The sequence below is a fragment of the Allobosea sp. 05T433 genome (assembly GCF_056396065.1).
Genome location: NZ_JBFTKS010000026.1, coordinates 55,733 through 111,310, shown reverse-complemented (window position 1 = coordinate 111,310; position 55,578 = coordinate 55,733). Strand labels below are relative to the sequence as shown.

Annotated in this window: 53 protein-coding genes and 1 pseudogene (1 of these 54 running past the window's edge); 23 read left to right on the top strand and 31 right to left on the bottom strand. The window is 65.6% G+C overall.

Annotation, left to right across the window (positions count from 1 at the left end):
• Window positions 1-337: the start of a serine hydrolase domain-containing protein gene (locus AC1DGP_RS27720; protein WP_441506811.1), read on the bottom strand. 1,169 nt of this gene lie to the left of the window's left edge; the window shows 337 of its 1,506 coding nt (coding positions 1-337); its start codon is at window positions 335-337; the stop codon falls past the left edge of the window.
• 131 nt (window positions 338-468) lie between these two features.
• Window positions 469-2,019: an ABC transporter substrate-binding protein gene (locus AC1DGP_RS27715; protein WP_476832737.1), complete on the bottom strand. Its 1,551-nt coding sequence runs from the start codon at window positions 2,017-2,019 to the stop codon at window positions 469-471.
• Between the two features lie 439 nt (window positions 2,020-2,458).
• Between AC1DGP_RS27715 and AC1DGP_RS27710 the strand changes: the two genes are divergently transcribed.
• The gene (locus AC1DGP_RS27710) at window positions 2,459-3,349 is read left to right on the top strand and encodes a GntR family transcriptional regulator (protein WP_441506813.1); all 891 of its coding nucleotides are present in this window, start codon (window positions 2,459-2,461) and stop codon (window positions 3,347-3,349) included.
• Window positions 3,350-3,567: 218 nt separating this feature from the next.
• Here the strand turns inward: AC1DGP_RS27710 and AC1DGP_RS27705 are convergent, their stop codons facing one another.
• Window positions 3,568-4,203 carry an SGNH/GDSL hydrolase family protein gene (locus AC1DGP_RS27705; RefSeq protein ID WP_441506814.1) on the bottom strand — a complete coding sequence of 212 codons (636 nt, stop codon included), beginning with the start codon at window positions 4,201-4,203 and terminating at the stop codon, window positions 3,568-3,570.
• Window positions 4,204-4,727: 524 nt separating this feature from the next.
• Between AC1DGP_RS27705 and AC1DGP_RS27700 the strand changes: the two genes are divergently transcribed.
• Window positions 4,728-5,048: a hypothetical protein gene (locus tag AC1DGP_RS27700; RefSeq protein ID WP_441506815.1), complete on the top strand. Its 321-nt coding sequence runs from the start codon at window positions 4,728-4,730 to the stop codon at window positions 5,046-5,048.
• A 355-nt stretch (window positions 5,049-5,403) separates the two neighbouring features.
• On the opposite strand, the gene AC1DGP_RS27695 is transcribed toward AC1DGP_RS27700, so the two are convergent.
• Window positions 5,404-6,777 carry a hypothetical protein gene (locus AC1DGP_RS27695; RefSeq protein WP_476832736.1) on the bottom strand — a complete coding sequence of 458 codons (1,374 nt, stop codon included), beginning with the start codon at window positions 6,775-6,777 and terminating at the stop codon, window positions 5,404-5,406.
• Here AC1DGP_RS27695 and AC1DGP_RS27690 point away from each other — a divergent pair.
• Together AC1DGP_RS27690 and AC1DGP_RS27685 are read left to right on the top strand one after the other, a co-directional pair.
• A pseudogene (locus AC1DGP_RS27690) lies at window positions 6,772-7,131 on the top strand (autotransporter outer membrane beta-barrel domain-containing protein); the annotation flags it as partial. The gene AC1DGP_RS27695 and the pseudogene AC1DGP_RS27690 sit on opposite strands and share 6 nt — an antisense overlap.
• 235 nt (window positions 7,132-7,366) lie before the next feature.
• On the top strand, window positions 7,367-8,266 hold the full coding sequence (locus AC1DGP_RS27685; protein ID WP_441506817.1) for an autotransporter family protein: 900 nt from the start codon (window positions 7,367-7,369) through the stop codon (window positions 8,264-8,266).
• A gap of 162 nt (window positions 8,267-8,428) precedes the next feature.
• Here the strand turns inward: AC1DGP_RS27685 and AC1DGP_RS27680 are convergent, their stop codons facing one another.
• Window positions 8,429-10,054 carry an MFS transporter gene (locus AC1DGP_RS27680; protein WP_441506818.1) on the bottom strand — a complete coding sequence of 542 codons (1,626 nt, stop codon included), beginning with the start codon at window positions 10,052-10,054 and terminating at the stop codon, window positions 8,429-8,431.
• 518 nt (window positions 10,055-10,572) lie between these two features.
• Between AC1DGP_RS27680 and AC1DGP_RS27675 the strand changes: the two genes are divergently transcribed.
• A complete protein-coding gene (locus tag AC1DGP_RS27675) occupies window positions 10,573-11,013 on the top strand; it encodes an HD domain-containing protein (RefSeq protein ID WP_476768215.1) in 441 nt (146 codons plus the stop codon).
• Window positions 11,014-11,121: 108 nt separating this feature from the next.
• Here AC1DGP_RS27675 and AC1DGP_RS27670 read toward each other — a convergent pair whose 3' ends face one another.
• The 3 genes from AC1DGP_RS27670 to AC1DGP_RS27660 all read right to left on the bottom strand — a co-directional run bounded on the left by AC1DGP_RS27670 (window position 11,122) and on the right by AC1DGP_RS27660 (window position 15,462).
• The gene (locus tag AC1DGP_RS27670) at window positions 11,122-13,524 is read right to left on the bottom strand and encodes a multicopper oxidase family protein (RefSeq protein WP_441506820.1); all 2,403 of its coding nucleotides are present in this window, start codon (window positions 13,522-13,524) and stop codon (window positions 11,122-11,124) included.
• 289 nt (window positions 13,525-13,813) lie between these two features.
• Complete coding sequence (locus tag AC1DGP_RS27665; protein ID WP_441506821.1) at window positions 13,814-14,866, bottom strand: alpha/beta fold hydrolase; 1,053 nt, start codon at window positions 14,864-14,866, stop codon at window positions 13,814-13,816.
• Between the two features lie 263 nt (window positions 14,867-15,129).
• Complete coding sequence (locus tag AC1DGP_RS27660) at window positions 15,130-15,462, bottom strand: potassium channel family protein (protein WP_441506822.1); 333 nt, start codon at window positions 15,460-15,462, stop codon at window positions 15,130-15,132.
• 356 nt (window positions 15,463-15,818) lie between these two features.
• Between AC1DGP_RS27660 and AC1DGP_RS27655 the strand changes: the two genes are divergently transcribed.
• Entirely contained in the window at window positions 15,819-16,877 is a 1,059-nt protein-coding gene (locus AC1DGP_RS27655; RefSeq protein WP_441506823.1) for a hypothetical protein, read from the top strand.
• Between the two features lie 421 nt (window positions 16,878-17,298).
• Here AC1DGP_RS27655 and AC1DGP_RS27650 read toward each other — a convergent pair whose 3' ends face one another.
• A complete protein-coding gene (locus AC1DGP_RS27650) occupies window positions 17,299-17,517 on the bottom strand; it encodes a hypothetical protein (protein WP_441506824.1) in 219 nt (72 codons plus the stop codon).
• Window positions 17,518-17,808: 291 nt separating this feature from the next.
• On the opposite strand from AC1DGP_RS27650, the gene AC1DGP_RS27645 reads away from it, so the two are divergent.
• The gene (locus tag AC1DGP_RS27645) at window positions 17,809-18,000 is read left to right on the top strand and encodes a DUF3008 family protein (protein WP_441492280.1); all 192 of its coding nucleotides are present in this window, start codon (window positions 17,809-17,811) and stop codon (window positions 17,998-18,000) included.
• Window positions 18,001-18,087: 87 nt separating this feature from the next.
• Here the strand turns inward: AC1DGP_RS27645 and AC1DGP_RS27640 are convergent, their stop codons facing one another.
• The 3 genes from AC1DGP_RS27640 to AC1DGP_RS27630 form a co-directional block, all read right to left on the bottom strand.
• Complete coding sequence (locus AC1DGP_RS27640) at window positions 18,088-18,360, bottom strand: hypothetical protein (protein ID WP_441506825.1); 273 nt, start codon at window positions 18,358-18,360, stop codon at window positions 18,088-18,090.
• A 101-nt stretch (window positions 18,361-18,461) separates the two neighbouring features.
• Window positions 18,462-18,674 carry a hypothetical protein gene (locus AC1DGP_RS27635; RefSeq protein WP_441506826.1) on the bottom strand — a complete coding sequence of 71 codons (213 nt, stop codon included), beginning with the start codon at window positions 18,672-18,674 and terminating at the stop codon, window positions 18,462-18,464.
• Between the two features lie 68 nt (window positions 18,675-18,742).
• Complete coding sequence (locus AC1DGP_RS27630; RefSeq protein WP_441506827.1) at window positions 18,743-19,003, bottom strand: hypothetical protein; 261 nt, start codon at window positions 19,001-19,003, stop codon at window positions 18,743-18,745.
• 131 nt (window positions 19,004-19,134) lie between these two features.
• On the opposite strand from AC1DGP_RS27630, the gene AC1DGP_RS27625 reads away from it, so the two are divergent.
• Window positions 19,135-20,463, top strand: coding sequence for a PQQ-dependent sugar dehydrogenase (locus AC1DGP_RS27625; RefSeq protein ID WP_476768211.1), 1,329 nt, complete (start codon window positions 19,135-19,137; stop codon window positions 20,461-20,463).
• 94 nt (window positions 20,464-20,557) lie between these two features.
• Here AC1DGP_RS27625 and AC1DGP_RS27620 read toward each other — a convergent pair whose 3' ends face one another.
• On the bottom strand, window positions 20,558-20,986 hold the full coding sequence (locus AC1DGP_RS27620; RefSeq protein WP_441492275.1) for a DUF1236 domain-containing protein: 429 nt from the start codon (window positions 20,984-20,986) through the stop codon (window positions 20,558-20,560).
• 270 nt (window positions 20,987-21,256) lie between these two features.
• Here AC1DGP_RS27620 and AC1DGP_RS27615 point away from each other — a divergent pair, with 270 nt between their 5' ends.
• On the top strand, window positions 21,257-21,733 hold the full coding sequence (locus tag AC1DGP_RS27615) for a hypothetical protein (protein ID WP_441492274.1): 477 nt from the start codon (window positions 21,257-21,259) through the stop codon (window positions 21,731-21,733).
• Between the two features lie 124 nt (window positions 21,734-21,857).
• On the opposite strand, the gene map is transcribed toward AC1DGP_RS27615, so the two are convergent.
• Entirely contained in the window at window positions 21,858-22,658 is an 801-nt protein-coding gene (map, locus tag AC1DGP_RS27610; RefSeq protein ID WP_441506829.1) for a type I methionyl aminopeptidase, read from the bottom strand.
• Window positions 22,655-22,867, bottom strand: coding sequence for a ParD-like family protein (locus AC1DGP_RS27605; protein WP_441492272.1), 213 nt, complete (start codon window positions 22,865-22,867; stop codon window positions 22,655-22,657). The genes map and AC1DGP_RS27605 overlap by 4 nt, the downstream gene beginning before the upstream one ends.
• 298 nt (window positions 22,868-23,165) lie before the next feature.
• Between AC1DGP_RS27605 and AC1DGP_RS27600 the strand changes: the two genes are divergently transcribed.
• On the top strand, window positions 23,166-23,408 hold the full coding sequence (locus AC1DGP_RS27600) for a hypothetical protein (RefSeq protein WP_441492271.1): 243 nt from the start codon (window positions 23,166-23,168) through the stop codon (window positions 23,406-23,408).
• Window positions 23,409-23,889: 481 nt separating this feature from the next.
• On the opposite strand, the gene AC1DGP_RS27595 is transcribed toward AC1DGP_RS27600, so the two are convergent.
• The 4 genes from AC1DGP_RS27595 to AC1DGP_RS27580 form a co-directional block, all read right to left on the bottom strand.
• Window positions 23,890-24,546: a DUF1345 domain-containing protein gene (locus tag AC1DGP_RS27595; protein ID WP_441506830.1), complete on the bottom strand. Its 657-nt coding sequence runs from the start codon at window positions 24,544-24,546 to the stop codon at window positions 23,890-23,892.
• A 153-nt stretch (window positions 24,547-24,699) separates the two neighbouring features.
• Window positions 24,700-26,319, bottom strand: coding sequence for an OpgD/OpgG family glucan biosynthesis protein (locus AC1DGP_RS27590; protein WP_476768210.1), 1,620 nt, complete (start codon window positions 26,317-26,319; stop codon window positions 24,700-24,702).
• A 156-nt stretch (window positions 26,320-26,475) separates the two neighbouring features.
• Window positions 26,476-27,399, bottom strand: coding sequence for a hypothetical protein (locus tag AC1DGP_RS27585; RefSeq protein WP_441506832.1), 924 nt, complete (start codon window positions 27,397-27,399; stop codon window positions 26,476-26,478).
• A gap of 199 nt (window positions 27,400-27,598) precedes the next feature.
• A complete protein-coding gene (locus tag AC1DGP_RS27580) occupies window positions 27,599-28,513 on the bottom strand; it encodes a LysR family transcriptional regulator (RefSeq protein WP_441506833.1) in 915 nt (304 codons plus the stop codon).
• A 133-nt stretch (window positions 28,514-28,646) separates the two neighbouring features.
• Here AC1DGP_RS27580 and AC1DGP_RS27575 point away from each other — a divergent pair, with 133 nt between their 5' ends.
• On the top strand, window positions 28,647-29,627 hold the full coding sequence (locus AC1DGP_RS27575) for an MBL fold metallo-hydrolase (RefSeq protein WP_441506834.1): 981 nt from the start codon (window positions 28,647-28,649) through the stop codon (window positions 29,625-29,627).
• A gap of 70 nt (window positions 29,628-29,697) precedes the next feature.
• On the top strand, window positions 29,698-30,342 hold the full coding sequence (locus AC1DGP_RS27570) for a pyridoxamine 5'-phosphate oxidase family protein (protein ID WP_476768209.1): 645 nt from the start codon (window positions 29,698-29,700) through the stop codon (window positions 30,340-30,342).
• 79 nt (window positions 30,343-30,421) lie between these two features.
• Here AC1DGP_RS27570 and AC1DGP_RS27565 read toward each other — a convergent pair whose 3' ends face one another.
• The 3 genes from AC1DGP_RS27565 to AC1DGP_RS27555 form a co-directional block, all read right to left on the bottom strand.
• Entirely contained in the window at window positions 30,422-30,850 is a 429-nt protein-coding gene (locus tag AC1DGP_RS27565) for a VOC family protein (protein WP_441492268.1), read from the bottom strand.
• Window positions 30,851-31,062: 212 nt separating this feature from the next.
• On the bottom strand, window positions 31,063-31,536 hold the full coding sequence (locus AC1DGP_RS27560) for a YidB family protein (protein ID WP_441506837.1): 474 nt from the start codon (window positions 31,534-31,536) through the stop codon (window positions 31,063-31,065).
• A 24-nt stretch (window positions 31,537-31,560) separates the two neighbouring features.
• Entirely contained in the window at window positions 31,561-31,821 is a 261-nt protein-coding gene (locus AC1DGP_RS27555; RefSeq protein WP_441506838.1) for a GlsB/YeaQ/YmgE family stress response membrane protein, read from the bottom strand.
• 196 nt (window positions 31,822-32,017) lie between these two features.
• Here AC1DGP_RS27555 and AC1DGP_RS27550 point away from each other — a divergent pair, with 196 nt between their 5' ends.
• The 10 genes from AC1DGP_RS27550 (at window position 32,018) to AC1DGP_RS27505 (ending at window position 47,230) form a co-directional block, all read left to right on the top strand.
• The gene (locus AC1DGP_RS27550) at window positions 32,018-32,236 is read left to right on the top strand and encodes a hypothetical protein (protein WP_476768208.1); all 219 of its coding nucleotides are present in this window, start codon (window positions 32,018-32,020) and stop codon (window positions 32,234-32,236) included.
• An 18-nt stretch (window positions 32,237-32,254) separates the two neighbouring features.
• Window positions 32,255-33,166 carry an NAD(P)/FAD-dependent oxidoreductase gene (locus AC1DGP_RS27545; RefSeq protein ID WP_476768207.1) on the top strand — a complete coding sequence of 304 codons (912 nt, stop codon included), beginning with the start codon at window positions 32,255-32,257 and terminating at the stop codon, window positions 33,164-33,166.
• A gap of 280 nt (window positions 33,167-33,446) precedes the next feature.
• Window positions 33,447-34,445 carry a cellulose biosynthesis protein BcsN gene (gene bcsN, locus AC1DGP_RS27540; protein WP_476832735.1) on the top strand — a complete coding sequence of 333 codons (999 nt, stop codon included), beginning with the start codon at window positions 33,447-33,449 and terminating at the stop codon, window positions 34,443-34,445.
• A gap of 26 nt (window positions 34,446-34,471) precedes the next feature.
• Window positions 34,472-36,658: a UDP-forming cellulose synthase catalytic subunit gene (bcsA, locus tag AC1DGP_RS27535; RefSeq protein ID WP_476832734.1), complete on the top strand. Its 2,187-nt coding sequence runs from the start codon at window positions 34,472-34,474 to the stop codon at window positions 36,656-36,658.
• Complete coding sequence (locus tag AC1DGP_RS27530; RefSeq protein WP_441506843.1) at window positions 36,655-39,132, top strand: cellulose biosynthesis cyclic di-GMP-binding regulatory protein BcsB; 2,478 nt, start codon at window positions 36,655-36,657, stop codon at window positions 39,130-39,132. The genes bcsA and AC1DGP_RS27530 overlap by 4 nt, the downstream gene beginning before the upstream one ends.
• The gene (locus AC1DGP_RS27525; protein ID WP_476768205.1) at window positions 39,129-40,148 is read left to right on the top strand and encodes a family 8 glycosyl hydrolase; all 1,020 of its coding nucleotides are present in this window, start codon (window positions 39,129-39,131) and stop codon (window positions 40,146-40,148) included. Before AC1DGP_RS27530 ends, AC1DGP_RS27525 begins: the two co-directional genes overlap by 4 nt.
• Window positions 40,139-42,331 (top strand): hypothetical protein, encoded by a 2,193-nt coding sequence (locus AC1DGP_RS27520; protein ID WP_476832733.1) that lies wholly within the window; start codon window positions 40,139-40,141, stop codon window positions 42,329-42,331. The genes AC1DGP_RS27525 and AC1DGP_RS27520 overlap by 10 nt, the downstream gene beginning before the upstream one ends.
• 156 nt (window positions 42,332-42,487) lie before the next feature.
• Complete coding sequence (locus AC1DGP_RS27515; RefSeq protein WP_441506846.1) at window positions 42,488-42,751, top strand: hypothetical protein; 264 nt, start codon at window positions 42,488-42,490, stop codon at window positions 42,749-42,751.
• A 184-nt stretch (window positions 42,752-42,935) separates the two neighbouring features.
• Window positions 42,936-44,066, top strand: coding sequence for an efflux RND transporter periplasmic adaptor subunit (locus tag AC1DGP_RS27510; RefSeq protein ID WP_441506847.1), 1,131 nt, complete (start codon window positions 42,936-42,938; stop codon window positions 44,064-44,066).
• Between the two features lie 2 nt (window positions 44,067-44,068).
• Window positions 44,069-47,230, top strand: a complete 3,162-nt coding sequence (locus AC1DGP_RS27505; RefSeq protein ID WP_476768202.1) for an efflux RND transporter permease subunit — start codon at window positions 44,069-44,071, stop codon at window positions 47,228-47,230.
• Between the two features lie 38 nt (window positions 47,231-47,268).
• On the opposite strand, the gene AC1DGP_RS27500 is transcribed toward AC1DGP_RS27505, so the two are convergent.
• The 6 genes from AC1DGP_RS27500 to AC1DGP_RS27475 all read right to left on the bottom strand — a co-directional run bounded on the left by AC1DGP_RS27500 (window position 47,269) and on the right by AC1DGP_RS27475 (window position 51,916).
• Complete coding sequence (locus AC1DGP_RS27500; protein WP_441492255.1) at window positions 47,269-47,499, bottom strand: hypothetical protein; 231 nt, start codon at window positions 47,497-47,499, stop codon at window positions 47,269-47,271.
• Window positions 47,500-47,692: 193 nt separating this feature from the next.
• On the bottom strand, window positions 47,693-48,397 hold the full coding sequence (locus tag AC1DGP_RS27495; RefSeq protein ID WP_476768201.1) for a fumarylacetoacetate hydrolase family protein: 705 nt from the start codon (window positions 48,395-48,397) through the stop codon (window positions 47,693-47,695).
• Window positions 48,398-48,429: 32 nt separating this feature from the next.
• Complete coding sequence (locus AC1DGP_RS27490) at window positions 48,430-49,182, bottom strand: ABC transporter permease (RefSeq protein WP_441492253.1); 753 nt, start codon at window positions 49,180-49,182, stop codon at window positions 48,430-48,432.
• A 9-nt stretch (window positions 49,183-49,191) separates the two neighbouring features.
• Window positions 49,192-49,995: an ABC transporter ATP-binding protein gene (locus AC1DGP_RS27485; protein ID WP_441506936.1), complete on the bottom strand. Its 804-nt coding sequence runs from the start codon at window positions 49,993-49,995 to the stop codon at window positions 49,192-49,194.
• A 17-nt stretch (window positions 49,996-50,012) separates the two neighbouring features.
• Entirely contained in the window at window positions 50,013-50,831 is an 819-nt protein-coding gene (locus tag AC1DGP_RS27480) for an ABC transporter permease (RefSeq protein WP_441492252.1), read from the bottom strand.
• Between the two features lie 92 nt (window positions 50,832-50,923).
• The gene (locus tag AC1DGP_RS27475; RefSeq protein ID WP_476824504.1) at window positions 50,924-51,916 is read right to left on the bottom strand and encodes an ABC transporter substrate-binding protein; all 993 of its coding nucleotides are present in this window, start codon (window positions 51,914-51,916) and stop codon (window positions 50,924-50,926) included.
• Window positions 51,917-52,148: 232 nt separating this feature from the next.
• On the opposite strand from AC1DGP_RS27475, the gene AC1DGP_RS27470 reads away from it, so the two are divergent.
• On the top strand, window positions 52,149-52,844 hold the full coding sequence (locus AC1DGP_RS27470) for a FadR/GntR family transcriptional regulator (RefSeq protein ID WP_441506851.1): 696 nt from the start codon (window positions 52,149-52,151) through the stop codon (window positions 52,842-52,844).
• A 76-nt stretch (window positions 52,845-52,920) separates the two neighbouring features.
• Here AC1DGP_RS27470 and AC1DGP_RS27465 read toward each other — a convergent pair whose 3' ends face one another.
• From AC1DGP_RS27465 to AC1DGP_RS27455, 3 genes are read right to left on the bottom strand one after another with little or no spacing between them, the layout of a single operon-like run.
• Window positions 52,921-53,808: an aldo/keto reductase family oxidoreductase gene (locus AC1DGP_RS27465; RefSeq protein ID WP_476832732.1), complete on the bottom strand. Its 888-nt coding sequence runs from the start codon at window positions 53,806-53,808 to the stop codon at window positions 52,921-52,923.
• Window positions 53,809-53,860: 52 nt separating this feature from the next.
• Window positions 53,861-54,034: a hypothetical protein gene (locus AC1DGP_RS27460; protein WP_441492248.1), complete on the bottom strand. Its 174-nt coding sequence runs from the start codon at window positions 54,032-54,034 to the stop codon at window positions 53,861-53,863.
• Window positions 54,031-55,494, bottom strand: a complete 1,464-nt coding sequence (locus AC1DGP_RS27455) for an MFS transporter (protein WP_476832731.1) — start codon at window positions 55,492-55,494, stop codon at window positions 54,031-54,033. The genes AC1DGP_RS27460 and AC1DGP_RS27455 overlap by 4 nt, the downstream gene beginning before the upstream one ends.
• Window positions 55,495-55,578 lie beyond the last annotated feature (84 nt).

The following is a 55,578-nucleotide window of genomic DNA, read 5'->3' as shown; positions in this document are numbered from 1 at the left end:
CCTTGACCGTCATCGCTGCGAGGTTCGGGCTGATTTCGGCCGGCAGATGCTCGGGGAAGAAATCGACGACCTTGTCGTCGAGGTCGAGCAGCCCATCGGCATGGACGAAGCCGACCGCGACGGCCGTCCAGCTCTTCGTGGCGGAATGCTGCATATGCGGGCGGTCGGGACCGAACGGCTTCCAGAAAGCCTCGGCAACGACGGCATCGTCCTTGAAGACCATGAAGCTGTGCAGTTCGAGGCCGGCGAGCTGCACAGCGTCGAGAAAGCGCGTGATCCCGGCAGCGTCGACATCGCGCGATGAAGGCGTCGCCCGCGGCAGTCGTGTCAAAGTCATGGTCCAATCCTGTTCAGCGGAAAGAGCGTCAGGGGCGGTGCGCCCGGCATCCGCGCCTGACGAGAGAGTTTGGGGATGAGCTTCGGCACCGGCGCCGGCCTGTCGGCCATCATGGCGGTGCCCGGCATGGGCTACCTGGCGATGGAGACACCCCAGGCTCGCGGTTGCCCCATGACCCAGCTCCTGTACCCGGAGACATAGGAGCGGGCAGCGCTGGTCCGGACCTCCGAGTAGAGCACGATCATCGGAACATCCTCGCGAAACATCACCTCGAGCCTGTCGATGATCGCCTGACGCTGCGCCGGGTCGGCGACCTCCATGCTTTGAGCAAGGAGCTTTTGCGCCTCGGGGTTGTCCCAGGCCTTGCGGGGCTGCTCCGCCTTGGAACCGGTGAACATCTCGAAGGACAGCGACGGGTCGAGCCGCGCGGAAAAGCCGTGCGACATCAATTGATAGGACCCCGCGAGATAGCGGTCCTGCTGCGCGCCCCATTCCAGCACGTCGAGATCGATCGTGATTCCGGCCTCCCTGGCCATGGCCTGCGCGATCACCGCCTGGTCGAACATGCTCTGGTAGCGCTTGTTGGTGATCATCCTGATCGGCTGCCCCTTGTAGCCCGCCTCCGCCAGAAGTTTCCTGGCGGTGGCGAGATCGCGCGCGATCGGCTGCGCTTGGAGCTTCCGGTGATAGGCGCTCGCCGGCGGGATCGGTGAGTTGTTGGGCTTGGCCGTTCCCTCGCTGACCTGGTCGACCAGGACGGGCAGGTCGAGGGCGAGCTGCAAGGCGCGTCGGATGCGGACATCGGACAGCAGCGGATCCTTGGTCTGAATCAGGATGTCGTTGACATTCATCACCGATGCCGAGTCCAGGGTGACGTCCTTATTGGCCTTGTACTCGGCCAGATCGGCGTTCTGGACATCGAAATTGACGTCGATATTGCCCGCCAGCAGGGCTGCCTTCGCCGTCGACTCATCCGGGATGATGGCGAAGCGCAGCTTTTGGAGCGTGGTGGACTTGTTGCCGGTGAGGCCGTCCCGCGCCCCCGGCAAGGCGGAATATCTGTCGTTGCGGACCAGATCGATGAACTGGCCGCGCCGCCATTCGCCGAGCTTGAAGGGTGCCGTCGTGACAGGCGCAAGCCATTTGCCATCGGGGCCGAGCGAGCTCCTGTGGTAGATGCCGGTGCCGCCGCAATCGGGACGGGCCAGGGTCCCGAGGAAGAGCGCGGAGGGTTTTGCAAGCGTGAATGTGACGGTTCTGGCGTCCTTGGCGACGACATCCGTCACCTTCACGGCGCCGCGCCCATCGACCTCGGAGAGGCAGCGCCAGCCGGTGGCGGGATCGGTGTAGCGCTTCCAGGCGAACAGCACGTCGTCGCTGCCGACCAGCTCGCCATTGCTGAAGTGGAGATCGTCCCGCAGCACGAAGGTATAGGTCCTGCCGTCCTCGGAGACGCTGATCGATTTCGCCAGGAGCGGACCGACGCTCGCATCCTCCCTGAAGGCGACCAGCCCTTCGAAGAGATGGTTCTGGACCGCGTCGGTATTGGCATCGCGATTGACGCCCGGATCGAGCGAACGGATATCGGCGTTGAGGCGAAGGCGGAGCGGCTGCGCCTCCTGGGCATTCGCGATGCCGGCCACGAGGCCGGAGGACAGTACCAGCAGCGTGGGCAGTCTCATCTTGATCCCCTCGTTTCTTGAGTTGGCTTCAGCTCCACGGGGCCATCGCTCCGCGGCCCATGGGCATGATCGATTCAAGGCCGCCGATCGTGCCGTCTCACTCGGGACGCCGACGGTTGCGCGCGGCACTTCCATCCTCGTTTCCGGCGAACAGACCGCGATGCGCGGCCTGGCCGGAATGCTCGGCGCGCGGATCAGGCGCCCTGCGACGCCAATGGCTGGCATCCGGATCGCCGGGTGGCCGGCGCCCTGCCCGCTGCGATCCGGCGTGCCCCCGCCGTATGGGCGGCCGCGCTGCCGCGACGGGCCGGCGATTTCATGCGGCGGGCAGTGCGAGGAAAACGGCATTGTTGCTAAGCTCTCCCCTTCAAGGGCTGCCCGGGCCCGCCGCAGCCTTGACGAGACGTATCAGAATGTTTTTTGTGATACAATGACCATTATGGACACTGAAACCGGCCGCCAGCCCACGCGCCTCCAGGAAGAGCTCGCCGGGCGCATCATGGATCTCGCCCGCGCCGACGGCGTCGCTCCGGGCGACCGCCTGAACGAGAAGACCCTGGCCGAGCGCCTGAACGTCTCCCGCTCGCCGGTGCGCGCCGCGCTTGATCTGCTGGCCACGCGCGGGCTCGTCATCCGGCGGCCGCAGCGCGGCGTCGAGTTGCTTGCCGCCTTGCCGGCGGAAGCGACCGCATCCGGCGAACGCTCCGGCGATGACGACCTGCTGGTGCGTATCGCCGCCGACCGGGACAATGGCAGGCTTGGCGACGACATCTCGGAAACGGAGCTGATGCAGCGCTACGATGCCGTGCGCCCCACGGTCCGCAGGGCGCTCGACCTGCTTGCCGATCTGAAGATGGTGGAGCGCAAACCGGGTTATGGCTGGCGGTTCCTGACGCGCTGGAGCGCAGAACTACGCCGGGAGAGCTACCGGTTCAGGCTGATCATCGAGCCGGCCGCGCTTCTCGAGCCTGGATTTGCGCTCCTGCCCGGCTTTGCCGAAGAGATGCGGCGCCAGCACGATGAAAGCCTGTCCCTGCCCTGGAGCGAATCCTCCAGCGTCGCCTTCTTCGAGATGAACGCGGCATTTCACGAGGGCCTGGCCGAGGCCTCCGGCAACCGCTTCTTCCTCGAGGCCATGCGGCGCCAGAACCGGCTGCGGCGTTTCTCGATCTATAACTGGAAGCACGGCTTTGATCGCGTGCGGGCCAACCACAGCGAGCACATGGAGATCCTGACGCGGCTGGAGGCAGGAGATGCGGAACTGGCCGCCGTACTGATGAGGCGCCATCTGGAGATCACCGGGAGTATGATCCTGCCCGCCCCGCAGTAAGTGTTTTTTGTCCGGAAGAAGTTAGCAAAACCCAGGAAGTCAGGCCGTGCAGCCTGTTCGGCCAGCTCCTGGGAATGAGGCGCGGCCGTCAGTGCGGCACGAGAACCATGTCGTCAGAGGGCGGCATGGCGCGGTCAACCGATGCCGGATGCGAGCCTAAAGAGCCGCCCCGAGGACCGGGTCGCGGCTTCCGGGAAAGCCGCGGCACCCACGGAGGGTCAGATCATCGCAACGACGACCGGCACAAGCGCCTGGCCGATATTGCGGGTGTTCTCTGCGTCCAGGTGCACGCCGTCGATGACCGAAGCCTTGGCAACCGAGGCGGCGTCGAAGAAGCTGCAGCCGCGGCGTCGGGCAACGGCGTCATATTCCGGTGCCAGGCGCCGGGATTCCGCGATATCGCGCCCGCCGACGGGCAACCCGTCCGGTGCGCGCGAGGCAGCGAAGATCGGCGGCGACACCACCAGGATCTTGGGCGCTGCGGCGCCCCAGCCATAGGGAAAGCTCTGTGCGATCTCGATGAGCCGGTCGATTCCCGCGGCAGCCCCCGCGGCCCGCCCGCAGATATGCGGCTTGAGATCATTGGCGCCCAGCATGATGATGAGCAGATCGAGCGGATAATGGCTGCCGAGCAGCGTCGGCAGGATCCGCGCGCCATTTCGGTCAGACGGCGACATGTGATCGTCGAAACAGCTGGTTCGTCCGCCCAGCCCCTCAGTCACGACGGTTGCCGCGGACCCTAGCCCGGCCGCGAGCACATTCGGCCATCGGTCCTCGAACGCATGGCGGCCGCCGTGCAGGTGGTCCGAGCCCCAGGTGAGGCTGTCGCCGAAAGCCAGGATCGTGAAGCTCATCATTCATTCCACAGCGAAGTGCGGGGCCGCGCTGCCGCGGAGGGCTCGACTGCCCTTCCCGACCGGACGCGTTGCCGTATCCGCCGGGACGGACGCGATCAAGCCCGTCGACGATCCTTGGGCGACCGACGCAGGCAACGCCTTCCCGGAGCCTCTGGACCTGCCGAGGGCAGAGCAAGGTCGTGCTGCCCCGTGGACTCATGAAAGACGGCGTGAAACGCTGCGTCAGGCTGTGGGGAGATTGCCGTGAAGATGACTATCGTCGTGAGCAGCGTGCTCTTGGGCATGCTGGGGTTGACCTCGACTGCGTCGGCGCAGTCAGGCGGGACGAGGCCGGAATGCAGGGGCATGAAGAATATGCGCGCCTGCAACTGTGCTCTCAACAATGGTGGCTCGATAACTGCCGATCCGCATCGCCCGGGCAAGATCAAATGGAACGCAGCGCCCCGGCGCACGCCCGCGCATATGGCCTTCATGAACTGCACGAATCGATCGGGGACATAATCGCCGGGACTTGAGGGCGCGTGACCTTCAAGAGCGTTCTTGGGTCCCTGCTGCTCTACGCACTGTTATTCTGCGCAAGCTTCAGCGCCAGCTTTGCCGGCCTCATCTGGCTCACGGGCGCGCCATGGGCCTCGCCGCTCGCCGAAGGGCACCGGATGCTGGCGGTCCTGTCGTTCATGATGGCCGGCGTTGCCACGGACCGGTTCTGGCGTGTGCTTCTGCTCGGTGCACAGGTCTGCGACCGGCGGCGGCAGTCGGGGGCCCTTCGGTTGTGCCCGGAATGGTTGAGAGCAGACATCTTCAACGGAAGGAACCCGGAGCTTCCGCCTGGCAGGTATTGACAGGATACGGGGACCGGGCGGCTGCTCAGTCGCTTTTCCGGTCGACTAGATGCTCAACCAACTTCATCATGCCCTGACTCGGCTACAAGCGGGCCGTGCATATGGGGCGATGGCTTCGAGCGACCGGAGCAAGGCGACATTCCGCTCACGGCCCTGTTTCCGCCCTTGCTTCCGGTCTCATCGGGTTCTTCGCGTCCCTGCCCGCGCAGGCACAGTGCGTACCCGATCCGCCCGGAGCCGGGGCGATCGTGACCTGCTCGGGTACGGACGCCGATGGTTTTGCGGCGCCGGCCAACACGCCCGTCACCATCACGGTCGCGCCGGGCGCAACCGTCCAGCAGGCACCAGCGACCGGTCAGGCTGTCACCTTCGGGCTGAACACGGCCGGGAACCTGCTCAACAATAACGGCTCGATCATCGCATCCGGAAGCGCTGCCACCCCCCTCACCGGCGTGGCCTTCTCGTCCGGGACCGGGGCCGGGACGAGCGTTCTCACCAATCTCGGCATCATCTCCGCGACGAATGCCGGAGCCGGCAATGCGCTCGGCATGTCCTTCTTGCAAGGCAACGCGGGCTCACCATCCGGATCGCCAATGCCGCTGGTGCGACGATTGCCGGGACTGCGACGGGAGGCGGCGCAGGCATCGGCGTGAACCAGAGTTTTGCCGCCGGCGCGTCGGCGCGCGCGCTGGTGTTTGACAATAGCGGCATCGTTCGCGGATCGACCAACGGGATCGCGGCCGGCACCGGCGCCTCCAGCGCGGCTCAGACCATCACCATCAATAATGGCGTCGGCGGCGCGGCCGCGCAGATCCATGGCGGAACCGGCCCCGCAATCACCTTTGCCGGCAACGGGCTCAATACCGTCAACAACCTCGCCACGGGCACGATCAACGGCGATATCGTCATCACGGGGAACGCGCCGCTCATCATCGACAATTCCGGCACCATCAATGGCAATGTCAGCCAGGGCAACGGAGCCGATACCTTCATCATGCGCGGCGGCCTGGTGAACGGCACCGTCGACCAGGGCAGCGGCCTCGGCGATGGCGTCGACCGCTTCGTGATGGCCGGCGGCACGATCAACAGCAACGTCAACCAGGGCGGCGAACTCGATTTCGCGACGGTGTCCGGCGGCGTCATCACCGGTGGGCTGAACGAAGGCGACTTCGTCACGGTCACCGGCGGCCAGATCGGCTCGATCGACATGACGCTCGCCAACAATGTGCTGACCATGTCTGGCGGGTTGATCGTCACCAACGTTCTGGCGGCCCAGAACAACGACACGCTCAACCTGTCCGGCGGGCGCATCGGCGGCTTCGTCAATTTCGGCAATGGCGACAACGTCTTCACCATCTCCGGGGGCAGCGTCGGCGGTTTCCTGCTCAGCGGCACCGGAGCCGACACGGTGAACTGGACCGGCGGCGGCGTGCTCGAAACCGGCTTCCGGCTCGGCGCGGGCAACGACGTGGCCGTCTTCACCGGCCTGACGGCTGCGAATATCGTCCCGACGGCCATCATCGATGGCGGCCCCGGCATCGATCGGCTGACCTGGAACAATACGAGCGCCACCGGCGTCGCGCGTTTGATCAACTGGGAGCTGTTCGAGCTCACCAACAACTCGCAGCTGACTTTTGCCAGCACACTGACGCTCGGCGACGCCGGAACCGGGACGGGCACGCTGTCGATCGATGCGACCAGCACTGTCTTCGCCGGGAATGGAGTGCATGCGATCGCGCCCTTCACGCCGGGCCAGCTGGTGACGGTCACCAATGCCGGCACGATCGATCTGACCAACGGCCCGGCCGCCGCAAGCGACAGCCTCACGATCATCGGGAATTATGCCGGCCAGAATGCGCGGATGCGGTTGCAGACGGTGCTGGGAGACAGCGCCTCGCCATCGGACCAGTTGATCATCTCCGGCGGCTCGGCGAGCGGGCAGACCCGAATCACGATCCTCAACCTCGGCGGAACCGGCGCTCCGACATTCGGCAGCGGCATCAAGGTGGTCGACACCCTGAACGGCGGCACGACTGCAGCTGGAGCCTTCAGCCAGGCCGGGCCGATCGCGGCCGGCGCCTTCGAATACGCGCTCTATCGCGGCGGCATCGCGGCCGGCACCGAGCAGAACTGGTATCTCCGCTCCACCCTGCCCCCACCGACAACCGTGGTGCCGCAGCCACAACTGGCTGCAGGCGCCGAGAATGCCATCCTGGCGCCGTCGCCGGGCGCGCCGACGATTGCAAGCCCGGACGGGCCGGTGGTTGCGCTCTATCGTCCGGAAGTCGCGACCAACGCGATCACGCCCGCGACCGCGCATGCTGGCGCTCGGTACGCTCGGCACCTTCCACGAGCGCCAGGGCGACCAGGACCTGCTGCGGGGAACCGGCATCGCCTCTGCCGGCTGGGGACGCGTCTTCGGCCAGCATCGCGAGCAGCGCTTCTCGGGCGATGTCAGTCCGGAGTTCAAGGGCAGCATCATCGGCCTGCAGACCGGCCTCGATCTTTACGGCGTCGACTGGCAAAGCGGCCATCGCGACCGTTTCGGCGCCTTCTTCGGCTATGGACGGGCCGAGGGCGATGTCCGCGGCTTCGCCCTTGGGCAGCTGCGCGCCTCCACCGGCAAGCTCGGGCTCGATTCCTACAGCGTCGGCGCCTACTGGACCCATGTCGGACCGGCCGGCTGGTATCTCGACACCGTCCTGATGAACAGCTGGCTCAATGGCACGCCCCGTTCCGACCGCGGCATCCGGTCGGACGCCGATGGCACGGTCTTCACCGGCTCGGTCGAGGCGGGCTACCCGATCGCGCTTGGCGGCGGCCTTATCCTGGAGCCGCAGGGCCAGCTCATCTGGCAACGCACATCGTTCGATCAGACCCGGGATCTGTTTTCCGCGATCAGCCAGGACAGCAGCGACGCGCTGACGGGCAGGATCGGCGCGCGACTGCGCGGCAGCCTGCTCTGGGGCACGACCGAGATCAGACCCTATCTCACCGCCAATCTCTGGCGCAGCTTCGGCGGCAACGACAAGACGCTGTTCGACACCAACCTCGTCACGACACAACGCGGCGCGACCGCATTCGAAATCGGCGGCGGCGTCACCGCGCAGGTCACGCAAGCCATCAGCCTCTACGCCGAGGCGAGCTATCTGACGAATGCCGATTCGAACCACAGCCGGGGCTTCGGCGGCAATGTCGGGCTGCGCGTGACATGGTAGCGGCGATCGGGCCTGACATCCGCCGCAGCCCGTGCGCCCGGCCCGGGCTTGGAGATCACTCGCACGGCGTCAGTGAAGCCGGGTTCGCCCAATGACCGTCGAAAAGCCCCGCCTGGCGAGGCGGGGCTTCCATACGTGGCGCAAAGCCCGAGTTGGTGGCCGCTACATCTTGTAGATGTCGCGATCCTTGGTCTCCGGCAGGAAGATCAGGCCGATGATGAAGGTCATCATCGCGATGATGATCGGATACCAGAGGCCCGAGAAGATGTTGCCGGTGGCCACCACGATGGCGAAGGCGGTGGGGGGCAGGAAGCCGCCGAACCAGCCATTGCCGATGTGGTAGGGCAGCGACATGCCCGTATACCGAATGCGTGTCGGGAAGAGCTCGACGAGCAGCGCGGCGATTGGCCCGTAGACCATCGTCACGAAGATAACGAGGAGGAACAGCAGGCCGACAAGAGTCAGTGCCCGGCTATCCGCGAACAGGGCTCCCAGCGACTGAACCTTCAGGATCGATGCATCGCCGGCCTTGGGGTATCCGGCGGCGTAAGCCGCATCGACGACCGCGGCGCCTGCCTTCTCGCCGGGATTGGCGACATCGGTCCCATTCACCTTGACGGCGACCGGTGCGCCGGCCGCGCCGGGCTTCAGATCATAGTGCATCGAGGTCGACGCGAGCGTGCGCCGGACGAGGTCGCAGGGCGCAGTGAAGACGCGCACGCCGACCGGGTCGAACAGCGAGCCGCAGGTTGCGGGATCGGCGGTGATGTCGATCTTCACACTCTCCGTCGCGGTCACCAGCTTCGGATTGGCGACGGTAGCGATCTTGGTGAAGAGCGGGAAATAGCTCAGCGCCGCGACCAGCAATCCAGCCAGCAGGACCGGCTTGCGGCCGATCTTGTCCGATAGGCTGCCGAAGAAGACGAAGAAGGGTGTGCCGAGCAAAAGCGCCAAGGCCAGGATCAGGTAGGTCGTGGTCGCGTCGACCTTCAGCGTCTGCGTCAGGAAGATGAGCGCATAAAATTGCCCAGCATACCAGACGACGGCCTGGCCCGCCGTACCGCCGAGGAGCGCGATGATCGCGATCCTGGCGTTGGACCAGGTGCCGAACGCCTCGGTGAGCGGGGCCTTTGACTGGCTGCCTTCTTCCTTCATGCGTTGGAAAGCCGGCGATTCAGCGAGCTGCAACCGGATCCAGATGGAGAAGCCGAGCAGGATGATCGAAAGCAGGAACGGCACACGCCATCCCCAAGCGTTGAAAGATTCGGTCGACATGCTGAAGCGCAGCCCCAGGATGACCGCCAGCGCCAGGAAGAGGCCGAAGGTTGCGGTGATCTGAATCCAGCTCGTGTAAAAACCGCGACGGCCCTGCGGGGCGTGTTCGGCGACATAGGTCGCGGCGCCGCCATACTCGCCGCCGAGCGCCAGGCCCTGTAGCAGGCGACAGATGATAAAGGCGATCGGGGCCGCGATGCCGATCGTGGCATAGCCAGGCAGGACGCCGACGAGGAAGGTCGCGAGGCCCATGATCGTCATGGTGACGAGGAAGGTGTATTTGCGGCCGATCAAATCGCCGACTCGGCCGAACACGAGCGCGCCGAACGGCCGCACGGCGAAACCGGCTGCAAAACTGAAGAGCACGAAGATGAATTTCGCCGTATCGTTGTCGCCGGGCACGAAACTGGCGGCGATGTTCGCGGCGAGCGGGATGGTGAGGTAGAAATCGTACCACTCGAAGACCGTGCCGGCCGACGAGGCGATGATGACCTTGCGTTCTTCTCTGGACATCGGTCGGGGCGCGTCAGCCGCCCCCGGTGCTTGCGCAGCCACGTTCATAACGCGATCTCCCTGCTCAATCCCCCCGCAGCCTGATCATTCGGGCCGGATCAAACGATTGCCCGAGATCGGCACTTGCGCAATCCGGCACTTAGTCTTGCATCGTTTGTCGTACGACTAGACTCAGAATTCGTTGATTGGAGCCAGACGATGACGGTTGCGGCGGGATAGATGGCCGAGAAGAAAATGGGGGCGTATCAGTCGTAATCTATGGCGATGCGTCGCCAGTCTTTAAGCTTGGCGAAGAGGTTCGCGACCTTGTGGCGCTGGCGATAGACCCCTTGTCGTAGGAACACGGGATTTTTCGGCTTCTGCTCGATGGAATGCAGGGTTCGATGTCTCTGGCACCCGGCGCCTGGCTGGTCGGTGGGTTGAGACGGACCTCTTGGAGACGCCCTGGTGCCGATCACTTGCCACCTTCTTGCCGGGCACCTTACGGCCTAAGCTGTGGCATCGGAGGAGAGTGAACGATGGCTACCCTGGAACGAGCGATCGGTATTGCGGCAGAGGCTCACGCCGGCCAGCTCGACAAGACCGGCGCACCCTATATCGCCCATCCGATGCGGCTGATGGCGCGCTTCCTGGCAGGCGGCAACGAGGAATCGGCGATTATCGCGGCGCTGCACGATGTCGTGCAGGATTCGAAATGGACCCTCCACGACCTTCACCGCGAGGGCTTCTCCCAGGAGATCCTGTCTGCGCTCGAAGCCCTGACCCGTCGCGACGGCGAGGAATACGTGGACTATATCCGGCGCGCCGCAGCCCATCCGCTGGCGCGCTTCGTCAAGGAGGCGGATATCCGCGACAACCTGGCGGAAGAACGGATGAACAAGGTCTATGACCGCGAGAGGCTTTTCAACAAATATTCCGTGGGGTTGCGTGTGATCGCTGAGACGCCGCTCAAGCGCTAGGGCGCAGCCCGTAGACCAGCAGCCGTCACCAAGGGCGACGGCTGCCATGGCTGTCTTTGGATCGGCCCGAAAACCGCGATCCACTTTTCGGGCCGATGCTAGGAGCCCTCAGCCAGCGCTGGCGAAGCGCGTGCTGCGCGGATCGCCCTCCGGCAAGACCTCGGGCTGCTTCCAGACCACGCCGTTCGGCGTCGGGATCGGCGTCATCGTCAGCTGGTATTGCGGCTGGCCGCGAAAATTCGGATCGCCCGGCTGCTCGCTCTGGATCTGGTAGCGCAGCAGCATCGCGAAATCCTCATGCGCCGTGTTGTGGCAGTGGCTGACATAGGCGCCACCGAACTCGCCGAAGCGCACCTGGAACTTGACCCGGCCGGAGGGCCGCAGCCGCCAGACATCCTTGCGCGCCAGCCGCTCCGTCGCCGGGATCGGCGCACCGCCGCGATCGATGGTGACGCCCTCCTCGAAATGCAGGTGGATGGGATGATCCCAGCCGCCACCGCCATTGATCAGCGTCCAATGCTCGACCTCGCCCGGCTTCGGGATCAGCATCGAAATCCGGTTGGCATTGAGCGAATGCGCGTTCTCGCCATTGATCTTGATCGTCCAGGGGAAGCTCGCGATGTCGCCGCATTCAGGGATGCACTGGCCGTCGGCGCCCCGTGAATCGCCGGTGCCGGATCGTCCGAACTCGATCACCCGCTCACGGACCGGTGCCACGATCGGGATCTGGGTCGTCAGCGTCTTCGTGCCCGTGCGCCAATCGGGATCGGCGAAATTGGCGCTGCGGTCGACATCGAGCGGGCTGCTGGCATTGTAGAGCTTGCCGGGGTTGTCGACGCTCTGAAGCTGGTTCACCACCCGGAACTCGAGGAAGGGACCAACGCACGGATCGTCGTCATCGCCCTTGAAGGCCGAGGCCATCGAGACCGGCCCCTTGGGGAGACGCCCGTCGGTCTGCTTCAGCAGGTTGACCAGATAGACGCTGTCGCCGGGCTCGAAGGCGGCGAAGTCGACGACGATGTCGAAGCGCTCCGCCACGCCCATCTCGTCGGTCTCGGTCAGGGCGATCGGGTTGACCAGCAGGTTGCCGTCATTGGCGATGAAGTAGAACGGCACATTGGTCATGCGCGCAAAGCGCCGGCTCTTGTTGACCGCCAGCGCCAGCTTCATGAACCGCGCCATCGCCGCATTCAGGATGCGGAAGCGGTAGCGCCGCGGCAGCACCTCGAAATAGGGGTAATAGGTGCCGTTGACGCAGAGCATATCGCCGAGGAAACCGTCAGTGTCGAAGATGTCGAAGCGGGCCTGGCCATTGGCGTCGAAGGCGGGGTTCGAGACCGCCAGATTCACGTCGAAATCGAGATTGCCCCATTTCAGCTGCGAGCCGCTGGGCAGCCGCAGGTTGATGCCGTCATTGAGGTCCTCGCGGCCGCGATCGGGGCCGCTATAGATATTGCACAGCCCGAAAATGCCCTTGTGCACGTTCTCGGCGGTGAAGAAGAAGCGATGGTCGTGGAACCAGAGGCTGCTCTGGATCTCGCGGAAATCGCCGGGGACCTGGACCAGGCCCTCGCGGTCATCGGGCCCCGAGCATTTGCGGGCATAGTCGCGGTCGCCGGTCGGCCAGACATTGGGCATGTCGCGCCGGGCCATCGCCATGCCCCAGTGGTAATCGTAGAAGGTGCCGGGGAAGTGATAGGCGTTGCAGGCGCCGTCACTTTCGGCGCCGTTATGGGCGTTATGGAGATGGATCGAGATCTCGTTGCGCCCAAAGCCGCCATTCTTCCTCCGGTCGACCGGCAGATCGTTATAGATCCGGGTCAGGATCGGCTCGCCATAGCGCGCCTTGATCAGGGTCGGCTGGCCGATCCCGGTGCGCAAGCCGGCGGTCCGCCCTTCCCGGCCAGGTGCGCGCGGCCCGAAGGTCCACATCGAGGTCGCCGCCTGTTCCGGCATGCCGTCGCAGAAATAGCAGCCGGCCTTGACCTGTCCGAGCGAGAGCAGATAGCCCTTCTTGGGATAGAGTTCCTCCCAGCGCTGATGCGCGAAGAACTCACCGGGCGGGCGGCCCTCGAACGGCCCCGCATTGGTGACCGGGTTGCGGTAGAGCCCACCGCCTGAACTGGTGAAATCGGTGTGGTAGGAGAAATTCTTCGCCGGCAGCTCCTGGGCGCCCGAGGCTCCGCCCCAGGCGGCATCGCCATTCGCCATGCGCGTCAGCGGCACGGGTTTCAGCACCTCCGGGCGCGGCATCAGGTCATGGAACTTGTCGACACCGAAGGTCGGGCTTCGCGGCGCGCCTGTCGGCACCTGGGCGTAGGCGCTCCTGGCGAAGGGGCTCAACCCATTCTTCGCGATCAGCAGGCCACCCGCCGTGAAATAGCCCCAGCGCAGCAAATCGCGTTTGGTGATCTCGCCGACCGACAGCGCCTTGACGATCTCGAGCCGGTTTTCGAGAGCACGCTGCGCCTCCCGCAGCCGCAAACCCTTGGTCAGACGCGGTAGATACATGCCGACCTCCCCCGATGCCGCAATTGCGGCAGAAATACCGTGCCGGTGATAGCTGGAGGGCGCCGCGAATTGTAGAGATGATGGTCGCTCAATCCGTGCGGCGAAGGTCAGACCACGAATCTATACTTACGATGGGGCCGCGACAGCGCTCTGCGCAGTCCGGCGCCATTCGGGGCGCGATGCCCGGATTCAGGGCAGGAATCCGCCTTCGATCGCGCGCGCTCGCACCATGGAGCCCGTTTCCGCCCCATGAGGCCGGCAAAGCAGCGGGCTCCCGATCATGCGGCCGTCAGAGCCTGTCGGCGGCGATCACCGCCTGGGCGAAGGGCTGCGGCGCCTCCTGTGGCGGATTATGGCCGATGCCGCCGGTGAAGAGCCGGTGCTCGTATTTGCCGGTGAACCGCTTCGCATAGACGGCAGGCTCCGGATGCGGCGCGCCATTGGCATCCCCCTCGATGGTGATCGTCGGCACGCCGATCGTCGGAAAGGCAGCGAGCTTCTTTTCCAGCTCGTCATATTGCGGCTCGCCCGCGGCCAGGCCGAGGCGCCAGCGATAATTATGGATCGAAATCGCGACATGGTCGGGGTTGTCGAGGGCGGTGGCCGAGCGCGCAAAGGTTGCGTCGTCAAAGGCCCATTTCGGCGAGGCCAGCTCCCAGATCAGGCGCGCGAAGTCATGCGTGTATTTCGCGTACCCCGCCTGCCCGCGCTCGGTGGCGAAATAATACTGGTACCACCATTGCAGTTCGGCCTTCGGCGGCAGCGGTACCTTGTTCAGCTCCTGGCTGCCGATGAGATAGCCGCTCACCGAGACCATCGCCTTGCAGCGCTCCGGCCAGAGCGCGGCGACGATATTGGCGGTCCGGGCGCCCCAGTCATAGCCGGCGAGGACCGCCTTCTCGATCTTCAGGGCGTCCATCAAGGCGACGAGGTCACGGCCCAGGGCCGCCTGCTGGCCGTTGCGCGGCGTGCCGTCGCTGAGGAAGCGCGTCGTTCCATATCCGCGCAGATAGGGCACGATTACGCGGTAGCCGGCCCCGGCGAGAAGAGGAGCAACCTCGACATAGCTGTGGATGTCATAGGGCCAGCCATGCAGCAGCAGCGCCGGCGGACCATCCGCCGGGCCGGCCTCGGCATAGCTGACCTCGAGAACGCCCGCCACGATCCGCTTCAGCGGAGCAAACGAGGCCTGCACGCCCTGCCCCGCGCTGCCCGCAGGTGTGACGGAGGGTGGACTGGTCTGGGCGCGGGCACCGCCGATCGCAGTGAACGGGGCAAGTGCGGCTCCGAGCGCCAGGGCGCCGAGGACATTCCTGCGCGGGTGATCGATCTGCTCGGGCATGGCTCTTCTCCCGATGGCTTGAATGGTAGGGGAAGGACGCGGAGCCATTGTATCCCGGCTGCGTCGCGGCGCAGCCGAAATCGAAATCGCGCGTCGGATCAGGCGGTCGCGATTCCGGGGGACAATCGGCTCGCCGCCGTTGCGCAGCCAGCCCGGACGTCGGGGGCCGGCGTGACAGCGGTCATTCCGCCCACGGCGATGCTCGCACGCGACCCCTTGAGCTCGCATTCGCCTCCGGAAGCCAGGCAGCCGCAGGCGGACCCCTATTTATGCTCGGGCGGCTCGACTTCCGTCGCTCGCAGCGCCTCGACAGTGACAGCCGCAATAAGTCCGGTCATCACGATGCCGGCGAAACCGATCACGACGGCAAGCATGCGCGAGCTGAAATGCGTCGGCGTGAAATCCCCATAGCCGATCGTGAAGCCGGTCACGAAGGTGAAATAGAGGGAGTCGCCGAAACCCCAGTCCTCGATGCGCCCGATCAGAAACCCCGGCACGAGCATGGTCGCGAGCACACCGGAGAGAACCGGCCACATCACGCGGAAACTCCCGATCAGCGCGAAGAAGAAAGCGTGCCGCTTCTGCCTGGCATCCATGGATTTGAGAACCGCGTAAGATTTCGTAAGCCGAGGATAGCCTCGCCCAGCAGTAATTGCCAGTTGCGGAGGAGCTACGCGTGGCCCGCGCCGGACGTGTCCGTGACGCGTTTCGCTGGCTTGGCCAATCATTGCCCTGGTGCACGCGCAACCTGACAGGTCGCGTCAGGTAAATGTCAGGTTCACCGGTGTAGGGTTCGCAGGCCCCAGAAGCCCTTCACGCATCTGCGAAGAAGACCGCGAACACGACGTCATCCAATGCGTATTAGGCTGGGTCTCCCGGCCGAGCGATACTGCTGGAATACGCATCCGCTCCAAATCGGGACTGCCAATCATAAAACCCAGGGAGGCTACTCATGGTCATGCGACGTATTTGCCATTTTCGCACCACGCCCTGCGCGCGGACAGCGGGTGAGAACGGTCGCGCGAGCGGTCATCTGGGGACCGCCGCGCTGGTCGCGCTGCCGCTGCTCCTCGCAGCAGGCGCAGCCCAGGCCGCGTCATCGGAAGGGTGCGAGGGCGGCGGCTTTACCGTGCTGGGACGCACTCAGAATGCCACCCTCCCCGCCAGCGCTCTTGGGACGAGTTTTCGGGTGCAGGGCAAATATGCCCAATTCGATGTCGACTCGGCGACCCTCGGCATCCGCAACTTCACGCTAACCGGTGCGCCAAATCCCCTCGACATCACGGGAGGAGTGCCGACCCCGGTCTTCGCCAGCAAGCTCCCCGACCATCGCGGGTTGTCGCTGACCAGTTCACTCACCGTCGAGATCAAGGAGACCGAGATCGAGATCGGGAGAACGGGCCAAAACCTCAGCATGAAGATCCAGGCAAAGGACTGCGCGACTGGCGGCATATTCCAGATGGAGGTGGAACGCGAAGATGGAACGCCGACCCTCTTCACCCATATCCTGGCGGAAGGCGCCAACCCTCAGCTGAAGGCGTTCTATTTCGACAATCGCAACTTCCGGAACCGGGAAGGCGACGAGGTTCCCTACAAGGACATCACGGTCACCGTCCCGGCCCGCGTCAATTTCGGCAATAACTTCTCCCGCAAGTTCGTCGGCAGGGACAGCCCTCAGGTTGCCACGCGCAGGTCGGAACCGGATTGCGTGAACCTGATCGCCACCCGCGTCCCCACCAGCCCCGCGACCGTGCGTCATTGCGGCGGCGTATCCCGCTGGGACGTGGCGAGTGGCGGTCGCATGGGCCAGGTGATGGGCGAGGATGCGGTCGAGGTCGCTCCGCCAGCCACGGAATGCGTCAAGAAATGCCAGGCGCAGAACCGGGTTCGCGGCCGGTCAACGGTCCTTGGCTTCCCCTTCCCGGTCAATCCGGAAGACCAGCTCCAGCCGCGCTTCCCGCGGCAACAGCAGGCGGGCGCAACGCAGTCGGTTGCGACGAACCCGCAATAGGCGGGCACGTCCGGACAGCCCGTGCCCTATGGCGAGCGCGCCACCCGCGCTCGCCGGCATTCATTTTTGAAAGCGGTATGAGGTCCTGTTCGTCGGCGATCTGGTCGGCCGCCTCGGTTCGAAACGCCGGGCGGCTCTGAAGGCATCCCCACCCGGCAGGACCGATGGGCTGGCGAAACCCGCCATGCGATAGCGGGATGGAGCGGCCGATGGCCAAACCAGTGCCCGCCGTTCCGGCAGAAGCGGCGGGGCTCAGGCCGTGATGACGCCGGAAGGGGATTGCGGCGCCGGGACGCCCCACAAACACATGACGGCGCCTCCGGCTCCATGCCTGCCCGGACATTCGCGCCGGCTCGAAGATTTCGCCAGTTTCGATGAGACGCCGCGTGCAGTTGGCCCGCCCGCCGACGATGATGACGCGTTAGGCGTGGGCCCTGAACTTTTGCAGCGCACGCCTTGCCAGGTCCTCATCATCAATGGCGATCATCACCAGGTTCGCCACGATATAGGCCAATCGCTCTCGTTCGAGCTGTAGGTCGTGGCCCTCATCAAGGGCTGGCCTGATGGCCTCCCAGGCCGCATCCAAGGCCGCCTGGGCGCGCGCAATGTCCACCGGATCCGTGAGCGATGAGAATGGCATGGTCGCTCCCCCAACACCAAACTACATCGAAAATCTGGCCATCGCGCTCAAAAATGCAAGCTCTTCGGTCGCCGACAAAAAGCCCGCCCCCCTTTCGGAGCGGCGGGCAGTGCCTTGGAACTCAGAGATCTTGGGGTCCCTGGGAGATGCCGGGATAACCCGCAGCGTCAGCAGTTGTTCCCGCCATGTCTCCTGCGGGCGCGCCAGAGCCCCAGCATCGCTGAACCGGCCGGGAACGCAGACGCGGCCCGGCAGTTGATCTCGGTCCGACCTTTCAAAGGAGGCGCAATCATGCCGGCGAAATCCAAAGCCCAGCAGAAGGCCGCGGGAGCGGCGCTCGCCGCCAAGCGCGGCGAGATCAAAACCAGCGAGCTGAAGGGCGCGTCGAAGTCGATGGCGAAGTCGATGACCGAAGAGGAGCTGCACGACATGGCTTCGACCAAGCGCAAGGGCAAACCCGAGCACGTGTCCAAGGCGCACTGAACCTCGCCCTGGCGCCCGGCTGATCGCATGCCGATGGCCGCCTGGCGTGAATGCGGGGGATGGTCGAGCGAGCACTGCCGCCCGCGGTCAGCGGCTGTCAACCGGGGGCGTTGTGCTTCGTGGGAGCCTTGGCGCGTTCGCCGCGGTGGCGTCGAATTGCTGAACGGCCCGCTCCGCGAGCTGGCCGGCTCCGCCGGCATCCCAGAGCCCGACCACGATATAGCCGAGGCGTTCCCGTTGGATGGACGTTCTCTGTCGATCGATCTCGCCGCGTGCGTCGATCTGGCCCCACGCGGTCTCGAACGCCGCTACGATGACGGCGACCTCTTCTGGCGTGGCGACAATCGAGCGGAACGGCATCGACCTTCCCCTCGACGAGAAGTGAGCGCTTCGCCCCCTCAAATGAAAGTGCAAAAACTGACGCGGGCTCCGCCTCCTTGAATGGCGGGGCGCCGGCGGCCTCAGCGGGACCGCGCGGGTGCCCGCTTGGCGCTCCGTCCGCGCCGGTCCATGGCGAGCTTGGCCAGCACGCAGCCGAACACCGCGATCATCAGGGGCGGTGTCCGCAACCGTGCGATCAGGAACCCGAGCGGAACGGCAAACTGCCTGGGGTACTTTCCTTCTGCAATGTCGCGAGCCAGCCATAACCCGACGAGATGAACGAGGGCGCGCATGCGTCTTCCCTTCTGCAAACCATGAGACGACCGCACCAGGACAGTCTCGCCCTGTGCGTTGAACGGCGTTACTGCCGCCGCTGACGGGGCGCACCCGGCTTCGCCGGGCTCTGGACGGCAATCGGATCGCTCGTCGGAAATGTCTCCTTCAGCGCCTTGTCGAGTTGCTGATCTGCTGTGACTTCGCGCCCAGCCTTGCGTTGCGCGTGTTGCTCCTTACGGAGGCTTTCAATCGCCGGGTTCGTGTCTGGGCGCATCGCTCGTCTCCATTTCCGTGTCATCACCGACAGGCGTCCAGGGGTAACGTCGCGCGGTTTGATCCGTTCCACCGCGATCTCAGTCGAGGACGCGGCCCGGGGCCGTCGCGAACCAAGCCATCGCGAACAAAGTGACGGGGTTTGACGTTCACCCCATGATGCGGGCGGGCAGTGCTTCCCGCAGCCAGGGAGGAGAACCGCATATGGCGATCAAGCGCCCCGTCATGCTCATCGCCAGCGTCGCGGCCTCGGCGCTCATGCTCGCCGCTTGCGACAGTCGCTCCACCCTGCCCGAGGAGGCCGGCTACGGCCCCAACCCGACTTTGCCCGAGCCCAGGACGACATGGTTTCCGACCGTGAAGATCGCCGATGCGATCGGTTGGAAGCTGGGGGAGAAGCCGACCACGCCCAGCGGCGGCCAGGTGAGCACATTCGCCAGCGGGTTGCAGCATCCGCGCTGGCTCTACGAACTCCCCAATGGCGATGTGCTCGTGGCCGAAAGCGACGCGCCACCGAAGCCGGCGGAGAAGAGCGGCGGCATCCGCGGCTGGGTGCAGGGCGTCTTCATGAAGAAGGCCGGATCGCAGACGCTCAGCGCGAACCGGATCATGCTGCTGCGGGACAGTGACGGCGACGGCGTCGCCGAGACGAAGAGCGTCTTCCTGGAGAACCTCAACTCGCCATTCGGCATGGCCCTGATCGGCGACCAGCTCTACATCGCCAATGCCGATGCGCTTGTCCGCGTCCCCTACCGGCAAGGCGAAACCAGAAGCGCGGGCGCAGCCGTGAAGGTCGCCGACCTGCCTGCCGGCCGGAACCACCATTGGACGAAGAGCCTGACCGCCAGCGCGGACGGCTCGAAGCTCTATGTCGGCGTCGGCTCGAACTCCAATGTCGCCGAGAACGGCATGGCCGAGGAGGAGCGGCGCGCGGCCGTGCTCGAGATCGACCCGGCGACGGGAGCGACGCAGCTCTTTGCGACGGGGTTGCGCAACCCTGTCGGGATCGACTGGAACCCCGTGACCCGGGAACTCTGGGTGGCGGTCAACGAGCGCGACGAGATCGGCGACGATCTGGTGCCGGACTACATGACCTCGGTGAAGCGCGGCGGCTTCTATGGCTGGCCCTACAGCTATTATGGCCAGCATCTCGACAGGCGCGTCGAGCCCCAGAAGCCGGAACTGGTCGCCAAGGCGATCAAGCCAGATTACGCGCTGGGTTCACATACCGCCTCCCTCGGGCTGGGCTTCGTGCCGCCGGGCCGCCTCGGGCCGCGCTATCAGGGCGGCGCCTTCATCGGCCAGCACGGTTCATGGAACCGCTCGCGCCCGGTCGGCTACCGCGTGATCTTCGTCCCCTTCAGTGAGGGCAAGCCAGCCGGGATGCCGCAGGAGATCCTCACCGGGTTCCTGAACGAGAAGGGCGAGGCACGGGGGCGTCCCGTCGGCGTGCTGGTCGACCGGCGGGGCGGCCTGCTGGTCGCCGACGATGTCGGCAATACGGTCTGGCGGGTTGCCCTGCCGGGAGGTTGATTGCGACAGGGACGAGGGCCGCCTGCCCAGGTCGAGCTTCAGTCACAAGGAAAGGCCCGCCATCGATGGCGGGCCTTTCCCGTCTATCTGCCGATCATTCGATGATCTGTACGATCCTGCGGGTCTTCGGCTCGACCAGCACCGTCTGATCGTTCACGACGGTGTAGCGATACTGGGTCTTGCCGAAACGCTCCGGGACCTCTCGATAGGTGACGGTTTGGGGAAGCGTCGCTCCGACGACGACCTTCTCGCGATAGGCCACCGACGGCACCTTCTGCTCCGTCACATAAGTGCGGAACTCGGAGCGCCGGTCGGCCGCGATGCCGCCGACGATCGCCCCCGCCGCAGCGCCACCGACAGCCCCGACGGCCGCTCCGGCCGGCCCGCCGACAATGGCTCCACCAACGGCTCCGGTTCCCGCGCCGGCAGCGGCGCCACCGGCCGCGCCAGCATTGGGTTGCTGCGCCGACACGGCCATAGGCAAGGCAACCAGCGCAGCCACAAGGACAATCTTCCTGATCATAGTCGATCTCCTGTTAGCCCCCGGCCGATGAAGGGAACAATCTGTTAAGCCATTGGTTCCATGAACAATTATTCAGGAACGGGGTTTTCGACCGGGGAATCTCGGGCGGTCTTGCGGCGGGGTAGCGGCAGGGTTGGCGCTGCTTTCCTGCGGTGGCGGGCCACAAAGGTCGTCCTGCCTTAAGGTTACGATCATGCCGTGATTGAGTATCGGCCAGCAGGCGCATTACGTTGAGGCTGGCTATCGTGAAACGAGCGCCCGGGAACGACAATGATCTCGCTGACACTGTCTGACGGATCTCAGGTTCAGGTGCTGGCGCGCCGGGTCGCCCGGATCAGGCGGGCTGTTCCCGGTGATGGCGACCCGTTGGCCAAGACCCGCATCGACTGCGTCGATGTGCTGCTGGTGATCGAGCTGCCGGACTATGTCGCCGCTGTGGTCGGTGAGAAGCTGCCGACACTCGCCGAGCTTGCGCTGCCGGACGGATCGCCGGTCTGGTTCGACGCCGAGAAAGCATCGGGCCCGCTTCCACTCGATTCCAGACACCAGGGGGATGGAATCCTGTCCTCGCTTCACATCAGCGGCAAGCGGCAGTTCGTCGGCAATTCCCATGAAGACGTCGCCGAGGTGATCTCCTGCGCCGGCGGCGCCGCGCTCCCGATCCCGAGGGCGCGCCTGTTCGGCAAGGCGATCGATCTCGTTCACTCCTTGCGCGACATCCGATCCCAGGAGAGAGAATGGGACTAGGCGCAAGGGGACCTGAACCGCGAGCGACCGCGGATCCCAGCATGATGCGGCAGGCGATCCGACCGATCCGCCTTCGACGACCAGATCAGATCACGCAGGACGGCGCTTCCGCGGCGCTGCCGGATCAGCCGACCGCCGCCAGCGCACGCCGCTTCATTGGCCCTGCGCCTTGTTCGTCGGGACGGAGCGTCAGAACCGAGACGCCGGACGCCGTCACGGCAACGGTGTGCTCGAACTGAGCCGACAGCGAGCCGTCTCTCGTCACGACAGTCCAGCCGTCAGCCTCTGTCTTCACGCTCCCCCGGCCGCGGTTGAGCATCGGCTCGATCGTGAAAACCATGCCCTCGCGGAGGGCGAGGCCGGTTCCTGGCTTTCCGAAATGCAAGACCTGCGGCTCCTCGTGCATCTCCCGGCCGATGCCGTGACCGCAATACTCGCGCACCACCGAATAACCGCTCCGCTTGGCATGTCGCTCGATCGCCCAGCCGATATCTCCGAGCCGCGCACCCGGCCGAACCGCCTTGATGCCCATCCACATCGCTTCGTAGGTGGTCTGGACCAGCCTCCTGGCGGCTGGTTTCACCTCGCCGACGAGATAGGTTTTGCTGGAATCCGCGATATAGCCGTTCTTCTCGAGCGTGATGTCGAAATTGACGATGTCCCCGTCCCGAAGCACGGTCGATTGCGATGGAACACCGTGGCAAACGACATCGTTCACCGAAGCATTCAACACAAAATCATAGCCATACTGGCCCTTGCTCGCAGGTCGGGCCTGGAGATCGTGGACGATGAAGTGCTCGACCAGTTCATTGACCTGAAGTGTCGACAGGCCGGCGAGCGCGGTTCGATCCAGCATCCCGAACACGGAGGCCAGTAACCTCCCGGATTCGGCCAGCAATGCCAGCTCGCGAGGCTGCTTTGTCATGCGTCAGTCTCGGCGAGCGGCTGAGCCTTGACGCCTGCGGCATTCAGCTCGCGCTCGATGATCTCAGTGAAGCTGAGCCCCGGATTGGTCTCGCAGAGCATGCCGAGCTTGATCCAGTAGGCAGCCTGCGCATTGATCGACCGAAACGATACCTTGCTCGCCCGGCGCAGCTGATCGTGCAGGTCGTCATCGATGTTCACGATGCCCATCGGAGTCTCCATATACGTTTCATATATGGATCGTATATATGTCGAGGATATGAAAGCCAAGGGGCGGCATCGCAAGCGCCCGGTGCGAGCCGCCTGACACTGGTCCCGAGAATGCATGGCCTATCGTACAGCGTGGCATGACCGCCGCCAGGCAGGCCGTCTGGAAGGTCCCGCGCCCAAATATCAGGATCGACTTTGGTCGGATGACGCATCCGACGAGTTGTGAGACCCTCAGCGTCACCGATGGCCTCAGTATGGATTCATAATTCTCCTTCAGCCGAACGGGGCGGGACAAGAGGTGACGATCAATCCTTGGCTCATGGCGGAACAGTTCGAGTCCGTGAACTGCACGGTTGCTGTCTGGACGGGTGAGAGTCCCACGGCAACCTTCACCGGCATACGCGCGGCTGCGCGCTATGCAAACGCAGCCTTTCTGGGTGGCGCAATCGTGGAGATCATCATCGATCACACCAATGGTTGCGCCATCATCATCCGGGATGACGACCTGATCGCGCTGCTCGAATACGCTGCCTTCAACTAGGGCAGCCGCGGCGGATACGGGAGAGTTGTCGCCAGGGTATCTCGCTCTGGATCGGCCCTCACTTCTGCGCGCTCCAGCGACCAACGCTTGAGGCAGCCGTCGCTCGCGTCTTTGCGCAAAGCACATCATTCAGAAAAAAATGCCGGCCAGCGCAGCGGCCAAGGCCGCGCCGACCGGCTTGCCCGCGATGGGAGGGGAAAGCGAGCAATGCGAGATTAGCGCGCTTCATGACCAAGAGAACAGCAACCAATGCAATATCGCCATGCGTTCATTATTTCAAAATTAGAAGCAATTCTGAGATTGCCGCTACGACACCGAGATGTAATCGACCGCCTGTCTACTTGGAAAACCGCCTCCCGCGGCGCCCCTCCCCCAACCGTTCTTGACCATCAGGCCGCCCCTTCCATTGCGGCGGTCCGATTGACCGTCATGCTGCGGGGAATGCGCCATGGGCACTCCGGAGAGCCAGCCCGGACCGGCCTCAGGACCCCGACAGCAGCGAGGCGCCGACATTGATGCCGAAGGCCAGGATAGTGGTGTTGAAGAAGAACGAGAGGATGGAATGGGCGAGCACGATCGTCCTGACCTCGCGTGTGGTGACGCCGACATCCGATGTCTGCGACGTGCAACCGATCGTGTAGGAGAAATAAAGGAAATCGACATAGTCGGGCTCGCCCTTGCCCGGAAAATCCAGGCCGCCCTCGGCACCGTCATCGCTGTAGAAATCATGGGCGTAGTGCAGCGAGAAGAAGGCATGCACCAGCGCCCATGAGCTTAGTATGGTCACGGCGCCCAGTGCCAGGTGCAGTGTCTTTTCGTCGGGCGGCACGGTCTTCAGGCCGGCGAGCTGAATGCCGATGGCCGCGACGCTCGCGGCGGCCGCCAGGCAGGCGATGATCAGGATGGCGAGCGCGCCTTCATCCTGCTCGGCGGCACGCGCCCTGATCTGCTCGACGGTCTCGCCGAAGATCATCGTCGTCAGCAGGCCGAGATAGAGGATTGCGCCCGCGTCCCACGCCACCAGAAGCCGCGTCACCCAGCCCCAGTCGCGCGGCAGCACGATCGTCAGCAACATCACCGCCACCAGCGCAATCAGAAGGCGGGGCCGAATGAGCAGGGATTGTGGGAGGAGCTTCATCGGATCTCACGCCTGCAGGCCAATGACCCTGTCCAGGACGGAGCGATGCCGGTCAGATCATCGGGCGGGATAGCGCATCCAGACCGATGATCCAGCCCCTCATGTTTGCGCCGGCTTTCCAAAGAACCGCAATCCACATTTCGGGCAGAAGCTCTAATCCCGAGTGACCACATGGCCTGGCGCATCTCGGACAGCAGGGGCAGGAACCGACCAAGACTGCGTCCACGTCTCGGAGAGGGTGCGGTTTCGCGACTTGAGATAGACGCGCAAGTCGGCAGTTTGCCCTACTGGCAAGGTCGCGTCGAGGATGACACGAAAGCCTTTCGCGGCGGGATTGGCGGCGATGATGGTATGGGCGATCGAACCGGCGGTCGTCGAGGCGACGACCTCGACACGCTTGGGGTCGCTCACGAAATACGCCAGATCGCCATCGCCAAAATCGATGATGAACCGCTGCTTGCCCATTCCGTCGGCATCGGGCTCCCGGATGTCCCAACCGCTGAAGCTGTTGCGGACCTGCGCCATGGCATGGAGCTCGTTGGTCGTCGACAAGGCGGTGATCCGATAGGTGAACTCACTGGCCTTGCCGATGTCGAGCGGCCGCGCCGGCGTCCAGCACGCCACGATATTGTCGAATGCCTCGTTGTTGGTCGGTATCTCGATCAGGTCGACCCGGCCCTCGCCCCAGTCACCGATGGGTTCGACCCAATATCCCGGACGTGCGTGATAATGCGCTTCCAGGTCCTGGTAATGTCCATATTCGCGGTCGCGCTGCATCAGGCCGAAGCCTCGCGGATCGCGGTCGCCAAAACTGGAGATCCGCAGGCTCGCGGGATTGCGGATCGGCCGCCAGATCCATTCTCCGGAGCCGTTCTGCATCAACAGCCCATCGGAATCGTGAATTTCGGGCCGGAAATCGGTTCGGTGTCCAAGGTCGCCTTCACCCGCAAGGAACATCGAGGTCAGCGGCGCGATGCCGATGCGCGGGATCTCCACGCGCGGCACGAGGGTAGCCGTGACCGACATCGCAGTCGTACGGCCAGGCGAAACGACATAGCGGAACGCGCCCGCCACGGACGGGGAATCCAGCAGGGCGTAGATCACCAGATCGAGGCTGTCTGCCCTCGGCTCTTCCAGCCAAAGCGCACGGAAAAAGGGAAACTCCTCAGGCTGCTTGCCGCCGACGTCGATCGCAAGCGAGCGCGCGGAAAGCCCGTAACGGTGGCCCCGCCCGATCAGCCTGAAATAGCTCGCCCCCAGAAACGAAATCACCTCATCCTGGATTTTGGGATCGTTGAGGGTGGTCGTCACCGCAAACCCGGCAAACCCGAGCGACGGCGAAAGCTGCTTGGGCACCGGCACCTTGCCGTATTCGAACAGGCTCGTCGTGAACGGGATCGGGATGGCGTTGCCCTCCTTCACCACATGCAACTGCACCGGCTTGTCGTGCAGAAAGCCGAGATGGAACGGGAGCAGGCGGAAATCGGAACCGCTCTCCTGCCACAAGGCCTTTTCCCGCCGGAAACGGATCTCGCGATAGCTGTCATAGGTCAGCTTCGACAACTCCGACGGGATTGTCAGGCCACCGGAATCGAAGGGCCGCTCGCCCAGAATGCGCGCCTGCGCGACGACGTCGTCGAAACCAAAACGGGCAGCCCCTGGTTGGGGCGCTGGTGCGGCAAGCGAAGGCTGCCCTCTCGCAAGCAAGGCGGTTGCGATCAGCGTCGCGAGAGCGGAGCGGCGGGTGTGGAAATGGCTTTCGCCTGAATTCATGAGTGTTCGGCTCGACGGTGATTGGGTAGGAGCCTAACCCCGGCCTGCCTCCTTATGTTCCGCAGGTCCAATGAACGAGGGCGTGCAATCTCCTGAACGATGTCCGCTTGGCCTGGCCCTGACGACCCAGGCAAGCGGAATGCCATAACGCATTGCCTATACAGGCTTCTCTTCCTGCCTTCCCTGCATCTGCCGCTGCCTGCGTGTCGCCTGTGCGCGCTCAAGCGATCTCGCCTTTCGTCGGGCGTCCCGTAACTCCTCGATGGTCGGCTGCCACCAGCCCCGGGCAAGCTCCGCCCCACTCGCTGGCTGCCGCGCCGGCCATGTCCGCACCAGCTCGTCATGGCCGGGCCTGCGCCAGCTTGCCCAGACGAAATCGCCGGTCGCGCCGGCACTCCAGAGGTAATGCTGGTGCAGGCTTTCCTCGTCGACCAGCTCCCCCGTGACCTCGGTGAAGACGAGCGCGCCGGCATGAGACATCAATGGGCGGTCGCCGGGCGGGAGCTGATCGGCAAGGACCGGATAGCGATGGCGCTGCCGCTCCCTGGATTTCGCGCGCAACGCGTGGTGCTCTGCCGAGCCCTTCAACTCGTCTCGCCGCCGCTTCCGCTCGACCGGCTCGGCGCGGCGGGCGGCCTCCTCGATCGCCGGCCAACGGCGCCGCAGTTCCTCCAGCGAGCGATAGGGAATGCGCCAGAGCCTTTCCTCGCCGTCCCACCAGGCCCAGAGCACGGCGCGCAATTCCGCGACGACGGTCCTGGAATAGGGCGTACGGACCATCAGATCCTCTGCCGGGACGAGATAGTCGCTCACGATCGGATCGAATGCGAAGGCGTCCCTGCCGCGCGCATCGGCATGCGCGAGCACGCCGGAAAGTTCCCGCTGCAGCCAGCGATCGAGCCGCCTTTCGGCCGTGCTCCCTGGCACGAACCAGGCACGGCGATCATCGCGCCAGCGCGCCCGGGGAAAGGCCGCGCGGAAGCGCTCGACCAGCGCCGTGTCATAGGGAAAAGACGCGGTCGCCCCAGCCCTGTCCTCGCCGGCCGGTTCGACGGTGATGCTCTCTAGCGGGGATGGCATCGTCGATCCGCCCTTGTCCTCGAGCAGACGCCTGGCGCGTTCACTCGACCTTCAAACCTGCACCGGGCCCTGGCGCCGCACCAGAGCCTGTCGCTCACCCGCCCGAACGGTTCCCGACCGCTGGATACCAGCTCGGCGCTGGAGGCAACGTCGACCGATGCGACATTGTTCAATCGGAGGGGGCCAGCTCCGAGCCCTCTCACTCCGCACAGACCGGAAGATCAGCGAGCCGGGCGCGAAGACGCGGGGCGGCCCAATCCAGGAACGCGCGGGCCTTGACGGGCAACTGCCCCTGGGCAGCATAGACGAGCTGGACCGGGATCGGCTCCGGCGCGAAGGCTTCGAGCAACGGCACGAGCGCGCCTGAGCGCAACTCGTCGACGATTTGATAGGACAGCACCCGGGCCACACCGAGACCGGCCACGGCGGCCTCGACCGCCGCTTCCGTCGAGTTGACGGCGAGCCGCGTGCGCGGCTCCACCGAGAGCGCTTCTGTGTCACCACGGTAGCGCCATTCCGGGGAGGTCGAGAAGCCTTTGAACGTGATGCCGTCATGCGCGCGCAGGTCCTCGGGGACGGCGGGACGACCGTGGCGAGCCAGATAGCCCGGGCTGGCACATATCACGCGCCTGACCTCGCCGACGCGCGTCCCCATCAGGCTGCTGTCCGCGAGATGACCCAGCCGCACGCCGATATCCAGATGCTCCTCCAGCAGATTGACATGGCGGTCGATCAGGAACAGACGCAGGTCGATCCTTGCATATTCAGCCAGGAATTCGGCCGCGACGGGGAGCACGTGGCGCCGCCCGAGGACGACGGGCGCCGTGACGGAGAGTTCGCCGCGCGGTTCGCTGTATTCGCCTGCTGCCGCCCGTTCCGCCTCCTCGACCTGTTCCAGGATTCGCCTGGACGCGGCGACATAGTCGCGGCCCGCATCCGTCAGCGCGACCCGCCGGCTGGTGCGGACGAGAAGACGGGTTCCAAGGTGCTGTTCGAGATCGGCCACCTTCCGGCTGACCGTGGTGAGCGGCGAGCGCAGACGGCGCGCTCCAGCCGAGAGGCTGCCCTCCTCGACGACGGCGAGAAGTACCGACATCGCGTCGAAGCGATCCATTCCATCCTCCCGAATTTCGGGAGGAAACGTCCCGATTTCTCTGAATAGCTCAGTTTCAATGAAGGCTCTAGCATCCTCTTCAATCCCGCGAGGGGCGCGCCTGACGGCTGCCCTCGCAGCTTAGGAGACTTCAATGACCGCCTTATCCCGCCGGGCCTTCTCCCTCTCCGTCCCCGCCCTTGCCCTCCCCGCCCTGGCCGCAGCGTCCGGTCTGTCCGTCGGCGGCGCGCTGGCGCAGGCGCAGCCGATCGCCTCCAGGGCCGGCCCGCCTCTGGCGCGGATCTCGATCGGTCGGTTCACGGTGACCGCGCTGACCGACGGCTTTGCCGACATGCCATTCTCCTATTTCGTGGGCCGGCTGCCCCAGGAGATCGAAGCGGCGGCGGCGGCGCAGTTCGCAGCCCGCCCCAGCGGCATCCGCCTGATGTTCACCCAGTACCTGATCGAGGACGGCGAGCGGCGAATCCTGATCGATACAGGGCCGGCCGGCTTGCTTGGGGAGAGCGGAAAGCTGCCCTCCGCCCTGGAGGCCGTCGGGGTCGGACCCGAGAGCATCGACGCGGTCATCGTGACCCATATGCATCGTGACCATATCGGCGGCCTGGTCGCGGGCGGGCGCCGGAATTTCCCGAACGCCGAGATTCATGTCGACAGACGCGAGATCGCCCACTGGACCGATCCGGCCAAGCGCTCGACGGCGCCTGGCTTCCTGAAGAGCAGCTTCGATGCATCGGCGGAGTTCATCCGCCTCTATCCGAAGCTGCAAGCGATCGATGGCGAGCGCAGCATCACGCGCGGCGTCTCGATCGTCGACCTGACGGGCCACACGCCCGGACATATCGGGGTGCGCGTCGAGGATGGCGGCAAGAGCCTGCTCATGGTCTCGGACATGCTCTTCCATCCCTCCCTCCATCCGGCCGCCACCGATATCGGCTTCGTCTTCGAGCAGGATCCGGCGGCGGCCCGCGCGATGCGCGCCCGCTTCTTCCCGCGCGCGGCCGAGGAGAAGGCATTGATCGCCGCAACACACATGCCATTCCCGGGGCTTGGCCACATCGTGTCCGATGGCGGCCGGCTGCGCTGGCTTGCCGCAGAATGGGCCCAGCAGGGGTGAATGGCCTTGCTGCGCTCGACGCAATTCCTCCGGGCCGGCGGCTGCGCCGGTTCGGATATCGGAGGCTCGCATGCTTCACAAATATCTCGAGATCGCTTCGACCCCGGCCGTCAAGAATGCGCGCCAGCACTACGGCAGCGCGGGTCAATATGCCAGGATCGACGGAACGCTCGATCCTGGAGCAGCACCCCGAAACCACCTGCTTGGCCCGGATGAGGAGGCGTTCATCGCCCGGCGCGGCGAGTTCTATCTCGCCTCTGTTTCGGAAACGGGCTGGCCCTATGTCCAGTTCCGCGGCGGACCGATCGGCTTTCTGAAGGTTCTCGGTAGCAAGACCCTTGGCTTCGCTGATTATCGCGGAAACAGGCAATACATCACCACGGGCAATGTCGCCGGGAACGACAGGGTCTCGCTCTTCCTTATGGATTATGCCCAGCAGCGGCGCCTGAAGATCTTTGGGCATATGCATGTCGTCGACGTGACCCTCGACACCGCACTGGCGGCCAGGCTGGCGGTTCCCGGCTACGACGCCCGTGTCGAACGGGCTGTCACGATCACGATCGAGGCCTTCGACTGGAATTGTCCGCAGCACATCACCCCGCGCTTCAGCGAGGCCGAGCTCGCGGAATGGCTGGAGCCGGTCAAAGCCAGATTGGCGTTCCTCGAAGACGAGAACCGCAGACTGAAGAATCGCCTGGAGCAAGGTGCGGCATGATGCGTCGGCCGTGGCTCGGAAAGGCCCCGACGCGCCCATCCTGCCGCCCATGCCGCGGGTGGCACCACCTGCCGATCACTCAGAACGTGATCTTGACCGATGGAGCGCTGCGTTCGGCCTCGCCATGGAAGACGGCCTCGATATTGTTGCCGGCGGGATCGAGCAGGAAGGCGGCGTAATAGCCGGGATGATAGGGGCGCTCGCCCGGCGCGCCGTTATCCCTGCCGCCGCTGTCGAGGCCAGCCTTGTAGAAGGCGTCGACCATGGCGCGGTTCCTGGCCTGGAAGGCGATATGGTGCCGGCCCGTGAGCTCGCCCTGCGCCGCCTTGCTCTGCGCGCTCGAGACGAAGAGTTCGTCCACCCAGAAATAATCCTCGGCCGTCCCGCCGATCGGAATGTGAAGTTCGCGGAAGATGCCCTCGTAGAAGCGGCGGCAGGCGCCGAGGTCCGCGACAACGAGCTGGATATGATCGATCAGCCGGCCGCGATGTAGTTCCTGGGTTTCCATCTGTTCCTTCCGATTGCGCATCAACTCAGGCGAGACAGTGTGGTTCCAGGCCGTGACGAGATCTGGCAGTACCCGATCTGGCAGTACCCGATCTGGCAGTACCTGGCAGCCTCGAGAAACCCTGCCCCGACGACGAACCGGCTCCCGATGACGGGAGCCGGTCGCTGGACGTGTCGACGGTCACCGGCTCTGCCGGTCATGCAGGGGCGGGATCAGGCCCCGGCGGCGGGGAGCCTGCCGTCGGGCGTATAGCGATCCACGGCGTCAGGCAGTTGCCGGGACAGCCGGGACAGCAGCTCGTCACGGGACAGGCCCGTCTGGCGTTCGAGCTTGGCCAGGACATCGGGTCCGATCACCTGTTCCAGATCCGGCGGCGCAACATCCTGATTGGCACCCTGGCGCACCCAGGAATCGGCCTTCTCGCCCTGGCCTGCCTGTTTGAAGCGATCGATCAGCTCGCCCAGACCTCCGTTCAGGAAGCCGCCGATCCCGCCTGCGCCCAATGTGCCGCCGAGATTGCCGAGCACGGAATCCGCGCCTTTCGGGATATCGCCGGCCGGTGCACCGGTTGGGGTCGGCTGGTTGGCCTGGCCGAGCCACTCGGCGATCTTGTCGCGATTCTGGTAGCCTGCGAGGGCAACGAGGCCCAGCAGTGCCGTCATCGACGGAAAGCCCTTTTCGCTCATGAGGTCGCTCCTTGCGCTTGGGTGTCAGACGCTGTGTCGGCGGTTTGAGAAGAAGGCCCAGACCATCAGGACGATGATGGCGCCGACGACCGCCCCGATCAGGCCCGCGCCTTCCCCCGGGCGGTACCAATGAAGGGCCTGTCCCAGATAGGTCGCCACGAAGGCGCCGACGATTCCGAGAATGGCCGTCAGGACGAAGCCGGTCGGCTCGTTCGACCCAGGGGTCAGGAATTTGGCGATCACGCCGGCGAGAAAGCCGATGACGATGGTCCACACAATGCTCACGATGTCCTCCCGCAATCGCTAGGCCACATCCGAATCCGCATCAGCGGGCTCGATCGATGCGCAAGCGCATCTCCTGAACCGGCGATCGGCAAGTAGGTTCCCTTACGGCCCCGTCAGCCCAGGCGAGGCTGCCCCGCGTCGGCCGGGAACGAATTCACTGCCCGCTCCGTTTGATCCCTGGGATAGTCCGGAGTTCATGATGAAGCTGATCGCATCGGCCCAACTCGTCCATGCCTTTTCCGCGCGGGTTCAGCTCATCGGGTGGCTCCAGGCGTCACATTCCCGAGATCAATCGATCCTTATGGAGGAACTGACGGTCAACGGGGCGTTGCGGCGAGATGCCGATGTGACGTCCTCCCGAGACCGCCCGTGCCGCGCAAGCCTCTCCGCCCTGCCGTTCGCAAGCGTCGCCTGATCAAGCCGAGGGCCCCTCATGTCAGACCAGCTCGATTGCCTCGTGATCGGCGGCGGCCCCGCGGGCCTGACGGCGGCGATCTATCTTGCGCGCTTTCATCTCAGCGTCACCGTCATGGACGCGGGCCATGGCCGCGCGCTGCAGATCCCCTGCACCCATAATCATGCCGGCTTTCCCGAAGGCATTTCCGGTCGCGAGCTGCTCTCGCGGATGCGGTCGCAGGCAATCCGGTACGGCACCTGGATTGTCGATCGCCACGTCGAGGCGCTGACCCACGACGGTTCCGGCTTCGGAGCGCACGGGCGGGACGTCGACATCAAGGCGCGCTCGGTTTTGCTCGCCACCGGCGTCACGAACCGTCGCCCCCCGATTGCCGACGCGCTCCATGCCGAGGCGCTCATGCTGGGCCGCCTGCGCTACTGTCCGGTTTGCGACGGCTACGAGGTCACCGGGCAGAACGTCGCGGTCATCGGCTCCGATGCCGGCGCTGCGAATGAATGCGAATTCCTGCGGTCGTATACGGCGCGGGTCAGCCTTGTCCTCGATGGAACCGAGGGCCTTGCCGCCCCCCTGAATGAGCGTCTCGCGGGTCTCGGGGTTCGCATCATCGGCGGACCCGCGCAGGACTTCCGGCTGGAGGAGGATGGCCTGAGCCTGTCTTCGGCCGCGGGGCGGCTGCGCTTCGACACCGTCTATCCCGCCCTTGGCTCGGTCGTTCATTCCGACCTCGCGACCGCATTGGGCGCGGCCGTGACGGATGATGGCTGCATCCAGGTCGATCGCCACCAGCGCACCAGCATCGCGGGATTATACGCGGCCGGCGATGTCGTGATCGGTCTCGACCAGATCAGTCATGCCATGGGTCAGGCCGGCGTGGCCGCGACCGCGATCCGCAACGATCTCGCCGCATCCCGTCCGCAGCTGCGCTAGTCATGGCGGCAAGCCCCCTCCCTTCTGCGACGCCGGCGACAAGGATATTCCAGATCATCCGCTTCGCCGGCTTTCAATCCGGAACAGAGAAGGCCTGCCGAGTGTCGAGGCAGTCCCCGGCGACCATCGCAAAGATTATGGGGGATGAGAACGCCAGTATTCCAAATTCTCCCACTGCGCTCGCTCGACAGGGGTTGGTGCCGGTGCCGGAATTGTCTGTACTGGCAGGTATGATTCGATCGAGGGCCAAAGACTGGCCGCATCAGCCTGCGGTAAGAACGTGTTAATCTTTGTTAATCAATGGTTCCGACATGTCGATCGCTCCAAGACACCGGCCTGCGTGCCGATGAGCGTGTCCGGCCTGCGTCCGGCGCTCGGCCCGGCTCGCGGCCAGACCAGGGGGCGGCTCGCAACCCTTGCCGCCGCGGCCTTGCTGGGTGCGATGGCGGCAGGCTGCGGTGAGCAGAGGCTGACGGATGCCGAACTGTCGTTTGCAACACGCTCCATCGCCGTCGACCCGAGCCGCGCCCTCATCGTGCTGCCGCCGGGCGGGCCAGCGGTCGTGAACGTCACGCAGCGCAGCTACGAAAATGCCGTGTCCCAGACCGTTACGCTCGCCACGCGAGGCCGGACGCCGGGCGAGAATGCGATCTATGCCGCCTTCCTGACGGCGGCGGATGTTCCCGATACGAATGGTGTGGAAGGCAGGCTCCTCTCGCTTCCGAGCATCGAGGATTTCGCGATCGCGCGCGAGATGGAGGAGCGGCTTCCGGGCGTCGCCATGGTGCCGTCGGCCGCCTATGTGCAGAACCGCTACGGCCCGTTCGGCTATGCCTTTGGCCGCGGCCCCGGGGGCGATGGCTGTCTTTACGCCTGGCAGCGCGTCGCAAGCGATGACAGCCTTTTCCGCCCCAGATCGGGCGTGATCTCCGTGCGCCTGCGGATCTGTGCGCCGGGAGCGTCGGAAGCCGCCTTGCTGCGCCTCGCCTATGGGTTTTCCGTCAACGCCTCGCTCAGGCGCGCAGGCTGGAACCCGATCGGGGATGCGCCATCGCCGTCCCCCGATCTCGGCGAGGCCGGCGCGCCGATCTATCCCCTGCCCCAGGCATCCATGCCCCAGGCATTCCTGCCTGATGCGGTCGAGCGGCCACCTCCGGTTGCCCGCCCGAAACGTCCGCAGCCGGCCCGTACCGAGGTGAGAGACCCTGTCCCGGACAGGCCTTTGCCGGACCGACCCCTGGAAGGATACCCGACCGTTCCGCCGCCCTTGTCGCCTTGACCGCAACCAGGATCACCTGAAGACCGATGCGAACAACGATCTACGTCATCGTCTGGGCTGTGATCGCCGCCTTGGTCGTGGTGCTGATCACCTTGCCGATCAGCCTGCAGGCGCATCTGATCGCGGGGGCGATCGTGGTCACGGCGATGATCGCGCTGAAGTTCCTGCGGCCTGACGGCGTCTGGCGGCTGATCGCGCTGGGATTGGGAACGGCGATCGTGCTGCGCTACATCTATTGGCGCACGACGAGCACCTTGCCGCCGGCGAACCAGATCGAGGACTTCATCCCGGCGATGATCCTCTATCTCGCCGAGTTCTATAATATCGGCATGCTGTTTCTCAGCCTGTTCGTGGTCGCGCTGCCCTTGCCGCCGCGCAAGACACCGCCGGTCGACCTGGAGAATGCGCCCACCGTCGACGTCTTCGTGCCGACCTATAACGAAGAGGCGGACCTGCTGGCGACGACGCTCGCGGCTGCGCTCGCGATGGATTACCCGGCCGATCGCCTGAAGGTCTTTCTCCTCGACGATGGCGGAACCGACGAGAAGTGCAACGCGGATAATTTCGTGGCCGCCAACGCCGCCAAGGAGCGCCGGGGGACGCTGCAAAAGCTATGCGAGGGCCTCGGCGTCACCTATCTGACGCGCGAGCGCAATATCAGCGCCAAGGCCGGTAACCTCAACAACGGTATCGCTCACTCCGAAGGCGAGTTGATCGTCGTCTTCGATGCCGATCATGCGCCCGCACGGTCCTTCCTCGCGGAGACCGTGGGCTTTTTCGGCCAGGACCCGAAGCTGTTCCTGGTGCAGACGCCGCATTTCTTCATCAATCCCGACCCGCTGGAGCGCAATCTCCAGACCTTCAAATACATGCCGTCCGAGAACGAGATGTTCTACGGCATCATCCAGCGCGGTCTCGACAAATGGGACGCCTCGTTCTTCTGCGGTTCGGCTGCGGTGCTGCGCCGCCAGGCACTCAAGACCACCAATGGCTTCGCTGGACGTAGCATCACGGAAGACGCCGAGACGGCGATCACCCTGCACGCCACCGGCTGGCACAGCGTCTATGTCGACAAGCCGCTGATCGCCGGGCTGCAGCCGGCGACCTTTGCGAGCTTCATCGGGCAGCGCTCGCGCTGGGCGCAGGGCATGATGCAGATCCTGATCTATCATCGCCCGCTGTTCAAAACCGGTCTCTCGCTGCCGCAGCGGCTCTGCTACTGCTCCTCGGCGCTGTTCTGGCTGTTTCCCTTCGCGCGCTGGATCTTCCTGATCTCGCCTCTGTTCTACCTGTTCTTCGGATTGCAGATCTTCACGGCATCGGGGGCGGAGTTCTTCGCCTATATCCTGAGCTATATGGTCGTGAACCTGATGATGCAGAACTATCTCTATGGCCGCTATCGCTGGCCATGGATCTCGGAACTCTACGAGTTCATCCAGTCGGTCTACCTGCTGCCTGCGGTCGTCTCGGTCCTCATCAATCCGGGCAAGCCGACCTTCAAGGTCACGGCCAAGAACGAATCTCTGGAAACCCGTCGCGTCTCCGAGCTGGGGCTGCCGTTCTTCATCATTTTCGGCGTCCTGGCGCTCGGTGTCGTCGCGACCTATTGGCGGATCATCACCGAGCCCTACAATGCCGACACGACGGTGGTCGTCGGCCTCTGGAACCTGCTCAACCTGCTGATGGCGGGCTGCGCGCTCGGCGTCGTCTCCGAGCGGCCGGAGGGGCGCGCGGCCCGGCGCTTCGCAGTGCGGCGACGCGGCGAGATCACCATAGACGGGCAGACCGCGCCGATCGTCACCGAGAACGCCTCCGTCGACGGCGTCGGCATCCGCGTTCTGTCCCATGTTTTCGACAAGCTGCCTGTCGGCAGCGAGGCGCTCATTTCTTTCGAGACCACGATCAACATGCCGGCCGGCACGCTGCCGGTGCGTGTGATGCGCCTGGCGCCTGACKACAAGGGTTTGCTGATGGGCTGCCGCTACGCCCCGAGCGAAGCCCTGCACAGCCGCATGATCGCCGATCTCGCCTTTTCCGACGCCGAGCGTTGGACCCTGTTCCAGAAGGCGCGGCGCCAGAACATGGGGGTCGTCTACGGCACGATCCGCTTCCTGCGGATCGCGATCTTCCAGACGAGCCGCGGCTTGTCTTATTTCTTCGGCCTTTACCGCCTGACACGCTCTTCGGCGACACCGGCGAGGCCAGCGGAATGAGGCTGCAGCCATTCTCCCTGATGGCCGCCATGGCCCTGCCGCTGTTCTGCGGCGCCAGCATGGCCCAGGACGGGCGCGTGCAGCCAGCCCCGGCCGAGCCGGCCCCGTTCATGATCGCGCCTCCGGAGCAGCCGCCGGCCGCAAAGCCCCCCGTGGCACCGGCTGCACCTGCTGCTGAGCCCCCTGCCCCGAGCCAGCCGCCGAAGTCCGCGACGGCAGCGACTGCGCCCGTCCCCTTTGCGTTCAAGCCGTTGCTTCCTGCCGCCCGCGTCACCCTGGAAGGCGAGAGCGACAGCCGCAACTGGGCTTTCTTCCTGACGCAGGACGAAGCCGCTGCCGATCTGAACCTGGACGTGGCATTCCAGAATGCCCTCGTCGTGATGCCGGAAGCCTCGCGGTTGACCGTGCGGATCAATGGCGAGCGCGTCATCGAGCAGCCGATTGCATCGTCGGACCGGCTGGCGCGGCTCTCGGTCGCGATCCGCAAGGCGCTTTTGCGCGCAGGCGAGAATACGATCGGTTTCGAGGTCGTGCAGCGCCACCGCACGGATTGCACCCTGGCATCCACCTATGAACTCTGGACGCGCATCGACGGTGCCGGCACGCGACTGAGCTTTCGCAGCCCCGATGCCGCGCAGCTGCGTTTGCGAGGCATCGACGATCTGCCGTCGATCGGCGGGGACGAAAGCGGCCAGACGACGATCAACATCGTGGCGCCCAGCGCGTCGCGGGCGATCGCGGGCAACACCATTCTCGCCGTAGCCCAGGCCGTGGCCCTGCGCGGGCGCTTCGGGCAGGTCGTGGTGCGGGTTTCCGAACGGCCGCCGGAGCGGCTGCGGCCGGGCTCGCTGACGGTTGTGATCGGGACAGCGAACGAATTGGGCGAGCTACTCGGCTCGATCCCGGAGGAAGCGGCCACCCGCAGCTTCCTCGGCTTCGTCGCCAGTCCGAAGCTGGGTCCGGCCACACTTCTCGTCACGGGCCAGGGCTGGCCGGATATCGAGGCGGTCGTCGCCAAGATCCTGACCGAGCCGGTTTCGAGGCCGACCAATATCAACCGCACAAGCATGGATACGGCGAGCTGGCACACGCCGAACCCACCTTACGTTACGGGCCGGCAGGTGCTGCGCTTCGCCGATCTCGGCGTTCCCACCCAGGAATCGACCGGCCGGCGCATGCGGGTGCGCGCCGTCGTCGCAATGCCCGGCGACTTTTTTGCGAACGCCTACGGTGAGGCCACGCTTCTTCTCGACGGCGCCTATTCCGCGGAGGTCCTGCCCGGCGTCAGCCATATCGAGATCTTCGTCAACGGCAATGTCGCCGCGACCGTGCCGCTCAACACGACGACCGGCGGCCTGTTCCAGCAATTCCCCATCACCGTGCCGATGCGGCATTTCCGGCCGGGGATCAATGAGCTCTGGCTCGAGGCCGTCACGATCGCGAGAACCGATCTGAGCTGCGGGCCCGGCGCGACGCTGCCTGGCAAGAGCCGTTTCGCGCTGTTCGATGCCACCTCGCTGGCCGTTCCGGATTTCGCGAAGATCGGCGTCAAGCCAAACCTCGCCGCCGTTTCCGGCACGGGATTTCCCTACTCGGTGGCGCCGCGCGTGGCCCTGGTCATGGGCCGGCTCGATGCCGCCAATTACGGTGCGGCGGCGACTCTGCTGGCGCGCCTGGCCCAGCGCGCCAGCCGGCCCATCGCGGTCGATCCGCTGGCGAACGCCGCCACCGTGGGAGATCGCCCGGCGCTGATCGTCGGCGCCGTCGGCCAGTTGCCAAGCGGCCTGCTGCCGCGCGTCGGCATCGCCGACACCGTCCGCACCACATGGCCACAGCGCGCCGACGCCGTCGTGGTCTCGCCCGATGCGGATGGCACGGCCGTGTTCGACGCCGTGCTCAACCGTTTCCAGGGCCGCCAGACGACACCGGAAGATTCAGGCGGCGTGCCGCAATCCACGAACGAGATCCGCGACCGGTGGCGGAACTCGCTCGGTGGCCCGCTGGCCCGCTATCTCGTTGCCTTCGACGGCTGGCTGCAGCGCACCTTCGACCTGTCATTTGCCCAATTGCGCACACCGTCGCGCTCGTCTTCGCTCTACGAGCCTGCCGAGGGAACCGACCTGATCGCAGCCCAGGCCGCCGATCCGGATACCCGGCAGGTCTGGACCGCCTTCGTCGCCCGGCGCGAAGAGGCGCTCGAGAGCAGCGTTGCCCGGATCGTGACGCCGGGCAATTGGGCTGCCATGGCCGGCAGGATCACGGCTTTCCGGGGTGGGCAGGAAACACATGTCCTCTCCGCCGACCGCACCTCCTTCTTCATGACGCGGCCCTTCAGCTTGACAAATATGCGCCTCGTCCTCGCCAACTGGATGTCGAGCAATATCGGCACCTACGCGCTGACGCTCCTGGCCGCCTGCATCAGCCTCGGCATCGGCACCGCGTTGATGCTCGGACGGTTGGGGCGGCGCTCATGAGAAAGCTCCTGGCTACATTCTCAGCCACCATGATGCTTCTCACATCGGCCCTGTCTGCCTCCCTCCCCGACGGCGCATGGGAGCTCTACCGGCAAAAATTCGTCACGCCCGAAGGGCGCGTGATCGACGATGCCAATGGCGGGATCAGCCATAGCGAGAGCCAGGGCTATGGCCTGCTGCTCGCCTGTCTCGCGGGCGACCGCAGCAGCTTCGCCAGCATATTCGCGTTCACGCGCACAGAGCTCCTGATCCGCGACGACGGGCTCGCGGCCTGGCGCTGGGACCCCAAGGCGAGCCCCCATGTCACCGACATCAACAATGCCAGCGACGGCGATCTGCTGATCGCCGAGGCCCTTGCCTGCGCCGGCGCGCGCTGGGCCATGCCGGCCTACACGGCGGCGGCGCGCCAGATCGCCCGGTCATTGGCCAAGGTCGCGCTGTTGAAGCGCGGTGGCGAGACCTGGCTGATGCCCGGCGCGGTCGGCTTTTCCGAGAAGGACCGGCCCGACGGGCCCGTGGTCAATCCATCCTACTGGGTGTTCGAGGCGCTGCCGGCGCTCGCGCAGCTCACCGGCGATCAGAGCTGGATGCAGGTGCAGGCGAGCGGCCTGAAACTGCTCGACACGCTTGCCAAGGCGAAGATGCTGGCGCCGGACTGGGTCTCGATCAAGGACACGCCCAGGCCTGCCGACGGCTTCCCGCCCCAGTTCGGCTACAACGCCATCCGCATCCCGCTCTATCTGATGCGGGCGGGGCTGGCCGACAAGGCGCGCATGGAGCCGTTCCGCAAGGCATGGGCCGGCGGGACTGCCGTGATCGACGTCAAGACCGGCAATCCCGTCGAGCCGCTGCCCGACGCCGGCTATCGCATTCTCGCGGCCGCGATGGCCTGCGCGCTCGACAAGACGCCAATCCCGGCGGAATTGAAGACCTTCCAGCCGACGGCCTATTATCCCTCGACCCTGCATCTTCTGTCCCTCTCGATGCTCCGCGAGAGGTATCCGCAATGCATGTGAAATACGCCGTCCTGGCGATCGTCCTCGCGAGTGCCGCGTTCTATGCCTTCGGCCGCCATGGCCGGGAGGTCGATCTGTCGTTGACGCCGCCTGCGGCGATCCGTCAGGCGGCCGCGGCCGGAAGCTCTTCCCCTGACAGCCAGCAACCCGCGCCGGAACTCGCTCAGGCGCAGCCGCCGGCGACCCCGCCCGGCCAACCGGCGCAGCGGCCCCCCGTCGTCGACGAGAGTGCCTTGCGCTATTTCGCATCTCAGGGCGACACGCGGCGCCTGGAGGCCGAGCTTGCCCGGCTGCGCGCCCTCTATCCGGAATGGAAGCCGCCCGCCGACCTGACGTCTCCGGCTCAAACCGGCGATCCCGAGCTCGAGCGGCTTTGGAAGCTCTTCTCGGAAGGCAAGATCGCCGAGGTCCGGGCCGCGATTGCGCAACGCGGCACCAGAGAGCCGAACTGGCGTGCGCCTGTCGATCTCGTCGCCCGGCTCGACGCCGCCGAGGCGGCGCAGCGGCTGGTCAATGCCTCCAATGCGCGGCAATGGGAGCAGGTGATCCGGATCGGCACCGAGACGCCGGCCTTGCTGACCTGCGCGAATGTCGATGCGCTGTGGCGGGTGGCCGAGGCCTTCGTGCAGACCGGCAAGCCCGAGCGGGCGCGGGACGCCTATTCCTATGTGCTGGGCAACTGCAACACCCCGGCAGAACGGATCGGGACGATGCAGAAGGCGCTGGCGACGCTGCCCGATACGCTGACGGACGCGCTTCTGGCGCAGGAGAGGCAGACCGAATTCTCCAGCATCCGTGACGAGATCGCGCGGCGGCGCATCGGGCGGGCTGCCGAGGATACCAAGCTCACCGTATCCGCCGACGACATCCGGCGGGTCGAGGCGCTTGCGAACGCCGCGACGACGCCGGACGATGCCATCCTGCTCGGCTTCTACACGCTGCGCCACAATGATCCGGTCAAGGCGGAGGCGCTGTTCCAGTCCGTCTTGCAGCGCAAGGGCGGAGCCAAGGCGGCGGAAGGCGCGGTGCTCGCGCTGGCCGCCAATCGCAAATATCGCGAGGCCGAGGCGCTGGGTTCGCAATGGCTGGACGCAGGCGCCGCCAACCGCAAGGCCTATCTCGACGCGGTGACGTCGCTGATCACGCAGGAACCGGCTCCGAAGCTGGATCGCGCCGTCGTCGAGCGGATCGCGAAGACCGTTGCGACCGACCGCTACGCGCCAGGCGCGGCCGGTCTCGGTTGGTATGCCTATAATGCCGGCCAGACCTCCCCGGCCGAGACATGGTTCGAAACCGCCCTCTCCTGGGACCGTGGCTATGAGCCGGCCGCCTATGGGCTTGCCCTGGCACGGCAGCGCCTGCGGGACCAGGCCGGCCTGCGCGCGATCGTCAACGACTGGGGCGGCCGCTCCGAACGGATCGCCGCGCTGCTCGATCCGCGCCGCAACCGCGCCTCGCGCGGCCAAGATGCGCATGGCCAGGATGCGCGTGACCAGCAGCAGCGCCGGGATGATGTCGCCGCTCCGGCCGTGCCGGTCATACGCGAGCGAGACCCGATCGAACCCGCACTGAGCCGCCCGGTGCGCTCCCGGGCAGCCCGGCAGACCGTCCAGACCGTCCAGGCCGATAGCGACGCTGAGCCTGTCCGGCGCCGCCAGGCGGCAGCGCCCGCTTCCGGCAGTTGCGGCAATGGCCAGTCGGGCGCGGCAGCATTGCAGCGCGGCTGGTGCCTGCTCAACCTGAAGCGCCCTGCGGCTGCGGCCGAGGCTTTCGAGGCCGCGATGCGCAGCAGCTCGGGCCAGGTCGCGGCCGACGCGGCCATGGGCAAGACCTATGCGAAGCTCCAGCAAGGCCTGACGGCGGAGGCCAATGTCGCGGCGGCGCAGACCAATCCGGCTCCCGCGCAGCGCCGCGAACTCTCGGCGCTGCTGCTCTCCGAGCGGTTCTATGCGCAATATGACAACAAGGACTTCAACGGCGCCCTGGTAACCCTGTCGGAACGTGCCCGTCTTGCTCCCGAAACCACCGACCTGATGATGATGCGCGGCTGGTCCTACTTCCATCTCGGCCGCTACACCGATGCCAGCAGGGTCTTCACGGCGCTCTACAGGAGCAACGGGTCGCCGCAGGCGCTGGCCGGATTGACCGCGATCGGCGATGTGACGCGCCAGAACAGGTACTGATTTCGCGCACGGTCAGTGACTGAGGCCGGGCGAGCACCGCTTCATCTCCCGCGTATGGCCAACCGACAAAGGCGCGAGTCTTTGCCGCGGGAACCGATAGCCGGGCCGATCGTTTGACTGTCTCGCATCAGCTTATGACAGGACGGGAGGTCCGCCATGCCTCTGATCGACGAAGCCAAACCCGTGGCCGCGGGGGTGAGCGCGGCAGGTCGTCGGGATGATCCGCGCGTCCAGAGAATTGCCAGGGCGATGTGTCGCGCCGCGCGCATCGACCCCGAGCAGCCGGCCGGAACGGTGGCGATCTTCACGATCATGCACTGCCACGCCGGACGGTCGGAGAATGATCCGGCCTGGATGTTGTTCGCGCGTCAGGCTGAACTCTTCATCGCCATGAATCCCGACGTAGTCGAACCGCTCTGAACCGTCACGGAGACGCCGACAGCCTCGGCGAACCCAGCCCCTCGCGGTTTCGGCATCAGCCGGGCTCTGTGCAAGCGCCCGGAAGTTTGTCACCATGGGCGCAGGTCCCAGCGGGTCTCGATCCTACGGGACTTGGGTTCCTGGGGGCTTGCATCCCCGGGATCGATCATTGCGGGGCATACGGATGACGTTCCGGTTGCTTGTCTCGATTGCGGTGATGGCGCTGGCGCTCGGCGCCTGCAACGACCGGCAAGCCGCGCAACCTCCGGCCGCCCCGCCTGCGCCCGCCGTCGGCATCCAGCCCGCCACCAAGAAGGGCGTGACCTGGTCCTATTCCTTCGTCGGCCGCATCAAGGCGCCCGAAAGCGTGGCGCTGATCGCCCGCGTGCAGGGCTTCCTCGACAAGATCCAGTTCACCGAGGGGCAGGAGGTCAAGGCCGGCGACACGCTCTACCAGATCGAGAAGGTGCAATATCAGGCGCAGCTCGACCAGGCGACGGCCAACCTCGCCGCCGCCAAGGCCCAGGAGCTCAACGCTCAGCTCACCTATGCGCGCTCGCAGGACCTGGTGAAGACGCAGGCCGTCTCGCAGGCGACGCTCGACAGCAACCGCGCCGCTCTCGACGTCGCCCATGCCTCGGTGCTGCAGAACCAGGCGGCACTGACCCAGGCCAAGGAAAATCTCGGTTACACCGACATCATCGCCCCGATCGCCGGCCGCATCGGCCGCACGGCCTATACGCAGGGCAATCTCGTCGGCCCCAGCAGCAACCCGCTCGCGACCATCGTCAGCCAGGACCCGATGTATGTCCTGTTCCAGGTCAGCGTGCGCCAGCTCGAGGAACTCCGCGAGGCGCGCCGGCGCGAGGACGGCAGCCAGAGCAAGATCGCGATCACCGTGCGCCTGTCCTCCGGCAAGGAATACCCCCATCCCGGCGTCTGGAACTATACCGACCCGCAGGTCGACCAGCAGACCGACACCGTGACCATGCGGGCCTCGCTGCCCAACCCCGATCGCCAGCTGATCGACGGCGAATTCGTCTCGGTCGAGGTCCGCGAGCGGAGCCAGCAGGCACGCCTCGTCGTGCCGCAGGCGGCCGTCCAGGTCGATCAGGCCGGCAGCTATGTCATGGTCGTCGACAAGGACAGCAAGGCCCAGCAGCGCCGCATCAAGCTGGGCCCGCAGCAGGACGCCGATGTCGTCGTCGAAACCGGATTGACCGAGGGCGAGAACGTCATCGTCGAAGGCCTGCTCAAGGTGCGCCCCGGCCTGACCGTCTCCGCCACGCCCGTTGCTCCGGCAAGCGGGAGCTAGACGTGATCTCGTCGATCTTCGTCGACCGGCCGCGCCTCGCCTTCGTCGTCTCGATCGTCATCACGCTGGCGGGCCTCATCGCCATCTTCACGATCCCGGTTGCGCAGTTCCCCGATATCGTGCCGCCGCAGGTCACCCTGACCGCGAGCTATCCCGGCGCCGATGCCGAGGTGGTCGAGACCACCGTCGCCCAGCCGATCGAGCAGCAGATCAACGGCGTCGACAACGCGCTCTACTACCAGTCGACCAGCGGCGCCGACGGCAGCTACACGCTCAACGTCACCTTCGCGCTCGGCACCAACCCGGACATCAATACCGTCAATGTCCAGAACCGCTCGTCGCTGGCCCAGCCGCAGCTCCCGACCGAGGTCACGCGTCAGGGCCTGACCGTCCGCAAGAAATCCGCCGCGCTGCTGCAGGTGGTCGAGATCCACTCGCCGAAGCACACATTCGACTCGCTCTATCTCAGCAATTACGCGACGATCAACCTGGTCGACGCGCTCGCCCGCATCAACGGCGTCGGCCAGGTCAGCCTGTTCGGCCCGCTCGATTACTCGCTCCGGGTCTGGCTCGATCCGAACCGGCTGACGGCGCTCAGCCTGACACCGAGCGACGTCATCTCCGCGGTCCAGGGCCAGAACGTGCAGGCGGCGCTCGGCCGCATCGGAGCCGCCCCGGTCAGCAGCGACCAGCAATACCAGCTCACGGTCAAGACGCAGGGCCGCCTCACCAAGCCGGAGGAATTCGCCAATATCGTGCTGCGCACCAATCCGGGCGGCTCGGTCGTGCGCGTCAGGGATGTGGCGCGCGTCGAGATCGGGGCCCGCACGGCCGATCGCTACAGCCGTTTCAACGGCGCGCCGGGCGCCGCCATGGGCATCTACCAGTCGCCCGGCGCCAATGCGATCGATGTCGCCAAGAAGGTGCGGGCGACGATGGAGGCGCTCTCCAAGCGCTTCCCCGAGGATCTCGCCTACGGCATCTTCTTCGACACCACGGTCTTCGTCAGCGCCACGATCGACGAGGTCATCCGCACCCTGCTCGAAGCCTTCGTGCTGGTCGGCCTCGTCGTCTTCCTCTTCCTCGGCAAGCTGCGCACCACCATCATCCCGCTGGTCGCGGTACCGGTCTCGATCATCGGCACCTTCGCCGTCATGCTGGTGATCGGCTTCACCGCCAACACGGTCTCCCTGCTCGCGCTCGTGCTCGCCATCGGCATCGTCGTCGACGACGCCATCGTGGTGATCGAGAATGTCGAGCGCGTCGTCGAGGAGGAGCCGGAGCTTTCGATCGCGGACGCGACCAAGAAGGCGATGGCCGAGATCACCGGGCCGATCATCGCCATCACCTTCGTGCTGCTCGCGGTCTTCGTGCCGGTCGCCTTCATTCCCGGCATCAGCGGCCAGCTCTTCCGGCAATTCGCGGTCGCCGTCTCGACCGCCATGCTGATCTCGGCAATCAACGCCCTGACGCTGAGCCCGGCGCTCTGCTCGATCCTGATCAAGCGCGGCCATGGCGGCGGCGGGCCGATGCGCTACGTGATGAACGGCATCGACAAGGTCCGCGACGGCTATGCCGCGATCGTCAGGCGCCTGGTCAGGGTCGCCGTCGTCGTCCTGTTCGTGCTCGCCGGCATCCTGGCCGCGACGGGCGGGCTGTTCCTGACCACGCCGCAGAGCTTCCTGCCGGAAGAGGACCAGGGCGCCTTCTTCATCGCGATGCGCCTGCCCGAAGGCGCCTCGGTGAACCGGACCGCGGCCGTGGTCGAGCAGGTCGAGAGCATCGTCCGGCCGGTCGCCGGCGTCCAGGGCGTGCTTTCCGTCGTCGGCTTCAATTTCATCGACGGCCTCGCCTCCTCCAACCAGGCCTTCTTCGTCATCCGCCTGAAGCCGTTCGAGGACCGCAAGGATCCGGCGCAAGGGGTCGGCGCGATCATCGGGGCGCTGCGGCCGCAGCTTGCCGCCGTGCAGCAGGCAACGGTCTTTCCGTTCAACCTGCCGCCGATCATCGGGCTCGGCAGCACCGGCGGCTTCCAATATGTGCTCGAAGCCCTGCAGGGCCAGTCGCCGACCGACATCGCAGCCACGATGCGCGGCCTGCTCATCGCCGCCAACCAGCAGCCCGAGCTCGCCGCGGTCTTCAGCACCTTCGCCGCCGACACCCCGCAGATCTATCTTGATATCGACCGCGACAAGGCGCAGGTGCTCGGCGTCCAGATCGCCGACATCTTCAACGCCCTCCAGGCGACGCTCGGCGGCTTCTACGTCAACGACTTCAACGTCTTCGGCCGGACCTGGCAGGTCAATGTCCAGGCCGAGACGCCCTTCCGCCGGGCCGTGACCGATATCGGCAAGATCTATGTCCGCGGCAAAACCGGCGCGATGGTGCCGCTGAACGCGCTCTCGCAGGTGCGCCTCGTCACCGGGCCGCAGGCCCTGACCCGCTACAATGGCTACCGGGGCGCGATCGTCAACGGCTCGCCGAAGCCCGGCGTCAGCTCGGGTCAGGCGATCCAGGCCATGGAGCGCATCTCGGCGACGACCCTGCCGGCGGGCTTCGGTTTCGAATGGACCGGCACGGCCCTGCAGGAGAAGGCCGCAAGCGGCGGCACCCCGATCGTCATCGCGCTCGCCCTGCTCTTCGCCTATCTCTTCCTCGTCGCGCTCTACGAGAGCTGGAACGTGCCGATCGCGGTGCTGCTCTCGGTCACGGTCGCGGTGCTCGGCGCAGTCGCCTCGGTTGCGCTGACCGGCGTCAGCCTCGGCGTCTACGCCCAGATCGGCCTCGTCGTGCTGATCGCGCTCGCGGCGAAGAACGGCATCCTGATTGTCGAATTCGCGCTGGAGCAACGCGCCAAGGGCGAGTCGATCATCGATTCCGCCGTGTCCGGCGCCAGGCTGCGCTTCCGCCCGGTGATGATGACGAGCTTTGCCTTCATCCTCGGTCTGCTGCCGCTGGTGATTGCCACGGGGGCCGGCGCGCTCAGCCGGCGGGCGGTCGGCACGCCGGTCTTCGGCGGCATGCTCTTCGCCTCGATCTTCGGCATCTTCCTGATCCCGATGCTCTATGTCGTGTTCCAGCGGATGCGCGAGCGCAGCAGGGGCAGGCCGAAAGACGCGGCCCCGGCCAGCGAGCCGGCCCCCGCCCCGGGCCCTGGACACTGAGCCCAGGTCCGGTGCCGGAGCGTCCGCTCAGGCTTGGATCACAGATCCCGCGTGCGGTCGGGGAGCTTGTCGATCGCCTCGTCCGCGCCCTGGTCCTTCTTGAGCACGCCTTCGCGCAGAACCTTGGTGGCCGCGTCGGCCTCCTTCTTCGTGTCGCCGGGAAGAGGTGCCGTCTCGGGCGTAGCAGTGAGACCGATATCCTTGGGCTTCTTGCCGTCATTGCGGGCCGTTGCCGCGAATGTGGCAAGGGATTCGGGTTGTTTGGCCATTGGAGCCTCCCTGGTTTCCAGGGTAACCCGCCAGCCAGCGAACCTGTTCCAGGGCGTTATCGGCAACAGCCCTGGCCGAAGGCGCCGACAGTCGCGCCGCGATAGTGAAACCGGACGGCGCCCATCAGGCAAATTGCCCCTCACGGCACGACCGGCCGAGGCCGGCCTGCCGTGAGGGGCGCGGTCGCCGCGCTCAGGCGACCTTGGCATGCACCGTTCCGATGCCCTCGACATGGCCCTCCATCACGTCACCGCGGACGATGGCGCCGACGCCCGACGGCGTGCCGGACATGATCAGGTCGCCCGGCTGCAACTCGAACAGGCCGGAGAGATACGAGATCATCTCCGGCACCTTCCAGATCATGTGGTTGAGATCGCCCTGCTGGCGGATTTCGCCATTCACCTTGAGCCAGACCGCACCGTTCTCGGGATGGCCGATCGTGCTCGCAGGCACGATTTCGCTGAGCGGCGCGGAATGCTCGAAGGCCTTGCCGATCTCCCAGGGCCGGCCCGCCTTCTTGCACTCGTCCTGCAGATCGCGCCGCGTCATGTCGAGGCCCACCGCATAGCCATAGACATGCTCGAGCGCGCGCTCGACCGGGATATCCTTGCCGCCCTTGGCAAGGGCGACCACCATCTCGATCTCGTGGTGCACATTGCTGCTGCGCGGCGGATAGGGGAAATCGGCGCCATCGAGGACGACGCTGTCGGGGTTCTTCTGGAAGAAGAAGGGCGCCTCGCGGTTGGGGTCGCCGCCCATCTCGATGGTGTGGGCGGCATAGTTGCGGCCAACGCAGTAGATGCGGTGAACGGGGAACCGGCTTTGCGTCCCCCGCACCGGGACCGTGACCTGTTCCGGGGCCTGGACGACATGGTTCTGAGGCGTGGCGATATTCATCTTGCGGGATCCTTCGTTGGCAAGAGAGGTCTTCAGCGCGCGGCGGCGTAATAGCCGAACCGACGTTCGAGCCGGGCGAGCAGTTCGTTGAGGGTGAAGGCGAAGGCGAAGAGCACGAGCAGCAGCGCCCAGAAATGCTCCATCAGGAAATGCGATTGGTAGATTTCGAAGAGCGTGCCGAAGCCGACGACGGAGACCAGCAGCTGCCCTATGACCACGCCCTTGACGGCGCGGATCATGCCGAGCCGGATGCCCGCCAGGATTTCGGGGAGTGCCGCCCACAGATAGATCCGGCTGAAGGCCTGCCAGCGATTGGCGCCGAAGCTGCGCGCCATCTCGACCAGCGAGGGCGAAATGGCGCGGATGCCGGCGCGCGTGTTGAGCACGATGATCCACATCGAGAAGAGCACGACGGTCAGCACGATCGTCGTCTCGCCCAGCCCGAACAGCACCATGATGACCGGCACCAGCGCGCTGAGCGGCGCGGAGAGGAAGAGGTTCACCCAGGGCAGGAGAAGCCGGTCGGCAATGACCGAGCGGCCCATCACGATGCCGAGCGGGACGCCGACGCAGATCGCAATCGTGTTGCCGAGCAGGAAAGCGCGGCCGGTGATCAGCAGTGCGTCGAGGAAGGAGGCTGTCGGGACGATCTCGAAGACGCGCCAGATGATGCGCGACAGCGGCGGCAGGATGAAGCCGGCATCGGTATGACCGGCGATCTCCCAGATCACGGCCCAGACGAGAAGCGCCGCCATCATCGGAAGGCGGATACCTGAAATGACCATGGCCGACTCCTAGTCCAAGTAATGCCGGAGCTGCTGCCAGATCGCCTCGACGACATCGAGATAGGCACTGTCACGCCTGATCTTCTCGGGGTCGCCGCCACGGACTATCTGCGGCTCGATGATCGCCGAGACGCGGCTCGGCCGGCGCGAGAGCAGCGCAATCCGATCGGAGACATAGACCGCCTCCTCGATGCTGTGCGTGACGAAGATGAAGGATTTTCCTTCATTGGCGACGAGTTCCAGCAGCTCTTCCTGGAACTTGCGGCGGGTCTGCTCATCCACGGCCGAGAACGGTTCGTCCATCAGCACGACCTTGGCATCGACCGCCAGCGCACGCGCCAGGCCGACGCGCTGGCGCATGCCGCCGGAGAGTTCGTGCGGGTATTTCTGTTCAAAGCCCTTGAGGCCAACGCGCGCGATATGGCGTTCGGCGATCGCCTCGCGCTCGCTATGGGCGACGCCGCGCAGCTCGAGCCCGAAGGCGACATTGCGGATGACGCTGGCCCAGGGCATCAGCGCAAAATCCTGGAAGACGAAGGCGCGTTCGGGGCCGGGCCCGGTCACCTCGCGGCCATCGACGAGAACCTGGCCGCCGGTGGCGGGGATCAGGCCTGCGATGATCTTGAGCAGCGTGGTCTTGCCGCAGCCCGAGGGGCCGAGCAGCGTCGTCAGGCGCCCTTCCGGAAACTCCAGCGAGATGCCGCTCAGCGCCTCGACGCCGCCGGCATAGGTTTTCGAGACGCTGCGCACTTCGACGATCGGCCGGGCCGCGCGGGCGGGAAACGGCGGACGGTCACCGAGGTGCTGCGGCATGATGGCTGCGTTGGGGGTCATCTGCGCACCTCCGGTCGAAACAGGGTGACTTCGATCCGCTCGAGCAGCTCGATGAACAGGACCGAGAACACGATGATGGCGAGGATGGCCGCGTACATCTTGGGATAGTCGGCGACCGATTGGTTGTAGGAGATCACGTCGCCGATGCCGGTCGGCGTGATCAGCAGTTCGGCGAGGATCACGCCGATGAAGGCGGCGGCGCAGCCGAGCCGAAGGCCTGCGAAGATCATCGGGCTGGCTGCCGGCAGGATGATCAGGCGGATGCTCTGGCTGCGCGTCGCGAGAAACGAGCTGCCCATTTCGAGAAGCGATTTCGGCGTGTTGCGCACGGCGCCGAGCGTGTTCAGCACGATGACCGGCATCGCCATGATGCAGACGGTCATGACCTTGGCGGTCAGCCCGATGCCATAGGCGAAGGTCAGGATCGGGATGAGGGCCGCCAGCGGCGCCGCCTGGGCGATCACGAAGATCGGCGCGAACAGCCATTCCGAGGGTTCGTGCAACCCCATCAGCACGCCAAGCGCGACGCCGCACAGGATCGAGGCGGTCAGCCCGATGACGAGCGGGTGGAGTGTGATCAGGAAGGCCTTGAACAGGGTTCCATCGGCCATGATCGCGCGAAGACCACCGAGCGTTTCCAGGAAAGTCGGAAAGGCGGGGCTGAGCGGTATCCGCCCGGCATATTCCCAAAGCGCGAGAGCGGCCGCGAAGGACACCAGGCGCAGCACGAGCGGATGGATCAGGAGATCGCGCCAGCGCTGGGCCGGAGCCCTGCCAAGCGCCGGCAGGGCAGGAGCAAGTTCGGAAATCTGCAAGGGAGAGCACTCCGCTTGTGCGCGTTTTCGAAACGAGGGGTCCCCAGGCCGGATGCTGCATGCACCGGCCCCGGGGACGGGTCCGGACGAGGCTAGCTGCCCAGGGCCTTGCGTGCCCGCTCCAGCGGCGCGAGGTACCAGAAATCCTCGACCTTCAGCTCGGCGGCCGGACCCTGCAGCTGGCCGGCCTCGGTGTAGAACTCGAAATCAGCCTTCGCGACCTCGGCGCTGCCGCCGGCCGGCGCATAGACGCCTTCCTTGGTCGCCAGCGTGTAGAATTTGGTGATGCCCTCCAGTACCTCCTTCGGCTGGTCGGCCATCAGCTTGCGCTTGACCCTCTCCTGCTCGACGATCGCCGGATTGGCCGCCATTTCCTGCCAGAGCCGCAGGAATTCGGTGACGATGACATCGACCTGCTTCTCGTTCTTCTGGATCCAGTCGGTCCGGCCGAACAGCGTCTCGTCGGAAGCCGGCTCGCTAACGCCGGGCAGGACATGGAAGCGGTCGCCCGCCTTCTCCAGCAGCAGGTTCTTGTTGGCGAGATCGACGATGGTGGCTTTGATCTGGCCCTTCATCATGCCGATGATCCGGTTCTCCGAGCCCGGCACATAGCTGCGCTCGCCAAACTGGATGCCCTCACGCTTGGCGATAATGTTGCCGATCGCCTCGGTTCCGGTGGCGCGGGCGTGAAAGGCGATCGGCTGGCCGTTCATGTCCTTCCAGGTCTTGTAGGACTTGTCCGCGACCGGGAAGAAGACGAGGCGCGTGCCCTGGAAGAGCACGCGCAGCGGCGCCTTGCTCTTCTGGACGACCGCGTAGGGCGTGCCGACGCCGAGATCCGCCTGGCCGTTGATCACGGCCTGGATGGCAAGGTCCTCCTTCGAGAAATGCGTCACCTGGTAGTCGACGCCCTTCTCCTTGGCGCGCTCCAGCGCGATGATCATCGAGAGCGTCTCGGTCGACAGCACGTCTCCCAGCGCAACCCTGACCTTCGCTTGCGCCTGCGCGGCGGCGCTTCCGAGCATCAGCGCAGCGCCGACGGCGGCGGCTCCGAACAGGACGGACCTTCTCCTCAACGGCTTCATGATCTGACTCCTCCCAGAGTTCTGTTTGGCTTTTTGCGCGATCTTGGTCGCAACCAATTTTATTTTGGGCACTGTCATGTGCCGGATTGATCCTGTCAAGGCTTCGATTTGCAGTAATTTGCCCGAAAATCCTTGCGCAACGCAGCAATAATCACAACCAATATTCAAAATGGTTGCGCTCGCCCGCGATCCATGGGATCACGATCACGTTCCCCATTGCCGGTCGCACATCATGGATCAGAAAGCCCCCACCCCGCCCGATGCCGATGTCTCGGGCGTCCTGACGCAGCTCTATGGCTACATCACCGCGGCGCAGCTGCCGGATGACGGGCGCCTGCCGCCGGAGCGGGAGCTGGCCGAACTGCTAGGGGTGAAGCGCACAGAACTGCGCAAGGGCCTCGCCGCGCTCGAACGCGAGGGCCAGCTCTGGCGCCATGTCGGCAAGGGCACGTTCGTCGGCCCCAAGCCGCCGCAACTGGTCGATATCGCGGACCTGGTGCAGCGCAGCAATCCGGTCCAGGTGATGAAGGCGCGGATCGGCCTCGAGCCCGAGCTCTCACGCCTCGCGGCGATCAACGCCACGGTGGCCGAGATCGCGACGCTCGCCGAACTGAACGCCTCCTGCCGCGCCGCGACGAGCTGGCGCGAATACGAGGCTTATGACGCGCGCTTCCACCACCAGATCGCCGAGGCCGCGCATAACCCGATCCTGATCGCGCTTTTGGAAACGCTGAACGCTGTGCGCCGCGCCGTCACCTGGGGGCGGCCGCGACCGAGCCATTCAAGCCCGCCTGCCGATCATCACAGCTTCGAGGACCATGACCGGATCGTCGACGCGATCGCCCACCGCGAGCCCGGGGGCGCAGCGGACGCGATGCGCCGGCATCTGCAGAATGTCGAGGACCGGCTGATCGGGCGCTCGCCCTGAGGCAGGGCACCTCCTCGATTGCCGTCTGATACCGCCATCGCGCATGGGCCCGGCAAGCATGCCCCACGCGCTGCCGTCAGGCCCGGACCGAAGCGGATCCCGCTGCGATGGTGTTCAACGCCGCGATCGCCTCACCGCTCAGGTCCAGCACGCCGGCGGCGATATTCTCGCGGAGATGAGCGACCGAGCCGGTGCCCGGGATCAGCAGAATATTCGGCGCGCGCTGCAGCAGCCAGGCGAGCGCGACCTGCATCGGCGTTGCGCCGACCCGCGCCGCGACCTCGGTCAGCCCAGCCGATTGCAGGGGCGAAAAGCCTCCGAGCGGGAAGAAGGGTACATAGGCCGTGCCCGCAGCTGCCAGTTCGTCGATCAGCGCGTCATCCGTGCGGTGAACGAGATTGTAGTGGTTCTGGACGCAGACGATCTCGCAGATGCCGCGCCCCTCCCCGACCTGCCTGGCGGTGACATTGCTGAGACCGATATGGCGGACAAGGCCCTGCTGCTGGAGTTCGGCGAGCACGGTCAGCTCGGCAGCCAAGCTGCCCTCAGCCGGGCCATGGCCATCGCCCCAGAGTCGCAGGTTGACGACATCGAGCGCCTCGAGCCCGAGATTGCGCAGATTGTCGTGCACGGCCTGCCGCAACGCGTCCGGCGAGGTCGCGGGAAGCCAGGATCCGTCAGCGCCGCGCCGGGCGCCGATCTTGGTGACGATGACGAGATCGTCGGGATAGGGCGACAGCGCCTCGCGGATCAGCTGGTTGGTGACATGCGGGCCGTAGTAATCGCTCGTGTCGATATGGTCGACGCCGCAGGCAATCACCTCGCGCAACACCGCGAGCGCCGCATCCCGGTCCTTCGGCGGGCCGAATACGCCAGGCCCGGCGAGCTGCATGGCACCGTAGCCGAGCCTTTTCACCTGGCGGGTGCCGAGGCGCCAGGTCGGGGATGGGCTCCTGCCAGGCATGGTCGCTCTCCTGTCGATGAAGGCACGAGACAGCGACTGGATGACCGCCGGATCAGAGCGCACGATCGGCGCCGGCCAGGCGGAATTCCATGCATTGCAGATCCATCTCGAAGACCTCAAGGCGCCCGACATTGTTGCGCGTGCCAAGGGTTTTGGCGAGGGCGATCATCTGGGGAAGGTCCGGGCACGGCTTGAGCCTCGATCCCAGGCCAGGCTTCAAGGTCATCGCGGCAATCTCCTGCGCGCAATCCCAAAGATCAGGACAGCGGCGACGATCGCGGCGGCGAGGTTGTAGGCCATCCCGCCGACGAAGGCAGAGGCGTAGAGCTGGGCTTGCCCTCCTGCGTCGATGCCGGCGGCAAGCGCCGCACCGAAGAGGATGCCGACGACGGCCACTCCCAGCGCCGCACCGACTTGCTGCAGCGTTGCGACGACGCCAGAGGCCATGCCTGCCTGTCCCTCCCCCACAAAACCGAGGACGAGGTTGAGCAGCGGCGTCATGATGAGGCCCTGGGCCGCGCCGACCACGATCAAGGCCGGGATCAGATGCGCGACCACGAGCCCTGCTCCGGCAAGCCAGACCTGCGCGATCAGAATGCCGAGCGACACGGCATAGAGAAGTGCGCCTGCGGCAATTGCGGCTGTGCCAAGGCGCGCGACGAGACGGGGCGCCGCCATGGAGGCGATGACGAACCCGATGCTGCAGGGGACGAAACTGAGACCCGCCTCGAAAGGACTGAGACCGAACCCGGTCTGCGCCAGGAGAGCAAAGCATAGAAAGAACGAGGACGATGTCGAATAGATCAGGACGACCAACAGACCGCCGTGGGCAAAGCACGATTGACGCATGAGCTTCATATCGACGAGAGGCTCGCCGCCCGCCCGGCGCCGGCTCTCCTGCTGCCCGTAGAACGCAGCGATCAGGACGGCGGCCCCTGCCAGCGATGCAAGGGTCCAAAGCGGCCAGCCCTGCGCCGGCCCTTCGATCAGTGGCACGAGCAAGAGCGTCAGCCCCAGGCTCACGAGGGCCACGCCGGACCAGTCGAGGCTCGGACGCTCCGGCGCGTAGGTCTCGGGAATGAACGGCGCCATCAGGATGGCGATGACACCGACGGGAACATTGATGAGGAAGATCATGCGCCAACCGAGACCGAACAGGTTCGCCTCGACGAGAAAGCCGCCGACCACCTGGCCCGCGATGGCGGCAAGGCCCAAGGTCATGCCGAGCAGTCCAAAGGCGCGACGAGCGTCGTCAGCAGAGAAACTTACCCGGATCGAGGCATAGACCTGCGGAAACAGGAGTGCTGCCGCCAATCCCTGCACCACGCGCGCAGCGATGAGGATCTCGATCGTCGGCGCCAATCCGCAGAGCGCCGAGGCGAGCGTGAAACCGGCAATTCCGACGACGAAGAGCCGCCGGCGGCCGTGAATGTCGCCGAGCCGCCCACCGGTGATCAACAGCACCCCGAAGCCAAGTTCATAGCCCGCGACGATGAAGCCGATCTGTGACAGGCGGGCGCCGAGGCTGGCCTGCATGGCCGGGATCGCGACATTGACCACKAACAGATCGAAGATCGTCACGAATCCCGCCAGAAGCAGAACGGACAAACCGAGCCAGGGCGGGCGGACCCCGCAGCTTTCTGCCGGGCTGCGCAGGGTTTGGGCCGTAGCGGTATCGGAACTCATGTTGCGTCCTCGGATTAACGACGCAACAGCCATGAAGCGGCATTGACGCTGATACAATTTAACTCATTATGCTATTACTTTTTG

Excerpts from the sequence above, each read along its gene's own strand:
- AC1DGP_RS27530 (WP_441506843.1), top strand. The coding sequence starts at position 36,655 with ATGAGGCTGCAGCCATTCTCCCTGATGGCCGCCATGGCCCTGCCGCTG.
- AC1DGP_RS27500 (WP_441492255.1), bottom strand. The coding sequence starts at position 47,499 with ATGGCCAAACAACCCGAATCCCTTGCCACATTCGCGGCAACGGCCCGC.
- AC1DGP_RS27705 (WP_441506814.1), bottom strand. The coding sequence starts at position 4,203 with ATGAGCTTCACGATCCTGGCTTTCGGCGACAGCCTCACCTGGGGCTCG.
- AC1DGP_RS27475 (WP_476824504.1), bottom strand. The coding sequence starts at position 51,916 with ATGAAGCCGTTGAGGAGAAGGTCCGTCCTGTTCGGAGCCGCCGCCGTC.
- AC1DGP_RS27515 (WP_441506846.1), top strand. The coding sequence starts at position 42,488 with ATGCCTCTGATCGACGAAGCCAAACCCGTGGCCGCGGGGGTGAGCGCG.
- AC1DGP_RS27590 (WP_476768210.1), bottom strand. The coding sequence starts at position 26,319 with ATGAATTCAGGCGAAAGCCATTTCCACACCCGCCGCTCCGCTCTCGCG.
- AC1DGP_RS27570 (WP_476768209.1), top strand. The coding sequence starts at position 29,698 with ATGCTTCACAAATATCTCGAGATCGCTTCGACCCCGGCCGTCAAGAAT.
- AC1DGP_RS27580 (WP_441506833.1), bottom strand. The coding sequence starts at position 28,513 with ATGGATCGCTTCGACGCGATGTCGGTACTTCTCGCCGTCGTCGAGGAG.
- AC1DGP_RS27715 (WP_476832737.1), bottom strand. The coding sequence starts at position 2,019 with ATGAGACTGCCCACGCTGCTGGTACTGTCCTCCGGCCTCGTGGCCGGC.
- AC1DGP_RS27460 (WP_441492248.1), bottom strand. The coding sequence starts at position 54,034 with ATGACCTTGAAGCCTGGCCTGGGATCGAGGCTCAAGCCGTGCCCGGAC.
- AC1DGP_RS27685 (WP_441506817.1), top strand. The coding sequence starts at position 7,367 with ATGCTGGCGCTCGGTACGCTCGGCACCTTCCACGAGCGCCAGGGCGAC.
- AC1DGP_RS27560 (WP_441506837.1), bottom strand. The coding sequence starts at position 31,536 with ATGAGCGAAAAGGGCTTTCCGTCGATGACGGCACTGCTGGGCCTCGTT.
- AC1DGP_RS27545 (WP_476768207.1), top strand. The coding sequence starts at position 32,255 with ATGTCAGACCAGCTCGATTGCCTCGTGATCGGCGGCGGCCCCGCGGGC.
- AC1DGP_RS27665 (WP_441506821.1), bottom strand. The coding sequence starts at position 14,866 with ATGCCCGAGCAGATCGATCACCCGCGCAGGAATGTCCTCGGCGCCCTG.
- AC1DGP_RS27575 (WP_441506834.1), top strand. The coding sequence starts at position 28,647 with ATGACCGCCTTATCCCGCCGGGCCTTCTCCCTCTCCGTCCCCGCCCTT.
- AC1DGP_RS27595 (WP_441506830.1), bottom strand. The coding sequence starts at position 24,546 with ATGAAGCTCCTCCCACAATCCCTGCTCATTCGGCCCCGCCTTCTGATT.
- AC1DGP_RS27585 (WP_441506832.1), bottom strand. The coding sequence starts at position 27,399 with ATGCCATCCCCGCTAGAGAGCATCACCGTCGAACCGGCCGGCGAGGAC.
- AC1DGP_RS27550 (WP_476768208.1), top strand. The coding sequence starts at position 32,018 with ATGATGAAGCTGATCGCATCGGCCCAACTCGTCCATGCCTTTTCCGCG.
- AC1DGP_RS27465 (WP_476832732.1), bottom strand. The coding sequence starts at position 53,808 with ATGCCTGGCAGGAGCCCATCCCCGACCTGGCGCCTCGGCACCCGCCAG.
- AC1DGP_RS27670 (WP_441506820.1), bottom strand. The coding sequence starts at position 13,524 with ATGTATCTACCGCGTCTGACCAAGGGTTTGCGGCTGCGGGAGGCGCAG.
- AC1DGP_RS27495 (WP_476768201.1), bottom strand. The coding sequence starts at position 48,397 with ATGAATATCGCCACGCCTCAGAACCATGTCGTCCAGGCCCCGGAACAG.
- AC1DGP_RS27640 (WP_441506825.1), bottom strand. The coding sequence starts at position 18,360 with ATGCCGTTCCGCTCGATTGTCGCCACGCCAGAAGAGGTCGCCGTCATC.
- AC1DGP_RS27520 (WP_476832733.1), top strand. The coding sequence starts at position 40,139 with ATGCATGTGAAATACGCCGTCCTGGCGATCGTCCTCGCGAGTGCCGCG.
- map (WP_441506829.1), bottom strand. The coding sequence starts at position 22,658 with ATGACAAAGCAGCCTCGCGAGCTGGCATTGCTGGCCGAATCCGGGAGG.
- AC1DGP_RS27470 (WP_441506851.1), top strand. The coding sequence starts at position 52,149 with ATGGATCAGAAAGCCCCCACCCCGCCCGATGCCGATGTCTCGGGCGTC.
- AC1DGP_RS27615 (WP_441492274.1), top strand. The coding sequence starts at position 21,257 with ATGATCTCGCTGACACTGTCTGACGGATCTCAGGTTCAGGTGCTGGCG.
- AC1DGP_RS27620 (WP_441492275.1), bottom strand. The coding sequence starts at position 20,986 with ATGATCAGGAAGATTGTCCTTGTGGCTGCGCTGGTTGCCTTGCCTATG.
- AC1DGP_RS27525 (WP_476768205.1), top strand. The coding sequence starts at position 39,129 with ATGAGAAAGCTCCTGGCTACATTCTCAGCCACCATGATGCTTCTCACA.
- AC1DGP_RS27680 (WP_441506818.1), bottom strand. The coding sequence starts at position 10,054 with ATGTCCAGAGAAGAACGCAAGGTCATCATCGCCTCGTCGGCCGGCACG.
- AC1DGP_RS27485 (WP_441506936.1), bottom strand. The coding sequence starts at position 49,995 with ATGCCGCAGCACCTCGGTGACCGTCCGCCGTTTCCCGCCCGCGCGGCC.
- AC1DGP_RS27645 (WP_441492280.1), top strand. The coding sequence starts at position 17,809 with ATGCCGGCGAAATCCAAAGCCCAGCAGAAGGCCGCGGGAGCGGCGCTC.
- AC1DGP_RS27655 (WP_441506823.1), top strand. The coding sequence starts at position 15,819 with ATGGTCATGCGACGTATTTGCCATTTTCGCACCACGCCCTGCGCGCGG.
- AC1DGP_RS27660 (WP_441506822.1), bottom strand. The coding sequence starts at position 15,462 with ATGGATGCCAGGCAGAAGCGGCACGCTTTCTTCTTCGCGCTGATCGGG.
- AC1DGP_RS27605 (WP_441492272.1), bottom strand. The coding sequence starts at position 22,867 with ATGGGCATCGTGAACATCGATGACGACCTGCACGATCAGCTGCGCCGG.
- AC1DGP_RS27565 (WP_441492268.1), bottom strand. The coding sequence starts at position 30,850 with ATGGAAACCCAGGAACTACATCGCGGCCGGCTGATCGATCATATCCAG.
- AC1DGP_RS27510 (WP_441506847.1), top strand. The coding sequence starts at position 42,936 with ATGACGTTCCGGTTGCTTGTCTCGATTGCGGTGATGGCGCTGGCGCTC.
- AC1DGP_RS27675 (WP_476768215.1), top strand. The coding sequence starts at position 10,573 with ATGGCTACCCTGGAACGAGCGATCGGTATTGCGGCAGAGGCTCACGCC.
- AC1DGP_RS27710 (WP_441506813.1), top strand. The coding sequence starts at position 2,459 with ATGGACACTGAAACCGGCCGCCAGCCCACGCGCCTCCAGGAAGAGCTC.
- AC1DGP_RS27635 (WP_441506826.1), bottom strand. The coding sequence starts at position 18,674 with ATGCGCGCCCTCGTTCATCTCGTCGGGTTATGGCTGGCTCGCGACATT.
- AC1DGP_RS27625 (WP_476768211.1), top strand. The coding sequence starts at position 19,135 with ATGGCGATCAAGCGCCCCGTCATGCTCATCGCCAGCGTCGCGGCCTCG.
- AC1DGP_RS27695 (WP_476832736.1), bottom strand. The coding sequence starts at position 6,777 with ATGCACTCCATTCCCGGCGAAGACAGTGCTGGTCGCATCGATCGACAG.
- AC1DGP_RS27650 (WP_441506824.1), bottom strand. The coding sequence starts at position 17,517 with ATGCCATTCTCATCGCTCACGGATCCGGTGGACATTGCGCGCGCCCAG.
- AC1DGP_RS27490 (WP_441492253.1), bottom strand. The coding sequence starts at position 49,182 with ATGGTCATTTCAGGTATCCGCCTTCCGATGATGGCGGCGCTTCTCGTC.